The organism is Brevibacillus sp. YAE8, assembly GCF_057543335.1.
This window is the reverse complement of the sequence record NZ_BAAIYG010000029.1, coordinates 1-55487: the sequence shown is the minus strand read 5'-3', so window position 1 is coordinate 55487 and position 55487 is coordinate 1. Positions and strand designations below refer to the sequence as shown.

General features: G+C 50.9%; 68 protein-coding genes, 1 rRNA gene, 1 pseudogene and 2 other annotated features (1 of these 72 running past the window's edge). Of the genes and pseudogenes, 2 read left to right on the top strand and 68 right to left on the bottom strand.

The features are described 5' to 3' along the window. The 32 genes from AC27IT_RS23370 to rpsJ form a co-directional block, all read right to left on the bottom strand. On the bottom strand, window positions 1-799 hold the 5' portion of the coding sequence (locus AC27IT_RS23370) for an energy-coupling factor transporter ATPase (RefSeq protein WP_005828795.1). The gene continues 74 nt to the left of window position 1, outside the view; 799 of the gene's 873 nt are visible here — the first part of the coding sequence; the start codon lies at window positions 797-799; its stop codon lies beyond the left edge, outside the window. After that, entirely contained in the window at window positions 775-1626 is an 852-nt protein-coding gene (locus AC27IT_RS23365) for an energy-coupling factor transporter ATPase (RefSeq protein WP_005828797.1), read from the bottom strand. The genes AC27IT_RS23370 and AC27IT_RS23365 overlap by 25 nt, the downstream gene beginning before the upstream one ends. Window positions 1627-1807: 181 nt before the next feature. Then, entirely contained in the window at window positions 1808-2167 is a 360-nt protein-coding gene (gene rplQ, locus AC27IT_RS23360; RefSeq protein ID WP_005828799.1) for a 50S ribosomal protein L17, read from the bottom strand. Window positions 2168-2296: 129 nt separating this feature from the next. Next, complete coding sequence (locus AC27IT_RS23355; RefSeq protein WP_005828801.1) at window positions 2297-3241, bottom strand: DNA-directed RNA polymerase subunit alpha; 945 nt, start codon at window positions 3239-3241, stop codon at window positions 2297-2299. 156 nt (window positions 3242-3397) lie between these two features. After that, on the bottom strand, window positions 3398-3799 hold the full coding sequence (gene rpsK, locus AC27IT_RS23350) for a 30S ribosomal protein S11 (protein WP_005828803.1): 402 nt from the start codon (window positions 3797-3799) through the stop codon (window positions 3398-3400). A gap of 16 nt (window positions 3800-3815) precedes the next feature. Then, a complete protein-coding gene (gene rpsM, locus AC27IT_RS23345; protein WP_005828805.1) occupies window positions 3816-4184 on the bottom strand; it encodes a 30S ribosomal protein S13 in 369 nt (122 codons plus the stop codon). A 21-nt stretch (window positions 4185-4205) separates the two neighbouring features. Next, complete coding sequence (gene rpmJ / locus AC27IT_RS23340) at window positions 4206-4319, bottom strand: 50S ribosomal protein L36 (protein WP_003333770.1); 114 nt, start codon at window positions 4317-4319, stop codon at window positions 4206-4208. Window positions 4320-4353: 34 nt separating this feature from the next. Continuing rightward, on the bottom strand, window positions 4354-4572 hold the full coding sequence (gene infA, locus AC27IT_RS23335; RefSeq protein ID WP_003333772.1) for a translation initiation factor IF-1: 219 nt from the start codon (window positions 4570-4572) through the stop codon (window positions 4354-4356). A gap of 117 nt (window positions 4573-4689) precedes the next feature. Beyond that, window positions 4690-5436, bottom strand: coding sequence for a type I methionyl aminopeptidase (gene map / locus AC27IT_RS23330; RefSeq protein WP_005828809.1), 747 nt, complete (start codon window positions 5434-5436; stop codon window positions 4690-4692). A gap of 7 nt (window positions 5437-5443) precedes the next feature. Then, window positions 5444-6088: an adenylate kinase gene (locus AC27IT_RS23325; RefSeq protein ID WP_005828811.1), complete on the bottom strand. Its 645-nt coding sequence runs from the start codon at window positions 6086-6088 to the stop codon at window positions 5444-5446. 61 nt (window positions 6089-6149) lie between these two features. Continuing rightward, on the bottom strand, window positions 6150-7445 hold the full coding sequence (secY, locus tag AC27IT_RS23320) for a preprotein translocase subunit SecY (RefSeq protein WP_005828813.1): 1296 nt from the start codon (window positions 7443-7445) through the stop codon (window positions 6150-6152). Then, on the bottom strand, window positions 7445-7885 hold the full coding sequence (gene rplO, locus AC27IT_RS23315) for a 50S ribosomal protein L15 (protein ID WP_005828815.1): 441 nt from the start codon (window positions 7883-7885) through the stop codon (window positions 7445-7447). The genes secY and rplO overlap by 1 nt, the downstream gene beginning before the upstream one ends. A 33-nt stretch (window positions 7886-7918) precedes the next feature. Next, window positions 7919-8104, bottom strand: coding sequence for a 50S ribosomal protein L30 (gene rpmD / locus AC27IT_RS23310; RefSeq protein WP_005828818.1), 186 nt, complete (start codon window positions 8102-8104; stop codon window positions 7919-7921). 16 nt (window positions 8105-8120) lie between these two features. Continuing rightward, complete coding sequence (gene rpsE / locus AC27IT_RS23305; protein ID WP_005828820.1) at window positions 8121-8618, bottom strand: 30S ribosomal protein S5; 498 nt, start codon at window positions 8616-8618, stop codon at window positions 8121-8123. Window positions 8619-8636: 18 nt separating this feature from the next. Beyond that, entirely contained in the window at window positions 8637-8999 is a 363-nt protein-coding gene (gene rplR, locus AC27IT_RS23300) for a 50S ribosomal protein L18 (RefSeq protein ID WP_005828822.1), read from the bottom strand. A gap of 32 nt (window positions 9000-9031) precedes the next feature. After that, window positions 9032-9568 (bottom strand): 50S ribosomal protein L6, encoded by a 537-nt coding sequence (gene rplF, locus AC27IT_RS23295; protein WP_005828824.1) that lies wholly within the window; start codon window positions 9566-9568, stop codon window positions 9032-9034. Between the two features lie 36 nt (window positions 9569-9604). Next, entirely contained in the window at window positions 9605-10003 is a 399-nt protein-coding gene (gene rpsH / locus AC27IT_RS23290) for a 30S ribosomal protein S8 (protein WP_005828827.1), read from the bottom strand. A 27-nt stretch (window positions 10004-10030) separates the two neighbouring features. Further along, complete coding sequence (locus AC27IT_RS23285; RefSeq protein ID WP_005828830.1) at window positions 10031-10216, bottom strand: type Z 30S ribosomal protein S14; 186 nt, start codon at window positions 10214-10216, stop codon at window positions 10031-10033. Between the two features lie 24 nt (window positions 10217-10240). Then, the gene (gene rplE / locus AC27IT_RS23280) at window positions 10241-10783 is read right to left on the bottom strand and encodes a 50S ribosomal protein L5 (RefSeq protein ID WP_005828832.1); all 543 of its coding nucleotides are present in this window, start codon (window positions 10781-10783) and stop codon (window positions 10241-10243) included. A 26-nt stretch (window positions 10784-10809) separates the two neighbouring features. Further along, window positions 10810-11124 (bottom strand): 50S ribosomal protein L24, encoded by a 315-nt coding sequence (gene rplX / locus AC27IT_RS23275; protein ID WP_005828833.1) that lies wholly within the window; start codon window positions 11122-11124, stop codon window positions 10810-10812. Window positions 11125-11173: 49 nt separating this feature from the next. Then, window positions 11174-11542, bottom strand: a complete 369-nt coding sequence (gene rplN / locus AC27IT_RS23270; RefSeq protein WP_005828835.1) for a 50S ribosomal protein L14 — start codon at window positions 11540-11542, stop codon at window positions 11174-11176. Window positions 11543-11583: 41 nt separating this feature from the next. Then, window positions 11584-11850, bottom strand: a complete 267-nt coding sequence (gene rpsQ, locus AC27IT_RS23265) for a 30S ribosomal protein S17 (RefSeq protein ID WP_005828837.1) — start codon at window positions 11848-11850, stop codon at window positions 11584-11586. Between the two features lie 22 nt (window positions 11851-11872). Continuing rightward, a complete protein-coding gene (gene rpmC, locus AC27IT_RS23260) occupies window positions 11873-12070 on the bottom strand; it encodes a 50S ribosomal protein L29 (protein WP_005828838.1) in 198 nt (65 codons plus the stop codon). Next, window positions 12060-12494 carry a 50S ribosomal protein L16 gene (gene rplP, locus AC27IT_RS23255; protein WP_007787078.1) on the bottom strand — a complete coding sequence of 145 codons (435 nt, stop codon included), beginning with the start codon at window positions 12492-12494 and terminating at the stop codon, window positions 12060-12062. Before rplP ends, rpmC begins: the two co-directional genes overlap by 11 nt. A gap of 2 nt (window positions 12495-12496) precedes the next feature. Continuing rightward, a complete protein-coding gene (gene rpsC, locus AC27IT_RS23250) occupies window positions 12497-13159 on the bottom strand; it encodes a 30S ribosomal protein S3 (RefSeq protein WP_005828842.1) in 663 nt (220 codons plus the stop codon). Window positions 13160-13172: 13 nt separating this feature from the next. Beyond that, complete coding sequence (rplV, locus tag AC27IT_RS23245; RefSeq protein ID WP_005828844.1) at window positions 13173-13505, bottom strand: 50S ribosomal protein L22; 333 nt, start codon at window positions 13503-13505, stop codon at window positions 13173-13175. Window positions 13506-13534: 29 nt separating this feature from the next. Next, window positions 13535-13816: a 30S ribosomal protein S19 gene (rpsS, locus tag AC27IT_RS23240; protein WP_005828846.1), complete on the bottom strand. Its 282-nt coding sequence runs from the start codon at window positions 13814-13816 to the stop codon at window positions 13535-13537. A gap of 49 nt (window positions 13817-13865) precedes the next feature. Beyond that, on the bottom strand, window positions 13866-14696 hold the full coding sequence (gene rplB, locus AC27IT_RS23235; protein WP_005828847.1) for a 50S ribosomal protein L2: 831 nt from the start codon (window positions 14694-14696) through the stop codon (window positions 13866-13868). 32 nt (window positions 14697-14728) lie between these two features. Then, the gene (rplW, locus tag AC27IT_RS23230; protein WP_005828849.1) at window positions 14729-15019 is read right to left on the bottom strand and encodes a 50S ribosomal protein L23; all 291 of its coding nucleotides are present in this window, start codon (window positions 15017-15019) and stop codon (window positions 14729-14731) included. Continuing rightward, window positions 15019-15642: a 50S ribosomal protein L4 gene (gene rplD / locus AC27IT_RS23225; protein WP_005828851.1), complete on the bottom strand. Its 624-nt coding sequence runs from the start codon at window positions 15640-15642 to the stop codon at window positions 15019-15021. Before rplD ends, rplW begins: the two co-directional genes overlap by 1 nt. A gap of 17 nt (window positions 15643-15659) precedes the next feature. Further along, entirely contained in the window at window positions 15660-16289 is a 630-nt protein-coding gene (rplC, locus tag AC27IT_RS23220) for a 50S ribosomal protein L3 (protein WP_007787072.1), read from the bottom strand. Window positions 16290-16441: 152 nt separating this feature from the next. Then, window positions 16442-16750, bottom strand: a complete 309-nt coding sequence (gene rpsJ / locus AC27IT_RS23215; RefSeq protein ID WP_005828858.1) for a 30S ribosomal protein S10 — start codon at window positions 16748-16750, stop codon at window positions 16442-16444. Window positions 16751-17102: 352 nt separating this feature from the next. On the opposite strand from rpsJ, the gene AC27IT_RS23210 reads away from it, so the two are divergent. Then, entirely contained in the window at window positions 17103-17501 is a 399-nt protein-coding gene (locus AC27IT_RS23210) for a globin domain-containing protein (protein WP_025845250.1), read from the top strand. Between the two features lie 6 nt (window positions 17502-17507). Here AC27IT_RS23210 and AC27IT_RS23205 read toward each other — a convergent pair whose 3' ends face one another. The 26 genes from AC27IT_RS23205 to AC27IT_RS23080 all read right to left on the bottom strand — a co-directional run bounded on the left by AC27IT_RS23205 (window position 17508) and on the right by AC27IT_RS23080 (window position 44264). Further along, a complete protein-coding gene (locus AC27IT_RS23205; RefSeq protein WP_197187500.1) occupies window positions 17508-18443 on the bottom strand; it encodes a DMT family transporter in 936 nt (311 codons plus the stop codon). Window positions 18444-18605: 162 nt separating this feature from the next. Next, a complete protein-coding gene (gene tuf / locus AC27IT_RS23200) occupies window positions 18606-19796 on the bottom strand; it encodes an elongation factor Tu (protein WP_005828864.1) in 1191 nt (396 codons plus the stop codon). Between the two features lie 119 nt (window positions 19797-19915). Further along, window positions 19916-21994 carry an elongation factor G gene (gene fusA, locus AC27IT_RS23195; RefSeq protein WP_025845254.1) on the bottom strand — a complete coding sequence of 693 codons (2079 nt, stop codon included), beginning with the start codon at window positions 21992-21994 and terminating at the stop codon, window positions 19916-19918. A gap of 71 nt (window positions 21995-22065) precedes the next feature. Beyond that, entirely contained in the window at window positions 22066-22536 is a 471-nt protein-coding gene (rpsG, locus tag AC27IT_RS23190; protein ID WP_005828872.1) for a 30S ribosomal protein S7, read from the bottom strand. A gap of 54 nt (window positions 22537-22590) precedes the next feature. Further along, window positions 22591-23034 (bottom strand): 30S ribosomal protein S12, encoded by a 444-nt coding sequence (gene rpsL, locus AC27IT_RS23185; RefSeq protein ID WP_005828873.1) that lies wholly within the window; start codon window positions 23032-23034, stop codon window positions 22591-22593. A 120-nt stretch (window positions 23035-23154) separates the two neighbouring features. Continuing rightward, the gene (locus AC27IT_RS23180; protein WP_005828874.1) at window positions 23155-23409 is read right to left on the bottom strand and encodes a 50S ribosomal protein L7ae-like protein; all 255 of its coding nucleotides are present in this window, start codon (window positions 23407-23409) and stop codon (window positions 23155-23157) included. A 137-nt stretch (window positions 23410-23546) separates the two neighbouring features. Then, window positions 23547-27173, bottom strand: coding sequence for a DNA-directed RNA polymerase subunit beta' (gene rpoC, locus AC27IT_RS23175; RefSeq protein ID WP_025845258.1), 3627 nt, complete (start codon window positions 27171-27173; stop codon window positions 23547-23549). Between the two features lie 29 nt (window positions 27174-27202). Beyond that, on the bottom strand, window positions 27203-30742 hold the full coding sequence (gene rpoB, locus AC27IT_RS23170; RefSeq protein WP_007787066.1) for a DNA-directed RNA polymerase subunit beta: 3540 nt from the start codon (window positions 30740-30742) through the stop codon (window positions 27203-27205). 307 nt (window positions 30743-31049) lie between these two features. Continuing rightward, complete coding sequence (locus tag AC27IT_RS23165) at window positions 31050-31646, bottom strand: class I SAM-dependent methyltransferase (RefSeq protein WP_005828879.1); 597 nt, start codon at window positions 31644-31646, stop codon at window positions 31050-31052. A gap of 98 nt (window positions 31647-31744) precedes the next feature. Continuing rightward, entirely contained in the window at window positions 31745-32107 is a 363-nt protein-coding gene (gene rplL, locus AC27IT_RS23160; RefSeq protein ID WP_005828881.1) for a 50S ribosomal protein L7/L12, read from the bottom strand. Window positions 32108-32163: 56 nt separating this feature from the next. Continuing rightward, window positions 32164-32679: a 50S ribosomal protein L10 gene (rplJ, locus tag AC27IT_RS23155; RefSeq protein WP_005828883.1), complete on the bottom strand. Its 516-nt coding sequence runs from the start codon at window positions 32677-32679 to the stop codon at window positions 32164-32166. A gap of 24 nt (window positions 32680-32703) precedes the next feature. Continuing rightward, window positions 32704-32868 (bottom strand) — a sequence feature (ribosomal protein L10 leader region). Window positions 32869-32910: 42 nt separating this feature from the next. Next, complete coding sequence (gene rplA / locus AC27IT_RS23150; RefSeq protein ID WP_487092120.1) at window positions 32911-33594, bottom strand: 50S ribosomal protein L1; 684 nt, start codon at window positions 33592-33594, stop codon at window positions 32911-32913. A gap of 91 nt (window positions 33595-33685) precedes the next feature. Continuing rightward, window positions 33686-34111: a 50S ribosomal protein L11 gene (gene rplK / locus AC27IT_RS23145; protein ID WP_005828886.1), complete on the bottom strand. Its 426-nt coding sequence runs from the start codon at window positions 34109-34111 to the stop codon at window positions 33686-33688. Between the two features lie 183 nt (window positions 34112-34294). Then, on the bottom strand, window positions 34295-34831 hold the full coding sequence (gene nusG, locus AC27IT_RS23140; RefSeq protein ID WP_005828888.1) for a transcription termination/antitermination protein NusG: 537 nt from the start codon (window positions 34829-34831) through the stop codon (window positions 34295-34297). A gap of 45 nt (window positions 34832-34876) precedes the next feature. Further along, the gene (gene secE, locus AC27IT_RS23135) at window positions 34877-35125 is read right to left on the bottom strand and encodes a preprotein translocase subunit SecE (RefSeq protein WP_005828890.1); all 249 of its coding nucleotides are present in this window, start codon (window positions 35123-35125) and stop codon (window positions 34877-34879) included. Further along, entirely contained in the window at window positions 35125-35274 is a 150-nt protein-coding gene (gene rpmG, locus AC27IT_RS23130; RefSeq protein WP_003392018.1) for a 50S ribosomal protein L33, read from the bottom strand. The genes secE and rpmG overlap by 1 nt, the downstream gene beginning before the upstream one ends. 292 nt (window positions 35275-35566) lie before the next feature. Beyond that, the gene (gene sigH / locus AC27IT_RS23125; protein WP_005828894.1) at window positions 35567-36217 is read right to left on the bottom strand and encodes an RNA polymerase sporulation sigma factor SigH; all 651 of its coding nucleotides are present in this window, start codon (window positions 36215-36217) and stop codon (window positions 35567-35569) included. 82 nt (window positions 36218-36299) lie between these two features. Beyond that, window positions 36300-36824 carry an NYN domain-containing protein gene (locus AC27IT_RS23120; protein ID WP_005828895.1) on the bottom strand — a complete coding sequence of 175 codons (525 nt, stop codon included), beginning with the start codon at window positions 36822-36824 and terminating at the stop codon, window positions 36300-36302. 1 nt (window position 36825) lies between these two features. Beyond that, entirely contained in the window at window positions 36826-37581 is a 756-nt protein-coding gene (rlmB, locus tag AC27IT_RS23115) for a 23S rRNA (guanosine(2251)-2'-O)-methyltransferase RlmB (protein ID WP_005828897.1), read from the bottom strand. A gap of 3 nt (window positions 37582-37584) precedes the next feature. Continuing rightward, window positions 37585-37986, bottom strand: a complete 402-nt coding sequence (locus AC27IT_RS23110) for a Mini-ribonuclease 3 (protein ID WP_005828899.1) — start codon at window positions 37984-37986, stop codon at window positions 37585-37587. Between the two features lie 17 nt (window positions 37987-38003). Further along, the gene (gene cysS, locus AC27IT_RS23105; protein WP_025845263.1) at window positions 38004-39410 is read right to left on the bottom strand and encodes a cysteine--tRNA ligase; all 1407 of its coding nucleotides are present in this window, start codon (window positions 39408-39410) and stop codon (window positions 38004-38006) included. After that, window positions 39391-40056 carry a serine O-acetyltransferase gene (gene cysE, locus AC27IT_RS23100; protein ID WP_005828902.1) on the bottom strand — a complete coding sequence of 222 codons (666 nt, stop codon included), beginning with the start codon at window positions 40054-40056 and terminating at the stop codon, window positions 39391-39393. Before cysE ends, cysS begins: the two co-directional genes overlap by 20 nt. Before the next feature lie 85 nt (window positions 40057-40141). Beyond that, window positions 40142-40403: a binding site (T-box leader), on the bottom strand. A 25-nt stretch (window positions 40404-40428) separates the two neighbouring features. Further along, complete coding sequence (gene gltX / locus AC27IT_RS23095) at window positions 40429-41895, bottom strand: glutamate--tRNA ligase (protein ID WP_005828903.1); 1467 nt, start codon at window positions 41893-41895, stop codon at window positions 40429-40431. 82 nt (window positions 41896-41977) lie between these two features. Then, window positions 41978-42451, bottom strand: a complete 474-nt coding sequence (ispF, locus tag AC27IT_RS23090; protein WP_005828904.1) for a 2-C-methyl-D-erythritol 2,4-cyclodiphosphate synthase — start codon at window positions 42449-42451, stop codon at window positions 41978-41980. Between the two features lie 3 nt (window positions 42452-42454). Beyond that, window positions 42455-43141, bottom strand: coding sequence for a 2-C-methyl-D-erythritol 4-phosphate cytidylyltransferase (gene ispD / locus AC27IT_RS23085; RefSeq protein WP_283858529.1), 687 nt, complete (start codon window positions 43139-43141; stop codon window positions 42455-42457). Window positions 43142-43175: 34 nt separating this feature from the next. Next, window positions 43176-44264: a PIN/TRAM domain-containing protein gene (locus tag AC27IT_RS23080; RefSeq protein ID WP_005828906.1), complete on the bottom strand. Its 1089-nt coding sequence runs from the start codon at window positions 44262-44264 to the stop codon at window positions 43176-43178. Window positions 44265-44552: 288 nt separating this feature from the next. Here AC27IT_RS23080 and AC27IT_RS23075 point away from each other — a divergent pair, with 288 nt between their 5' ends. Next, the gene (locus AC27IT_RS23075; RefSeq protein WP_005828907.1) at window positions 44553-44948 is read left to right on the top strand and encodes a nucleoside triphosphate pyrophosphohydrolase family protein; all 396 of its coding nucleotides are present in this window, start codon (window positions 44553-44555) and stop codon (window positions 44946-44948) included. Between the two features lie 93 nt (window positions 44949-45041). Here AC27IT_RS23075 and pssA read toward each other — a convergent pair whose 3' ends face one another. From pssA to AC27IT_RS23025, 10 genes and pseudogenes are all read right to left on the bottom strand, one after another. Next, on the bottom strand, window positions 45042-45770 hold the full coding sequence (pssA, locus tag AC27IT_RS23070; RefSeq protein WP_005828908.1) for a CDP-diacylglycerol--serine O-phosphatidyltransferase: 729 nt from the start codon (window positions 45768-45770) through the stop codon (window positions 45042-45044). A gap of 117 nt (window positions 45771-45887) precedes the next feature. Next, window positions 45888-46909, bottom strand: a pseudogene (disA, locus tag AC27IT_RS23065) (DNA integrity scanning diadenylate cyclase DisA). 9 nt (window positions 46910-46918) lie between these two features. Further along, window positions 46919-48286 carry a DNA repair protein RadA gene (gene radA, locus AC27IT_RS23060; protein WP_025845267.1) on the bottom strand — a complete coding sequence of 456 codons (1368 nt, stop codon included), beginning with the start codon at window positions 48284-48286 and terminating at the stop codon, window positions 46919-46921. A gap of 110 nt (window positions 48287-48396) precedes the next feature. Next, window positions 48397-50847: an ATP-dependent Clp protease ATP-binding subunit gene (locus tag AC27IT_RS23055; RefSeq protein WP_005828910.1), complete on the bottom strand. Its 2451-nt coding sequence runs from the start codon at window positions 50845-50847 to the stop codon at window positions 48397-48399. Window positions 50848-50917: 70 nt separating this feature from the next. Next, window positions 50918-51988, bottom strand: a complete 1071-nt coding sequence (gene mcsB, locus AC27IT_RS23050; protein ID WP_283858526.1) for a protein-arginine kinase McsB — start codon at window positions 51986-51988, stop codon at window positions 50918-50920. Between the two features lie 20 nt (window positions 51989-52008). Further along, on the bottom strand, window positions 52009-52527 hold the full coding sequence (gene mcsA / locus AC27IT_RS23045; RefSeq protein WP_005828912.1) for a protein-arginine kinase activator protein McsA: 519 nt from the start codon (window positions 52525-52527) through the stop codon (window positions 52009-52011). A gap of 29 nt (window positions 52528-52556) precedes the next feature. After that, window positions 52557-53021, bottom strand: a complete 465-nt coding sequence (locus AC27IT_RS23040; protein WP_025845270.1) for a CtsR family transcriptional regulator — start codon at window positions 53019-53021, stop codon at window positions 52557-52559. 257 nt (window positions 53022-53278) lie between these two features. Then, a complete protein-coding gene (locus AC27IT_RS23035; RefSeq protein ID WP_026556990.1) occupies window positions 53279-53965 on the bottom strand; it encodes an HAD family hydrolase in 687 nt (228 codons plus the stop codon). Window positions 53966-53988: 23 nt separating this feature from the next. Continuing rightward, window positions 53989-55119 carry an MGDG synthase family glycosyltransferase gene (locus AC27IT_RS23030; RefSeq protein WP_005828915.1) on the bottom strand — a complete coding sequence of 377 codons (1131 nt, stop codon included), beginning with the start codon at window positions 55117-55119 and terminating at the stop codon, window positions 53989-53991. Window positions 55120-55380: 261 nt separating this feature from the next. Continuing rightward, window positions 55381-55487, bottom strand: a 23S ribosomal RNA gene (locus AC27IT_RS23025); the annotation flags it as partial.

Sequence of the window (55487 nt, the reverse complement as noted above, 5' to 3'; positions counted from 1 at the left end):
GCAGACTTTCCTCGTCCGGCAGCAATTGATTCAGCCTCGACACAAAAGCGACTGTCTCCGGCACATCCAAAGCGAGCTCGCGGAGGCGTTCTGCCTGCATGAAGACTTCATCCGGCTTGCCCTGCAAGGCTACCGTGCCCTGTGCCAGCACCAGCATATAGTCGGCATACCTCGCCGCCTCCTCCATGCTGTGAGTGACCAATAGCGTCGTCAGCTTTTGCTCCTGATGAATGCGGTAGATCGCTTCGAGAATCAACTGACGTCCCATCGGGTCCAACCCTGCCGTCGGCTCGTCCAATACAAGCACTTTTGGCTGCATGGCCAGAACTCCCGCCAACGCGACACGGCGCATTTGTCCGCCACTCATATGAAAAGGCGAACGGTCCTTGACTTTTTCGTAATCCAGTCCAACGATTTCAAGAGCCTCTCTCACGCGGGCGTCTACCATCGCTTCCGGCAAATCGAAGTTCGAAGGCCCGAAGGCAACGTCTTTCGCCACCGTTTCCTCAAACAGTTGATGCTCCGGATATTGGAAAACAAGCCCGATGTTTCGCCTTTGCTCGTGAGGCAAACGCTGCTTCGAGGTGATAACCGTGTCGCCCAAGGTAATTTTCCCAGCGCTAGGCAAAAGCAAGCCGTTCAAATGCTGGATCAGCGTAGACTTGCCAGAGCCGGTCTGCCCGATAATCCCTACAAACGAACCGGATGGAATCGTAAACGAGATGTCGTGCAAGGCTACACGCTCAAACGGTGTTCCTTTTGCGTAAATATGGCTTACCTGGTCAAAAGTAATCTGCATACGTGCTCCACCAGCTCCTCTTGGTGCAGTACAAACGGTAGATCAATCCCTTTGGAAGCCAACATGTGTCGGAGGCGGACGGCAAATGGCACATCCAGCCCTACCGCTTTCAAACGTTCTACCTGGTTGAACACGTCACCAGGCGGCCCTTCCATCAGAACTTCTCCGGCATTCATCACAACGACCTTGTCCGAATAGACCGCTTCTTCGGGAAAATGGGTAATGTTGATGATGGTGATCCCTTCGTCGCGATTCAGCCGTCTGACCAGTTGCAGCACTTCCTGCCTGCCCTGGGGATCGAGCATAGCCGTCGCTTCGTCCAGGATGATGACCGATGGCCGCATCGCCATAATGCCTGCGATCGCCACGCGCTGCTTTTGTCCACCTGACAGCCGGTGCGGCTGCGCCAGCAAATACGGCTCCATCCCTACCGAGGCCAGTGCTTCATCAATACGCTGTCGCATCTGCTCAGGCTCGACACCCATGTTTTCAAGCCCAAAAGCCACATCATCTTCCACTGTTGCCCCGACAATCTGATTGTCAGGGTTTTGAAAGACCATGCCTACATGGCGGCGTATCTCCCACACCAGTTCTCCTTGGGACGTATCCATTCCGCTGACGAGAACTTTGCCGCCCTCAGGCAGCAGCAAAGCGTTCATCAGCTTCGCCATCGTAGACTTGCCTGAACCGTTATGGCCCAATACAGACACAAAGGAACCTTTTTGAATGGTCAGGTCGACGTCCTTCAATACCGGGACACGGCTGCCATTCTCGTCATCATAGGTATAGGAAACATCTTGCAGTGCCAGCAGGTTCTCTTCATTCATGAGGCATCCACATCCTCCCCAGCCTTCGCAGACTAGCAGGATTTCTCCTTATAGAAAGAAAAAAAGGGTTGAATCAGAGTCCAGCCTATGACCAGATCTGCCCCCACCCTTTTCACGGTCTATTACCGGTATCGAGGTTGTGTCTCGCTCCCCATGTAAAACGACCAATTTCTATCCATTATTAAACGAATTCGATGTACGCCATCGGAGCAGCGTCGCCGCGGCGAGGGCCGGCTTTCAGGATACGAGTGTATCCACCGTTGCGCTCTTTGAAGCGAGGCGCGATTTCATCGAACAGTTTTTGTACAGCATCGCGACCTTCTGCATTCGCAACTTCTTTGCGAACGAAAGCAGCAACTTGACGACGAGCATGCAGATCGCCGCGTTTCGCGAGCGTAACCATTTTCTCAGCGATTGGGCGCAGTTCTTTCGCCTTCATCTCTGTAGTTTCGATGCGCTCGTTGATGATTAGGTCAGTTACCAAGTCGCGGAACAACGCTTTACGAGCTGCACTACGACGACCCAATTTACGGTATGCCATGTCTTTACCTCCCTTTTCAAGCTGGCAACACTACGTAGAAAACTCTACTGTCGGGAAGCCAGATCTGTACTCCCCCTAAAAGGGGACAGACTCGAGAGAACGAAAGCCTGCCTGTCAGGGTTTGCTACTCTAGTCGTCGCTACGCAGGGACAGGCCGAGTTCAGCCAGCTTTTCCTGCACTTCTTCCAGAGATTTGCGACCCAGGTTGCGGACTTTCATCATGTCCTCTTCGGTCTTCTGCGTCAGCTCTTGCACGGTATTGATACCGGCACGCTTCAAGCAGTTGTAGGAACGAACAGAAAGATCCAGCTCTTCGATAGTCATCTCCAACACTTTTTCTTTCTTGTCTTCCTCTTTTTCAACCATGATCTCAGCATCTTTCGCCTCATCGGTCAGACCGACAAACAGGTTCAAGTGCTCCGTCATGATTTTTGCGCCGAGACTTACGGCTTCTTCCGGACTGATGCTGCCGTTAGTCCAAACCTCAAGTGTCAACTTATCGTAGTTGGTCATTTGCCCTACGCGGGTATTTTCCACTTGATAGTTAACGCGCTTGATCGGCGTATAGATCGAATCAATCGGAATCACACCAATAGGCAGATCCTCGGACTTGTTTCCATCTGATTGAACATAACCACGACCACGTCCAGCTGTCATGCGGATATGCAGACGACCGCCATTGGCCAACGTTGCAATATGAAGATCAGGGTTTAAGACCTCCACATCACTGTCAGCACGGATATCCCCCGCTTTGACAACGCCTTCGCCTTCTGCATCGATCTCGATTACTTTTTCTTCATCGGAATGGATCTTCAGCGCCAAGCCTTTGATGTTCAGGATGATCTCGGTTACATCTTCAACGACGCCTTCTACCGTAGAGAACTCGTGAAGAACCCCGTCGATTTGAACAGTACGAACTGCCGCGCCTGGCAAGGACGAAAGAAGAATCCGTCTCAGCGAGTTGCCAAGGGTAGTTCCGTATCCGCGCTCCAGAGGTTCTACAACAAATTTTCCATACGAGTTGTCGTCGCTAACTTCCACAACCTCGATTTTTGGTTTTTCTATTTCTATCATTAAACAAACCCTCCTTCAAAACGTCGAAATCCTTGGGTGGGCCGCATACGTGCCCACTCAGGAATTTCCCCGGCGGTTTACCGTTTGCGTGCATGACAAGCTATAAATCAGAATTTACCATTCTAGTATGGACATGTTCTGAACAATATAAACCAGTTACACGCGGCGACGTTTTGGTGGACGGCAACCGTTGTGCGGAATTGGCGTCACGTCTTTAATCATGTTCACTTCAAGACCAGTTGCTTGCAGGGAACGGATCGCTGCTTCACGACCAGCACCTGGGCCTTTTACCGATACTTCAAGGGAACGCATGCCATGTTCCATAGCAACACGTGCAGCCGCTTCAGCAGCCATTTGCGCAGCAAACGGAGTGCTTTTACGGGAGCCTTTGAAGCCGAGGGAACCAGCACTGGACCAAGAGATTGCGTTACCGTGTGGATCTGTGATGGTTACAATCGTGTTGTTGAATGTGGAGCGGATGTGCGCTACGCCGACTTCAACATTCTTGCGATCACGACGACGGGTACGAGTTGCTGTAGCCTGTTTTCTTTTCGCCATGTCAGTTTACCCTCCTTTACTTCTTCTTGTTAGCTACTGTACGACGTGGGCCTTTACGTGTACGAGCATTTGTTTTAGAACGTTGACCGCGAACTGGCAGTCCACGACGGTGACGGATTCCACGGAAGCATCCGATTTCCATCAGACGTTTGATGTTCAGGGAGATCTCACGACGGAGATCGCCTTCCACCTTCACGTTCTTGTCGATGTACTCACGCAGTTTGCTAACTTCTTCTTCTGTCAGATCGCGAACACGAGTGTTCACATCTACGCCAGTAGCGGACAGAATTTTTTGAGACGTGGGGCGGCCAATACCAAAAATGTAGGTAAGAGCAACTTCAACGCGTTTTTCGCGCGGCAAGTCTACACCTGCAATACGTGCCATGTGTCAAAAGCACCTCCTTGTTTACCCTTGTTTTTGCTTATGCTTAGGATTTTCACAAATAACCATTACGTTACCTTTACGACGGATAACCTTGCATTTCTCGCAGATCGGTTTAACCGAAGGTCTCACTTTCATGGTTCTTGCCTCCCTTTTCTAGGGGTTTTGCTTACTATTTATAGCGGTACGTAATACGTCCGCGGGTCAAGTCGTACGGCGACAGTTCAACAGTTACTTTATCCCCCGGCAGGATACGGATAAAGTGCATGCGGATTTTTCCGGAGACGTGAGCGAGAACTTTGTGTCCATTCTCCAATTCTACTCGAAACATAGCGTTCGGCAAAGGCTCAATTACTGTGCCTTCTACCTCAATTACATCATCTTTTGCCATGGTAAACTCTCCTTTCTTCTGCTCTTCAGTCGGACCATGAGTTTTGCGAAACGATCACACAACGAACTTATCGTCGACACGTTGGACGACAATCCCGAATCACTCGGAACTCCCGCTTTATGTTCGTGTAAAAATCTCATAGCCATCTTCCGTAATCGCGATGGTGTGTTCAAAATGAGCACATGTTTTCCGATCCAATGTTACTACCGTCCAATTGTCCTCCAATGTGCGGACATAACGTTCGCCGGCATTTACCATTGGCTCAATTGCCAACACCATGCCTGGTTTTAACCGTGGACCCCGATCAGGCGGGCCGTAGTTAGGAACCTGCGGATCTTCGTGCAAGTTTTGCCCAATCCCATGCCCCACATACTCGCGGACGAGTGTGAAGCCGGCAGCTTCTGCGTGAACTTGAATGGCGTGGGAGATATCGGACAACCGTCCGCCAGGAACAGCTTTTTCAAGCCCCTTGAACAGCGATTCTTCCGTTACCCGCAACAGCTTTTCATTTTCCGCTGAAATCTTGCCGACCGGATACGTCCAAGCGGAGTCTCCATGGTACCCTTGGAACTGGGCACCGATGTCGATGCTGATGATGTCTCCTTCTTGCAACGCCCGTTTCCCTGGGATCCCGTGTACGAGTTCTTCATTGACTGAAGCACAGATACTACCTGGAAAGCCACCGTAGCCTTTAAATGATGGAACTGCTCCCATGCTACGAATAAATGTCTCGGCAATTTCGTCTAGCTGCTTTGTCGTGACACCAGGCTTGATCGCCTTGGCCAGCTCTTGATGGGTGAGTGCGACGATACGACCAGCTTCGCGCATAACCTCAAGTTCTGCTTTCGACTTCAGGATAATCATTCGGCAATTACCCTCTTAGCAATGACTTAATTTCCGCAAACACTACCTGGATATCTTGTTCCCCATCGATATCTCGCAGGAGTTCCTGTGCGGAGTAGTAGTCGATGAGTGGCTGAGTCTGAGCGATGTTGACATCAAGGCGCTGTGTTACCACTTCGATCTTGTCGTCATCACGCTGATACAGCTTACCACCATCTTTGTCACACACGCCAGCCTCTTTTGGAGGATTGAACATCGTGTGATAGCTAGCTCCACATACAGGGCAGATCCAGCGACCGGTCAGACGTTCAATCAATTGCTCGCGACGAACGTTGATGTTAATCACATGATCGATTTCGCGTCCCAGCTCTTTGAGGGTAGCTGTCAACGCTTCTGCCTGTGGAACCGTGCGCGGAAATCCATCGAGCAGGAATCCCTTTGCGCAGTCGTCCATCGAGAGGCGCTCCCGCACAATTCCGATGACTACTTCATCGGGAACAAGCAAACCTTTATCCATAAAGGATTTGGCTTGCAGTCCGAGCGGCGTTTCGTTTTTAACCGCTGCCCGGAACATGTCGCCAGTCGAAATGTGCGGGATGTCAAACTCTTTTACGATACGTTCTGCCTGTGTTCCTTTACCGGCACCAGGCAGCCCCATCAGAATTATATTCACGTCCATTCCCTCCGTCCCATAAAGAAAAGCTACAGAGGCTTTTCTGTAAACATCTAAGTCATTACTTGATAAACCCTTGGTAATGGCGTTTGATCATCTGGCTTTCGATCTGCTTCATTGTGTCAAGGGCTACCCCAATCACAATCAAGAGCGAAGTGCCGCCGATGTAAATCTGCTGCGGCAGGTTAGCCAGCTTACTGAAGAAGAATGGCAAAATAGCAATTGCCATCAAGAACAATGCGCCAGCCAATGTTAGACGGTTTAGTGTACGAGTAATGTAAACCTCAGTGTTTTTACCGGGTCGGATACCAGGAATGTAACCGCCATTTTTTCTCATGTTTTCAGCCATTTGCACAGGGTTTATCTGAACAAATGTGTAGAAGTAGGTGAAACCGAGAATCAAGATAGCGTACAACGTCATTCCCAACGGTTCGTTCACTTGGAAGTTGCGATAGATCCAGTTGGCGAACCCAGTTCCGGATGAATCCACCCAGAACTGCGCGATTGTCGACGGGAACAGTACCAGCGAGACGGCAAAGATTACAGGAATAACACCGGCAGAGTTGATTTTCAGCGGAATGTGTGTGGATTGACCACCGTACATTTTACGTCCAACCACTCGCTTCGCGTATTGCACTGGAATTTTGCGGATACCTTGCTGCATAAAGATAACCCCGACAATAATAGCGAGGATCACCAGCAGAATGATCACAACTTTGACGATGCTGAAGAAGATGTTCTGAGAAGGATCACCGAACTGTGTGGTGTAAATCGTCGAAATTCCAGTTGGAATGTTAGCGACGATCCCGGCCACGATCAGGATCGAAATCCCGTTACCGATTCCCTTCTCCGTAATCTGTTCCCCCATCCACATCATGAATGCGGTCCCAGCCGTCAGTGTCAACGCGATGAGTGCATAGCTGCCAACGGAAGTGTCGTTGAGCAAGCCAGGCGCCATATTATTGAAGCCGATTGTCATCCCTACAGACTGAATCAAACCGAGGACGATTGTCGCGTAACGGGTAACAGTAGCGATCTTGCGACGGCCAACTTCCCCTTCGCGTGCCCATTGCGTCAGCTTAGGCACAACATCCATCGACATCAGTTGCATGATGATCGATGCCGTAATATATGGCATGATACCCATGGCAAAAATCGAGAAGTTTTGCAGTGCTCCACCAGAGAAGGTGTTCAACAAGCCCAACAAGTGGTTTGTGTTCTGCTGAAACAGCTCGACGTTTACGTTAGGAACCGGTACAAAGCTACCGATCCGGAAGACGACCAACATCATGAGAGTAAACAGGATCTTACGACGCAAGTCGCCAATCTTAAAAATGTTAGTTAAGGACGCTAACATTAGATCACCTCGGTTGTTCCACCGACTTGAGCGATCTTCTCAGCAGCAGCTCCGGAGAACTTGTGAGCTTTCACAGTCAGCTTCACAGTCAGTTCACCGTTAGCAAGAACCTTAACACCGTCGCGCAGCGCGCTGATAACACCAGTTTCTTTCAACAGCTCAGGTGTTACTACAGTACCCTCTTCGAAACGGTTCAGCGCGTCCAGGCTAACAATCGCAAATTCTTTGCGGCTGATGTTAGTGAAACCGCGCTTAGGCAGACGACGGTACAATGGGTTTTGACCACCCTCGAAACCAAGGCGAACTCCGCCGCCGGAACGAGCGTTTTGACCTTTGTGACCTTTACCAGCAGTTTTGCCAGTACCGCTACCGATACCGCGACCGATGCGCTTACGAGTGTGACGGGATCCTTCTGCAGGTTGCAGTTCATGCAATTTCATACGTTGCACCTCCTAACTAATTGAGATGTAGGGTTATGCTTCTACTTCTTTCACTTCAACCAAGTGCTTCACTTTGAAAATCATTCCACGGATTGCAGCGTTGTCTTCCTTCACTACAGTGGAGTTGATTTTGCGAAGACCCAGAGCTTTTACGGTATCTTGTTGGTCTACAGTGCGACCGATCAGGCTGCGTTTGAGGGTGATTTGCAATTTTGCCATGTTCATTCCCTCCTTATTAACCCAACAACTCGTCAACAGTCTTACCGCGCAGTTTCGCGACATCTTCCGCTGTTTTCAGACGGCCGAGGCCTTCCAGCGTAGCGTTGACCATGTTGATAGGATTGTTGGAACCAAGAGACTTACTCAAGATATCGCCTACACCAGCCAGTTCGAGAACGGCACGAACAGGTCCGCCAGCGATAACACCAGTACCAGGGGCAGCAGGCTTGATGAGAACTTTACCTGCACCGAATTGGCACATAACTTCGTGTGGAACAGTCGTTCCTCTCAGCGGTACACGGATCAATTTTTTCTTAGCGTCGTCAATCGCTTTGCGAATGGCGTCTGGAACTTCTTGAGCTTTACCCATACCAGCACCTACGTGGCCGTTACGGTCTCCCACAACAACCAGGGCGCTGAAGCTCATGCGACGTCCACCTTTAACCGTCTTAGCTACGCGGTTAACAGCGACTACTTTTTCTTCGAGCTCTAATTTGCTAGGGTCGATACGCATTCCTTACCCTCCTTGTTGTTAGAATTGCAGACCAGCTTCGCGAGCTGCTTCTGCCAGTGCTTTAATACGTCCATGATAGATGTAACCACCGCGGTCAAAAATCACTTCAGTCGCACCTTTTTCTTGTGCACGCTTAGCGATCAATGTACCAACAGCCGCAGCAGCTTCCACGTTAGCGCCATTTTTCAGGCCCAGCTCTTTATCGAGAGAAGATGCAGATGCCAGTGTTACGCCAGTTGCATCATCGATCAGTTGAGCGTAGATGTGCTTAGAAGAACGGAATACGTTCAGACGCGGACGGATAGCAGAACCAATCACGCGTTTGCGGATACGCAGGTGACGTTTTTTCCGAGCTTTGTTTTTATCAGCTTTCGTAAACATTAAGCGGCCTCCTTTCTCATGAAGCTAGAAGCTTATTTACCTTTTTTACCTTCTTTACGACGAACCACTTCATCGCTGTACTTGATACCTTTGCCTTTGTATGGCTCAGGTTTGCGCAGCGAACGAATTTCAGCAGCAACTTGACCAACGCGCTCTTTGTTGATGCCTTTTACCACCAAAGTGGTTTGGTTTGGTACATCGATTTCGATACCCGCTTCTGGAGTAACTTCCACTGGGTGGGAGAAACCAAGAGAAAGAGTAACGCCGTTACCGCTTTTCGCAGCACGGTAACCTACACCGACGAGCTCCAGAGTACGAGTGAAGCCTTCGGATACGCCTTTTACCATGTTGGCAACCAGCGCACGAGTTGTACCGTGCAGGGAGCGGTGAAGTTTGTTGTCGCTTGGACGCTCTACAACAACTTCGTTTTCAGAAATGTTGATTTTGATATCTTCATGGAAGTTACGAACGAGTTGACCCTTAGGGCCCTTTACCGTCAGCTCAGTTCCGTTCAGAGTGAGGGTAACGCCTGCAGGTACCACGATCGGTTTTCTACCGACACGAGACATGTGGTGCACCTCCTGTGCTTTTTTACATTCTGTTAATTACCAAACGTATGCAAGAACTTCTCCGCCAACATGAGCTTGACGAGCTTGCTTGTCAGTCATAACACCGTTGGACGTGGAGATGATCGCGCAACCGAGGCCACCCAAAACTTTAGGTACTTCGTTGTTTTTCGCATACACACGAAGTCCTGGTTTGGAGATACGTTTCAGACCTGTGATAACGCGCTCGTTGTTCGCACCGTATTTCAGGAATACGCGGATGATTCCTTGTTTGTTGTCCTCAACAAACTCCGCATCGCGGATGAAGCCTTCTTCTTTCAGAATGCGCGCGATTTCCTTCTTGATGGTGGACGCTGGGATCTCCACTTTCTCGTGGCGAACCATGTTAGCGTTACGAATACGTGTCAACATATCTGCGATTGGATCAGTCATAACCATGAGAGAAAACCTCCTTCCCGTTTCAAATTACCAGCTTGCTTTTTTCACGCCTGGAATTTGACCTTTATAAGCAAGTTCACGGAAGCAAATACGGCAGAGTTTGAATTTGCGCAATACGGAGTGCGGACGTCCGCAACGCTCGCAACGAGTGTACGCGCGCACTGCAAACTTCGGCTGCCGCTGTTGCTTGATAATCATAGATTTCTTTGCCACATTCTTCCCTCCTTACGAGTGGGTTTATTTACGGAATGGCATACCCATTTGAGTCAGCAGCTCACGAGCTTCTTCATCCGTTTTCGCGGAAGTAACAATTACGATGTCCATACCGCGAACTTTGTCAATTTTATCGTACTCGATCTCAGGGAAGATCAGTTGTTCCTTCAGACCAAGTGTGTAGTTACCGCGACCGTCAAATGCCTTGGAAGAGATTCCACGGAAGTCACGAACACGCGGAAGAGATACGTTCATCAATTTGTCGAGGAAGTGGTACATACGCTCGCCGCGCAGGGTAACCTTCGCACCGATCGGCATACCTTCACGCAGTTTGAAACCAGCGATGGATTTCTTTGCGCGAGTTACTACAGGTTTTTGTCCAGCAATAGTTTGCAGGTCTTCAACCGCAGCATCCAAGGTTTTAGCGTTACCTACCGCTTCGCCAACACCCATATTGATGATGATCTTTTCAACCTTCGGCACTTGCATGATGGAAGTGTAGTTGAACTTGCTCATCAGGCTAGGCACGATTTCTTTTGTGTACTTTTCTTTCAATCTTGTTGCCATCTAGGATATCCTCCTTTCCAACCTGACTACTTGTCGAGTACTTCGCCAGACTTTTTCGCGTACCGAACTTTCTTACCGTTATCCAAAACTTTGTAACCGATGCGAGTAGCTTTTCCGGACTTCGGATCGATCAAAGATACGTTGGAAACGTGAATCGCTGCTTCTTGAGTCACAATGCCACCTTGCGGGTTAGCTTGGGACGGACGGCTGTGTTTCTTCACGAGGTTGATACCTTCAACCAGAACGCGTTCTTTCTTCGGATAAGCAGCGAGAACGCGACCTTTTTTGCCTTTATCTTTGCCCGCAATTACGATAACAGTGTCGCCTTTTTTAACGTGCATCGCTTGGTGCACCTCCTATCGAACAAACTGCCTGAGTTTTTCCGTTCAATTAGATAACCTCTGGAGCCAGAGAGATGATCTTCATGAAATCTTTGTCGCGGAGCTCACGAGCTACTGGTCCAAAGATACGAGTACCACGTGGGGACTTATCTTCCTTGATGACTACCGCTGCATTTTCATCAAAACGGATGTAAGAACCATCTTGACGACGAACGCCGCTTACAGTGCGAACTACAACTGCTTTCACTACTTGACCTTTCTTGACAACGCCGCCGGGTGTAGCGGATTTTACGGAGCACACGATAACATCACCGATGTTCGCCGTTTTGCGACCGGAACCACCCAGAACCTTGATGCACATGAGTTCCTTTGCACCGGAGTTGTCAGCAACAGCCAATCTCGTCTGAGTTTGGATCATTTACTGTTCCTCCTTTCGGATTTGATATCCGAAAATCTGACTTATACGATTACTGCCTCTTCGACGATACGTACCAAACGGAAACGTTTATCTTTGGACAAAGGACGAGTTTCCATCAACTCTACGATGTCGCCCACTTTTGCCGTATTGTTCTCGTCGTGAGCCTTGAACTTTTTGGAGTATTTCACGCGTTTGCCGTACAACGGGTGTGTCTTGTAAGTTTCAACAAGCACAACAATGGTTTTATCCATTTTGTCGGAAACAACGCGACCTACAACGGATCGACGCATATTGCGTTCTGCGGTCATCGTTCAAACCTCCTTCCTTTAATTAGCCGATTCCCAATTCTCTCTGGCGCAGGATGGTTTTCGCACGAGCAATATCCTTACGCACTTGTTTGATGCGAGATGTGGTTTCGAGTTGACCTGTAGCCAACTGGAAACGAAGGTTGAACAACTCTTCTTTCAAAGAAGCGACGTTTTGTTCGATCTCGGCAGTGGTCAAATTGCGGAACTCATTAGCCTTCATGTGCGTCACCACCCACTTCTTCACGCTTCACGAATTTGCATTTGATAGGCAGCTTGTGCATAGCAAGACGCATAGCTTCGCGAGCGACTTCTTCAGGTACGCCAGCAAGTTCGAACATGATCTTGCCTGGCTTCACTACCGCTACCCATTTCTCAGGAGAACCTTTACCGGAACCCATCCGTACTTCGAGCGGCTTTTGTGTAATTGGCTTGTCAGGGAAGATTTTAATCCACACTTTACCGCCACGCTTGATGTAACGAGTCATCGCGATACGAGCAGCCTCGATCTGACGGTTAGTTACCCAAGATGGCTCCAATGCTTGCAATCCGTATTCACCGAACGCAACAGTAGTACCGCCTTTTGCGTTACCAGCCATTTTCCCGCGGTGTTGTTTACGGTGTTTCACGCGTTTTGGCGTCAACATGATTACTTGCCTCCTTCCTCAGTAGCGACGTTCTTTCTCGCTGGAAGGACTTCTCCACGGTAGATCCACACTTTTACACCGATGCGACCATATGTGGTATGAGCTTCAGCAGTACCGTAGTCGATGTCGGCACGCAGAGTGTGAAGCGGAACAGTACCTTCGCTGTAACCTTCAGAACGTGCGATGTCCGCGCCGCCAAGACGACCGCTTACCAAGGTTTTGATACCTTTAGCACCTGCACGCAGCGTACGAGTGATCGATTGCTTTTGCGCACGACGGAAAGAAATGCGGTTTTCCAATTGACGAGCGATGTTTTCAGCTACCAGAGTAGCATCCAGATCCGGACGTTTTACTTCGTTGATATTGATATGAACGCGTTTGCCAGTCAAATCAGTCAAGGATTTGCGCAGAATTTCTACCTCTGCCCCACCTTTACCAATTACCATACCAGGCTTAGCGGTGTGAATCGTTACGTTCACGCGATTAGCTGCGCGTTCGATTTCGATAGTGGATACAGCAGCATCTTTCAGACGCCCTTTTACAAACTTGCGAATTTTCAAGTCTTCGTGCAACAGAGTTGCGAAGTCCTTGTCAGCGTACCATTTGGACTCCCAGTCACGAATGACACCGATCCGAAGACCTACCGGGCTTACCTTTTGACCCACACGTAATCCCTCCTTATTTCTCGTTTAGTACCACTGTGATGTGGCTAGTGCGTTTATGGATGCGGCTTGCGCGACCCATAGCGCGCGGACGGAAACGCTTCAACGTAGGACCTTGGTCCACGAAGATTTTGCTAACTACCAGGCTGTTTGGATCCATTTCGTAGTTGTGCTCAGCGTTTGCAATAGCCGACTTCAGGAGCTTTTCAACAACTGGAGAAGCTGCTTTTGGCGTGTGTTTCAAGATCGCCAACGCTTCACCTACTTGCTTGCCTCTAATCAAGTCAACCACCAGGCGGACTTTACGAGACGCAATGCGAATATTGCGAGCAACTGCTCTTGCTTCCATCTTTGTACCTCCTCTCTGTCAAGAGAAAATTAGCGCTTCTTGGATTTCTTGTCGTTGTCGACGTGACCCTTGAAGGTACGAGTTGGTGCGAACTCACCCAATTTGTGACCAACCATGTCTTCCGATACGTATACTGGAACATGTTTGCGACCATCGTATACAGCAAACGTGTGTCCTACGAACTCAGGGAAGATGGTGGAACGACGAGACCAGGTTTTGATCACGCGTTTCTCGTTCTTTTCATTTTGCTCGTCAACTTTTTTCATCAAGTGGTCATCCACGAAAGGACCCTTTTTTAAGCTACGTCCCATTAGTGAACCTCCCTTCGCCAAAGGCGTTCGGTTATTGTATCAGCCTACCTTACTTCTTGCGGCGGCGGATGATGTATTGGTCGGACTTGTTCTTCTTCTTGCGAGTCTTGAGACCCAGGGTTGGTTTACCCCAAGGAGTAACAGGTGCTTTACGACCGATTGGAGCGCGACCTTCACCACCACCGTGTGGGTGATCGTTCGGGTTCATTACGCTACCGCGAACAGTTGGACGAATACCCAACCAGCGGGAACGTCCTGCTTTACCGATGTTCAGCAGTTCGTGATCGAGGTTACCTACTTGACCGATAGTAGCGCGGCATACGTTGTGGATGCGGCGAGTCTCACCGGAAGACAGGCGAACGATTACGAACTCACCATCACGACCCAACAGTTGAGCGGAAGCACCAGCAGCGCGAACCAGTTGGCCACCTTTGCCTGGTTTCAGCTCGATGTTGTGGATGGTAGTACCTACCGGGATTTTTTCCAGCGGCAGCGCGTTACCGATTTTGATGTCGGCATCTGCTCCGGAAATGATCTCGTCTCCAACTTTCAGGTTGTGAGGAGCGAGGATGTAACGTTTTTCACCATCAACGTAGTTGATAAGTGCGATGTTAGCGGAACGGTTTGGATCGTATTCGATAGTAGCTACGCGACCTACGATGCCGTCTTTGTTACGCTTGAAGTCGATAATACGGTATTTACGTTTATGACCGCCACCTTGATGACGTACGGTAATTCTACCTTGGTTGTTGCGACCAGCTTTTTTGCTAAGAGGCGCCAGCAAGGATTTTTCGGGAGTCGACGTAGTGATCTCCTCGAAAGTAGAAACCGTCATTTGGCGACGACCAGGAGAAGTCGGTTTAAACTTTTTGATACCCATGTTAATACCCTCCTTTTCGGTAGTCGTCGAGGTTATACTCCCTCGTAGAAGGCCAGTTCTTTGCTGTCATCAGTCAGCTTAACGATTGCTTTCTTCCACTCGGATGTGTAACCGGAGTATTTTCCGTAGCGTTTTGGTTTAGCAGGGACACGGATAGTGTTAACTGCTTCTACTTTCACGCCGAACACTTTTTCAACAGCTTGCTTGATTTCGGTTTTGTTGGCTTTGAGAGGTACTTCGAAAACGTACTTCTTCTCAGCCATCATATCAGTGGTGCGCTCGGTAATGACAGGGCGCTTAAGGACGTCATGAAGGCTCTTCATTATGCGAGCACCTCCTCTACTTTCGCAACCGCGTCTTTCGTCACGATTACTTTGTCATGCGCTACCAGATCCAGAACATTAATGCCTGCAGCATCTACAAATTTAGCACCTGGGATGTTACGGGAAGAGAGAGCTACGTTTTGATCGAACTCGGAAGTTACGATCAGAACTTTGCGATCTACTTTCAGGTTGTTCAAAACAGCGGTCATTTCCTTGGTTTTAGGAGCTGCGAAGTTCAATGCATCCAGAACCAGGAGTTCGTTGTTTTGTACTTTCGCGGACAGTGCGGATTTCAGAGCCAGACGGCGAACTTTACGGTTCAGTTTGTAACCGTATTTGCGCGGAGTTGGACCGAATACAACACCGCCACCTTTCCATTGCGGAGAGCGAATGGAACCTTGGCGTGCGCGACCTGTACCTTTTTGGCGCCATGGCTTGCGGCCACCGCCACGTACTTCAGAACGGTTCTTTACATCGTGTGTTCCTTGACGTTGGGATGCTTGTTGCATCACGATCGCATCGTACAGAACAGCGTTGTTAGGCTCAATCCCGAATACGCTATCTGCCAATTCGATTTCGCCAACTTGAGAACCAGTTTGGTTATAAAGAGCTACTTTCGGCATGTCAGTTCCTCCTTTCCTTAGTGTTTCTTGACTGCCGTCGATACCAGTACACAACTGTTTTTCGGACCAGGCACGGAGCCTTTTACGAGAATCAGGTTGCGAGCAGCATCTACTTTAATTACTTCCAGATTTTGGATGGTTACCTTGTCGCCACCCATTTGTCCTGGCAGGGTTTGACCTTTGAAAACGCGGTTTGGAGCGACAGCACCCATGGAACCAGGACCGCGATGGTAGCGCGAACCGTGAGCCATAGGACCGCGGGATTGGTTGTGACGTTTGATCGCACCTTGGAAACCTTTACCCTTGGTTACGCCAGACACGTCAACGATGTCTCCCTCGGCAAAAATGTCTACTTTCAACTCTTGACCAACCTCGTAATCAGCGAGGTTAACTCCGCGAATTTCGCGAACGAAGCGCTTAGGAGCAGTGTTAGCTTTTGCTGCATGTCCTTTTTCCGGCTTGTTAGCGCGCTGTTCTTTTTTGTCTTCGAAGCCGATTTGAATCGCTTCGTAGCCATCGTTCTCCACATCTTTCTTTTGAAGAACCACGTTAGAACCTGCTTCGATAACCGTTACAGCGATCGCTGTTCCGTTTGGACCAAAAACTTGAGTCATGCCAAGTTTTTTCCCTAAGATTCCTTTGGTCATTTGTGCCACCTCCTGTGCTTATTTCAGTAAAAAAACGTTTTTATGTTGTATCAAGTCCCCACCGATGCGCAGGGGTGCCATTTTAAGGGTTTGTTGCTTGGTATAACACGCTTATCAAGACAACGTCTGCGCGTGTATCGCTTTTTGGGACCTTACAGTTTGATCTCGATGTCTACACCGGATGGCAGATCCAGACGCATCAAAGCATCTACTGTTTGTGGTGTAGGGTTCAAGATGTCGATCAAACGCTTGTGAGTACGCATCTCGAATTGCTCGCGAGAATCTTTGTACTTGTGCACCGCACGCAGGATCGTATAAACTGCTTTCTCGGTCGGAAGCGGGATTGGGCCGGATACGTTTGCTCCGGAACGCTTCGCTGTGTCCACGATTTTCTCTGCGGATTGATCGAGGATTTTGTGATCATACGCCTTCAAACGAATACGAATCTTTTGCTTTGCCATTTTAGTCCCTCCTTTTTCGCCCATTTATTAAACAGACATTTCTCCGTGGAAATATCCTGCACCCCGGTCATGGCAAAGGGGCCGGGTGTGTCAGCAACCTCCCACATCATCGCAAGTCCATGACCAACATTCAATATTGTACTAAAAATATCTGGGCAACGCAAGTGATTTCTTGGTCTCCCGCACATTTTTTGTACACGCGAGCCTACTGAAAGACTCACCTTGTCCATATTACTGATTTCCCGGCAGAAAGGCAAGCGGGATTACCTGCCAACTTCCTCTCGTCCTATCTATAATAGAAGGAAGACGTTATACTAAGGAGTGAGCTGTCTAAGCAAAGGAGGCTGTCTGTATGTCTGAAGCCATTCGCACTCCGTATGAAATGATTGGCGGGGCCGACACGTTGGCTCGTCTTGTTGATGCCTTTTACGATCTGGTTGCCCGGCACCCCGATCTTGCTCCCCTTTTCCCTGAAGACTTCACGGAAGTAAAAGAACGCCAATATCAGTTTCTCACACAGTTTCTCGGCGGACCGGCTCTCTATACAGAGCGCCACGGGCATCCGATGCTGCGCGCACGCCACATGCGCTTTCCGATCGGCCCTGTCCAAGCGGAAGCCTGGCTGGCTTGTATGAAAACCGCCATGGACAAAACCGGGCTGGAAGGCGAGCTTCGGGAACAAATTTTTGAGCGACTGCGTTTGACTGCTTACCATATGGTGAACAAGTGGGACCAAGAAGAAAAAGCGTAGGATATCCTACGCTTTTGTCGTTAGTTCGGGAGCTGCTTTGGATGGAACCGGGGTCGGCTTAACCAAATTGCGCGAACCGAGGTACACCCCACCTACAATCATAAACAGCGCGAGCACGTGCACGAGCTTCAGTTGCTCTCCGAGAAACAGTGCGGCGAACAGCAGGCTGGCCATTGGCATTCCGTTCAAAAATACGGCTGTTCGGCTGGCTCCCAGTTGGCGGATGCCGTAGTTCCAGCCGACCGAGCCGAGCGCGGTGGAAAGTGCGCCTGAGACGAAGATCACCAGCCACTGGAACGGCGATACCACCAGGGAAAAATAGTACGATGCCGGCTGTTGCACGAGCGCTGCCGCCCACAAAAAGACAATCCCGAACATTTGCGACAAGGCCGTAATCAGCAGCACAGGCACTCCGCGGACAACCAGCTTGCGGATCAGCAAGCCTCCTGTTACATACATGAGCATGGAGAAAAACATGATGGCGTCGCCCCAGCCGTTCATATGAAAACCTCCGTGCTGGGAAATGACCACAATCAGCACTCCCGCAAAGCCTACGCCAATGCCAAGCCCTTTTTGCCACGACATGGCTTCGCCGAGAAAGATCATCGCCAGCAAAGCTGTCGCCAAAGGATTCAACCCCAAAATCAGCGAAGCGTTGCCTGCCGTTGTCGTCTGGACGCCTGCCGCCAGAGTGATCTGGTGCAGCGCAATCGAGCTGGCTCCCACACCCGCGATCAGCAGCCAGTCGCCTTTTTTCAAACGCAGATTCGTTTTGTATTTATAAATAATAGGTGCCAGGCATACTCCCGCCACCGTCATCCGAATCGCAGCAACGTAGAGCGGCGGAAACGTGGCGAGGTATTTCACCATTACCACGTTCAAGCCCCAAAGCGTGACAACGCCGATCAGCATGAAAAACAACAACTTCTCCTTGTTTTGCATTTCTCTATCCCCCATCCACTGATCGTATTGTAGCACACGGCCAGTCGCCGGCTTATTGAATCATTTTGATGGGAACGATGCAGAAAATTGATGAGGCCCTGTCATACAAAAAGAAAAACCCGACAACAAATGCTGTCGGGTTTTTGTACGTATCAGTAAATCTTACGCGTCGATAGAAGCTACAACGCCAGCGCCTACTGTACGGCCACCTTCGCGGATCGCGAAGCGAGTACCTTGTTCCATCGCTACTGGAGCGATCAGTTCAACGGTGAACTCAGTGTTGTCGCCAGGCATAATCATTTCAACGCCTTCTGGCAGTTGGATGATACCTGTTACGTCAGTTGTACGGAAGTAGAATTGTGGACGGTAGTTAGCAAAGAAAGGAGTGTGACGTCCGCCCTCTTCTTTGGACAGAACGTAAACTTCTGCTTTGAACTTGGTGTAAGGCTTAACGGAACCTGGTTTCGCCAAGCATTGTCCACGCTCGATGTCTTTACGCTCAACACCGCGCAGCAGGGCACCGATGTTGTCACCAGCTTGAGCTTGATCCAGCAATTTGCGGAACATCTCAACACCAGTTACAGTTGTGGAGCGAGTTTCTTCAGCCAGACCAACGATTTCTACTTGGTCACCAACTTTAACGATACCGCGCTCTACACGGCCAGTAGCAACTGTACCACGACCAGTGATTGTGAACACGTCCTCAACTGGCATCAGGAAAGGCTTGTCAGTTGCGCGCTCAGGAGTTGGGATGTAGTTGTCAACAGCGTCCATCAGTTCAACAACTTTTTGAGCCCATTCGCCAGTTGGGTTGTCGAGAGCTTCTTTAGCGGAACCTTTGATTACTGGGATATCGTCGCCTGGGAACTCGTATTGGGAGAGCAGGTCACGGATTTCCATTTCAACCAGTTCGAGCAACTCTTCATCGTCTACCATGTCGCATTTGTTCATGAATACTACGATGTAAGGTACGCCTACTTGGCGGGACAGCAGGATGTGTTCGCGAGTTTGTGGCATTGGGCCGTCAGCCGCGGATACAACCAGGATAGCGCCGTCCATTTGAGCAGCACCGGTAATCATGTTTTTCACGTAGTCAGCGTGACCAGGGCAGTCAACGTGAGCATAGTGACGGTTTTCAGTTTCGTACTCAACGTGAGCGGTGTTGATGGTGATACCGCGCTCTTTTTCTTCTGGAGCAGCATCGATGCTGTCATAAGCCATAGCTTTTGCTTTACCTTGTTGCGCCAATACAGTAGTGATCGCAGCAGTCAGGGTAGTTTTACCGTGGTCAACGTGACCGATGGTACCGATGTTAACGTGTGGTTTATTACGCTCAAATTTTTCTTTTGCCATGAGAGCTAAAGCCTCCTTAAATGATAAGGGTTTTATAGGTAAGAAAGGTTTACCCTATCAAGGGTTGTACCTTAAACATTGTAAACCTTTCCTGATTCAAGATAAAGCGGAACCGTAAATTATTCGCCTTTCGATTTCTTAATGATCTCTTCAGCGATGAATTTAGGTACTTCTTCGTAGTGGTCGATCACCATGGAGTAAACGCCACGGCCTTGGGTACGGGAACGAAGAACTGTGGAGTAACCGAACATCTCGGACAGTGGTACCATCGCACGGATTACTTGTGCATTCGCACGAGCTTCCATACCTTCGATACGACCGCGGCGGGAGTTCAGGTCGCCCATTACGTCGCCCATGTACTCTTCCGGCATTGTAACTTCTACTTTCATGATTGGCTCGAGCAATACAGCGCCACATTTTTTCGCAGCTTCTTTCAGAGCGAGAGAACCTGCTACTTTAAATGCCATCTCGGAGGAGTCGACATCATGGTAGCTACCGTCTACGATAGTAGCTTTGATATCAACCAGCGGGAAGCCGGCGATAACACCATTTTTCATCGCTTCTTCGATACCCGCTTGAACAGCAGGGATGTATTCGCGCGGTACCACACCACCGACGATTTTGTTTTCGAATTGGAAGCCTTGTCCTGGTTCGAGCGGTTCGAACTCCACCCAAACGTGACCGTATTGACCACGACCACCGGACTGGCGAACGAATTTACCTTCCACTTTCGCAGCTTTACGGAATGTTTCACGGTAAGCTACTTGTGGCGCACCTACGTTCGACTCGACTTTAAATTCGCGTTTCAGACGGTCAACAATGATCTCCAGGTGAAGCTCACCCATACCGGAAATGATCGTTTGACCAGTCTCTTCGTCTGTGCGGGTTCTGAACGTTGGATCCTCTTCAGCCAGCTTGGACAGGCCGATACCCATCTTGTCTTGGTCTGCTTTGGATTTTGGTTCGATCGCAACAGAGATAACTGGCTCTGGGAATTCCATAGACTCGAGGATTACAGGAGCCTTTTCATCACACAGAGTATCGCCAGTTGTCGTATCTTTCAAACCTACAGCCGCAGCGATGTCACCGGAGTAAACCGTTTGGATCTCTTCGCGGTGGTTTGCGTGCATTTGCAGGATACGACCTACACGTTCACGTTTACCTTTTGTGGAGTTCAGAACGTAAGAACCGGAGTTCAGTACGCCGGAGTAAACGCGGAAGAAGGTCAGACGGCCTACGTACGGGTCAGTCATGATCTTGAAGGCAAGAGCAGAGAACGGACCGTTGTCGTCTGCAGGACGTTCAACTTCATCTTCAGTGTCAGGCAAAGTACCTTTGATTGCAGGGATGTCTACTGGAGATGGCAGATAACGAACAACGTTGTCCAGCATAGGCTGAACACCTTTGTTACGGTAGGAAGATCCGCACATTACAGGAGTCAGTTTGCACTCAATGGTACCTTTGCGCAGAGCCGCACGGATTTCGTCGTTGGTCAGCTCTTCGCCTTCCAAGTACTTCATCATCAGCTCTTCGTCTTGTTCCGCAGCCGCTTCAACCAGTGCCAGACGCAGCTCTTCGCACTTGTCTTTCAGCTCAGCAGGGATTTCGGTAGCATCGGAAGTTTTGCCCAGGTCATCGGTATAGATGATTGCCTTCATTTCGATCAGGTCAACCATACCTTTGAATTGGTCTTCTGCTCCGATTGGATATTGAACTGCTACTGGATTTGCACCCAGACGAGTTTTGATCTGCTCCAAGCACATATCAAAGTTAGCGCCCAAGATATCCATTTTGTTGATGTAGCACATACGCGGTACGCCGTAGCGGTCAGCTTGGCGCCATACGGTTTCGGTTTGCGGCTCAACGCCACCTTTTGCGTCAAAAACGGTTACAGCACCGTCAAGAACGCGCAGGGAGCGCTCAACTTCTACAGTGAAGTCTACGTGGCCTGGCGTGTCGATGATGTTAATACGATGGCCATTCCATTGAGCGGTAGTAGCAGCCGAAGTGATGGTGATACCGCGCTCTTGCTCTTGTTCCATCCAGTCCATGGTTGCTGCACCTTCGTGCACCTCACCAATCTTGTGAACGCGACCGGTGTAGAACAGAATACGCTCAGTCGTTGTCGTCTTACCAGCATCGATGTGAGCCATGATACCGATATTACGCGTATTCGGCAAAGAGAACTCGCGAGCCATTCAGGTATGCTCCTTCCATACTCGAGTTTTTGAATAAACGGGTATCCAAAACGGACACCCGATTCAATTTCCTACCAGCGATAGTGAGCAAACGCTTTGTTCGCTTCAGCCATCTTGTGCGTGTCTTCACGCTTTTTAACTGCTGCACCGGTGTTGTTAGCTGCGTCCATGATCTCGTTAGCCAGACGTTGTTCCATGGTTTTCTCTCCACGGCTACGGGAGTAGTTAACCAGCCAACGCAAACCAAGAGTAGTACGGCGCTCCGGTTTTACTTCGATTGGTACTTGGTAGTTAGCACCACCTACACGGCGAGCTTTAACTTCCAGTACAGGCATTACGTTTTTCAGCGCTTCTTCAAACACTTCCATCGGGTTGCGACCAGTGCGCTCCTGAATGATGGTGAATGCGTTGTAGAGAATATTTTGCGCTACACCGCGTTTGCCATCCAACATCAGGCGGTTAATCAAACGAGTAACCAGCTTGCTGTTGTAAATAGGATCAGGCAACACGTCACGACGGGTTACAGGACCTTTACGAGGCATCGTATTCCCTCCTTCTTTTCGGTATAAATTCACGCCACTTCACAGGCGTTTTTCTTATTTCTTTTTCGCTGCTGCAGCCGCTTGACCTGGTTTTGGACGTTTTGTACCGTATTTGGAACGACCTTGTTTACGGTTGTTAACGCCTGCAGTGTCAAGTGCACCACGAACGATATGGTAGCGTACCCCTGGCAAGTCTTTTACACGACCGCCGCGCACCAGCACGACGCTATGCTCTTGCAGGTTGTGGCCAATACCACCGATGTAAGCTGTTACCTCGATTCCGTTAGTCAAACGCACACGAGCGTATTTACGCAACGCGGAGTTCGGTTTTTTCGGAGTCATGGTACCTACACGAGTGCAAACACCACGTTTTTGAGGAGAGCTTTGGTTGGTTTGGCTTTTTTTGAAGCTGTTGTACCCTTTTTGCAGAGCTGGGGACTTCGACTTCACAACCTTGTCCTCGCGACCTTTACGCACCAATTGGTTAATTGTAGGCATGATGTTACCTCCCTTCTTAATACCCAATCTTCAAGACCACAGATCCAGGTGAGTCATTTTTAGGCCAAATAGAAAGTTCTTGTCCACCTTTTACGCACTGCGTAACAGACAAAAACATCGTTAACCACTTTTCTTAATCGCAGCGGTAGCCGCTCCCACTTCAATTCCGCACGCTTTGCCTAACCGGCGCATGGAATCTACATGAATGACTGGAACACCCTTCTCTTTGCAAAGGAGCTCGACTTTTTGGGTCAAACGTCTGTCAGCATCAGCCGCGATGTAAACTGCTTCAACCTGGAGGTTTTCCACGGCTTTCATCGTTTGCTTGATACCGATCGTCAACTCCTTGGCCCGCTCTACTTTTTCATAAGACATGATTCTCATATCCTCCAAAGTACAGATGTCAGGCACACTTGAATATAATATCAGGTGGGTCAGTTGTTGTCAACGCCCAGCTCATATTTTTATTCAGGAAGGCGCCCACCAAATTTTGACGGGCGCCACTCCTGTTATTACTCGACAGAAACTGCTTCCTGCTCTGCTTTCAGAGCTTCCTGTTCTGCTTCGTAATCAACCTGACTAGCTACTTTTACATTGCGATAACGGGACATACCGGTACCTGCCGGAACGAGTTTCCCGATAATCACGTTTTCTTTCAGGCCGAGCAGGCGATCCACTTTTCCTTTGATCGCTGCATCGGTAAGAACGCGAGTCGTCTCCTGGAACGAAGCTGCCGACAGGAAGGAGTCGGTTTCCAGGGATGCTTTTGTAATCCCCAAAAGAACCGGACGGCCTACTGCCGGGTTTTTGCCTTCGAGGAGAACTTTTGCGTTCGCTTGCTCAAACTCCGGAACTTCCACATAGGAGCCTGGCAGGAGGTCTGTGTCTCCGCTGTCGATGACGCGCAGCTTGCGGAGCATCTGACGGATCATAACCTCAACGTGCTTGTCGTTAATTTCTACACCCTGCATGCGGTAAACTTTTTGTACCTCTTGCAAAATGTAGTTGGAAACGCCGCGCATGCCGCGAACTTTGAGCATTTCTTTCGGGTCTACGGAACCTTCCGTGAGCTCGTCACCGGCACTCAACTTGGTACCGACAGATACCTTGATGCGCGCACCGTACGGAGCTGCGTACACTTTGCTTTCCGCTTCGCCGCGAACTTCGATCTCACGACGGTCTTTGCCTTCACGAATGTCGACGACTTCCCCGTCGATTTCGGAAATAACGGCCTGACCTTTTGGATTGCGCGCTTCAAACAGCTCTTGAATACGCGGCAAACCTTGGGTAATGTCGTCTCCGGCAACCCCACCGGTATGGAACGTACGCATGGTCAACTGGGTACCTGGCTCACCAATGGACTGAGCAGCGATAATACCGACCGCTTCTCCCACTTCCACCTCGGCTCCAGTTGCCAGGTTACGTCCGTAGCACAGTTTGCAGACACCATGGCTGGTGCGGCAAGCGAGTACGTTGCGGATGTAGACACTTGTGATGCCCACTTTTTCGATATACTCGGCAACCTCTTCGGAAATTTCCTCGTTGCGGCCGACGATCACTTCATTTGTTTCCGGATGGCGCAATGTCTCGAAGCATGTACGTCCAACCAGACGGTCAGACAGCTTCTCGATTTCTTCCCGGCCATCCTTGATCGCGGTAACGCGGATACCTTTATCCGTTCCGCAATCTTTTTCGCGGACGATCACGTCTTGGGCGACGTCTACGAGACGGCGAGTCAAATAACCCGAGTCCGCTGTACGCAGCGCCGTATCGGCGAGACCTTTCCGCGCACCGTGCGTGGAGATAAAGTACTCCAATACGGTCAGACCTTCACGGAAGTTGGATTTAATTGGCAACTCGATGATTCGGCCGGACGGGTTCGCCATCAGACCGCGCATACCAGCGAGCTGCGTGATCTGGGACACGTTACCACGGGCACCGGAGTTCGCCATCATGAAGATCGCATTGAATTTGTCCATGGACTTCATGAGGACATCGGTTACCTCATCCTTGGCTTTGGACCAGATGGAGATCACGCGGTCGTAGCGCTCGTCTTCGGTAATCAGACCGCGACGGAACTGCGTCATGACAGTAGCGACCTTTTGATCCGCTTCTTCCAGAATGTCTTTCTTCTTGCCAGGCACGGCAATGTCCGCTACCGCGATGGTGATACCCGCTTTTGTGGAGTACGTGAAGCCAAGCTCCTTGATCTTGTCGAGGATCATGGACGTTTTCATCGTACCGAAGCGACGGAAGCACTCGGAAATGATCGTTCCCAAGAAGCCTTTTTTCACCGCGCCCGGATCAGGCAGGTTCTTGATGAACTCGGTAACGTTGACGCCTTTATCGAAAATAAAGTATTCGTCAGGAACCATGTTTTGCAGGTTCGCTTTGGTTGGTACGTTGATGTACGGCAGCTCTGGCGGGAAGATTTCGTTGAAGATCACTTTCCCCACCGTTGTTACGATGAGCGCGTTCTGCTGGCGCTCGGTAAAGCTGGTTTTGTTCAGGCGCTTCGCTGGCAGAGCGATGCGCGTATGCAGGCTGATAAAGCCTTGCTGGTAAGCGGCAATCGCATCGTGAGGATCGCGATAAATCGTACCCTCGCCTTTGTCGCCTTCACGTTCCAGTGTCAGATAGTAAGAACCAAGCACCATGTCCTGGGATGGCGTTACTACTGGTTTACCGTCTTTCGGGTTCAAGATGTTTTGCGCTGCCAGCATGAGGATGCGGGCTTCCGCCTGCGCCTCTGCAGACAACGGAACGTGAACCGCCATCTGGTCACCGTCGAAGTCCGCGTTGTACGCTGTACAAACGAGCGGATGCAGACGGATCGCGCGGCCTTCAACCAGTACCGGTTCGAAAGCCTGGATACCCAGACGGTGCAAGGTGGGGGCACGGTTCAGAAGCACTGGATGCTCGCGAATGACGTCTTCAAGAACGTCCCATACTTCAGGCTGAACGCGCTCTACCTTGCGCTTGGCGCTCTTGATGTTGTGAGCGAGTCCTTTGGACACCAGCTCTTTCATCACGAACGGCTTGAAGAGTTCCAGCGCCATTTCTTTTGGCAGACCGCACTGGTACATCTTCAGGTTAGGACCTACAACGATAACGGAACGACCGGAGTAGTCAACACGCTTACCGAGCAGGTTTTGGCGGAAACGTCCTTGTTTCCCTTTCAGCATGTGGCTGAGAGACTTCAGCGGACGGTTACCTGGTCCAGTCACCGGACGACCGCGGCGGCCGTTGTCGATGAGCGCGTCTACCGCTTCCTGCAGCATCCGTTTTTCGTTTTGTACGATAATGTCAGGAGCACCCAGCTCAAGCAGGCGCTTCAGACGGTTATTCCGGTTGATTACGCGACGGTACAGATCGTTCAGGTCGGAAGTGGCAAAACGTCCACCATCCAACTGAACCATCGGACGAAGCTCTGGCGGGATTACCGGCAAAACGTCCAGAACCATCCAATCCGGGTGGTTGCCGGAGTTGCGGAATGCCTCCAGCACTTCCAGGCGCTTGATCGCGCGGTTGCGACGTTGGCCTTGTGCTGTTTTCAGGTCTTCCTTCAGCATTTCCACGTCTTTGTCCAGATCGATTTCCGCGAGCAGGCGCTTGATCGCCTCCGCCCCCATCATCGCTTGGAAAGAGTGGCCGTATTTCTCCCGATAGTTGCGGTACTCCTTTTCCGAGAGCAACTGCTTTTTATCGAGTGGTGTGTCACCTGGATCGGTTACTACATAAGAAGCGAAGTAGATAACTTCTTCCAGGGAACGCGGGGACATGTCGAGCACCAAGCCCATGCGACTTGGAATCCCTTTGAAATACCAGATGTGAGAAACTGGGGCAGCCAGCTCAATATGCCCCATGCGCTCACGCCGTACTTTGGCGCGGGTCACTTCCACGCCGCAACGGTCGCACACTACACCTTTATAACGTACACGCTTGTACTTACCGCAATGGCACTCCCAATCTTTGGTCGGTCCAAAGATGCGTTCGCAGAACAAGCCGTCTTTTTCCGGTTTCAGTGTGCGGTAGTTGATCGTCTCTGGCTTTTTCACTTCCCCGAAAGACCACGAACGGATCTTATCGGGGGAAGCCAAGCCGATCTTCATATATTCGAAGTTGTTCACGTCTATCACAGGGCGTTACCTCCCTTTGTACCGGAATCTTACTCGTCGTTCAAGCTTCCACCTTCGAGAACAAGGTTCAGTTTTTCACCGTTGCCTTCATCCTCATCTTCCATTTCACGCATTTCAATCTCCTGTTCGTCACCGGACAGGATCTTCACGTCCATACCCAAGCTTTGCAGTTCCTTGATAAGAACCTTGAACGATTCAGGAACACCTGGCTCTGGTACGTTTTCACCTTTGACAATCGCTTCGTACGTCTTCACGCGGCCCACGACGTCATCCGACTTGACGGTGAGAATTTCCTGCAAGGTGTAGGCTGCACCGTAAGCTTCCAATGCCCAAACCTCCATCTCCCCGAAACGCTGTCCGCCGAATTGGGCTTTACCACCCAACGGCTGCTGGGTAACGAGAGAGTATGGACCAGTAGAACGAGCGTGGATTTTGTCATCCACCAAGTGAGCCAGTTTCAGCATGTATACGCATCCGACCGTTACCCGACGATCGAACGGTTCACCTGTACGGCCATCGTACAAGATGGTTTTACCATCGCGGTCGAGGCCAGCCTCTTCCAACGTCTCGAATACTTCCGCCTGACGGGCACCGTCGAATACAGGTGTCGCCACGTGGATGCCGAGAAGCTTCGCCGCCATACCCAGGTGCGTCTCCAATACCTGACCGATGTTCATACGCGAAGGTACGCCGAGCGGGTTCAGGACGATTTCAACCGGAGAGCCGTCTGGGAGGAATGGCATATCCTCTTCTGGCATGATCCGCGCGATAACCCCTTTGTTACCATGTCGTCCGGCCATTTTATCACCCACGGAAATTTTCCGTTTTTGGGCGATATAGACACGTACCAGTTGGTTTACGCCTGGAGGCAGCTCGTCGCCGTTCTCGCGCGTAAATACTTTTACGTCTACAACAATACCGGAACCACCGTGCGGCACGCGCAGGGATGTATCGCGAACTTCACGAGCTTTTTCCCCGAAGATAGCGTGCAGGAGGCGTTCTTCCGCAGTCAGCTCGGTAACCCCTTTAGGCGTTACTTTACCAACGAGGATATCGCCGTCCTGGATCTCCGCACCGACGCGGATAATACCGCGCTCATCCAGGTTTTTCAGAGCGTCTTCCCCGACGTTTGGAATATCGCGGGTGATTTCCTCTGGACCCAGTTTGGTGTCGCGAGCTTCGGACTCGTATTCTTCAATATGGATCGACGTGTAAACGTCATCCTTCACAAGCTTCTCGCTAAGGAGAATCGCATCCTCGTAGTTGTAACCTTCCCACGTCATAAACGCGACGATTACGTTACGTCCCAGTGCCAATTCACCTTTTTCGGTGGATGGACCGTCACCAATGATATCGCCTTTTTCAATCCAGTCTCCGCGTCTTACGATCGGGCGCTGGTTGATGCAAGTACCTTGGTTGGAACGGATGAACTTGTGCAATTTGTATTTGTCGATGTCTCCGGCTACTTTCTTGCCGTCGATTTCTTTGTAGCGGCGAACCCAGATTTCGCGAGCCGTTACGCGCTCAACCTGGCCCGGATGCTTCGCGACGATCGCCACACCGGAGTCTTGCGCTGCTTTGTGTTCCATACCAGTACCGACGAACGGCGCTTGTGGAATCAAAAGCGGAACGGCCTGCCGCTGCATGTTGGAACCCATCAGCGCGCGGTTCGCGTCATCGTTCTCCAGGAACGGAATGAGCGCGGTCGCCACGGATACAACCTGCTTCGGCGATACGTCCATGAAGTCTACCTTGTCGCGCGGCACGCTCAAGATCTCGCCTTTACGACGGCAGATAACCATGTCGTTGACAAAGCGGCCATCCTCATCGAGAGGCTGGTTCGCCTGCGCCACGTTGAACACGTCTTCTTCATCCGCAGTCAGATAGACGATGTCGTTCAGAACAAAGCCTGTTTCCGGGTCTACCTTGCGGCGCGGTGTTTCGATGAAGCCGTAGTCGTTGATGCGCGCAAAGGACGACAGCGAGTTAATCAACCCGATGTTCGGACCCTCCGGCGTCTCAATTGGACACATACGGCCATAGTGAGAGTGGTGAACGTCGCGCACTTCGAAGCCTGCGCGCTCACGCGTCAAACCACCCGGTCCGAGAGCGGACAGACGGCGTTTGTGCGTCAGTTCGGCCAACGGGTTCGTTTGGTCCATGAACTGGGAAAGCTGCGAGCTTCCGAAGAACTCCTTCAGCGACGCGATCACTGGACGGATGTTAATCAGAGCCTGCGGCGTAATCTGGTTCTGATCCTGAATGGACATGCGCTCGCGCACCACGCGTTCCATACGGGACAAACCGATACGGAACTGGTTTTGCAAAAGCTCACCCACGGAACGCAGACGACGGTTGCCCAAGTGGTCAATATCGTCCGTGGAACCGACACCGTGCAGCAGGTTCATGAAGTAGTTGATCGCCGCTACGATGTCCGCCGGCGTAATATGCTTGACAGATTTATCTACGTTCCCGTTTCCGATTACCTTGATGATCTTGCCATCTTCAATCGGAGAGAAAATATTGATGGATTGCAGACGAATCGTATCCTCTTCCAAAACGCCGCCATGCGTGCGAACGTCCAGATAGCCGACGTTGCCTTCAAGCGCTGGCAGGATGCGATCCAGTAGACGACGGTCAATCATTTGACCCGCTTCGGCGAAAATTTCACCTGTGGTGGTATCGACCAATGTCTCAGCCAGGCGCTGGTTGTACAGACGGTTTTTCAGATGAAGCTTCTTGTTCATTTTGTAACGACCTACAGATGCCAGGTCATAACGCTTTGGATCGAAGAAGCGAGAGATCAAGAGGCTCTTCGCGTTTTCGACAGTAGGCGGCTCGCCCGGACGCAGACGCTCGTAAATTTCGATGAGCGCTTTTTCTGTAGAGTCGGTGTTGTCTTTTTCCAGCGTGTTCTTGATGTACTCATCTTCACCCAGCAAGTTGAGAATCTCAATGTCGGAACCAAAGCCGAGTGCACGCAAAAGAACCGTTACCGGGATTTTTCGCGTACGGTCGATGCGGACATAAATTACGTCTTTCGCATCGGTCTCCAGCTCCAGCCACGCACCCCGGTTCGGGATTACCGTAGCTGTAAACGTCTGCTTGCCGTTTTTGTCCACTTTGGTGTTGTAATATACACTGGGGGAACGAACAAGCTGGCTGACGATTACGCGCTCAGCACCATTAATAATGAAGGTTCCCGTTTCGGTCATGAGCGGGAAATCCCCCATGAAGACTTCTTGTTCCTTCACTTCTCCCGTCTCTTTGTTCAACAAACGTACCTTCACACGCAGAGGCGCCGCATAGGTGACGTCACGTTCTTTCGACTCGTCAACATCGTACTTCGGCTCTCCCAAACTGTAGTCGATAAACTCCAGCACGAGATTGCCAGTGAAGTCCTGGATTGGCGAAATGTCTTGGAACATCTCACGGAGCCCCTCATCAAGGAACCATTGGTAGGACTTTTGCTGAATCTCGATGAGATTTGGAAGGCCCAGCACTTCGTTAATACGTGAATACGTACGACGCTGGCGGTGTCGGCCACTTTGAATCACTTTACCTGCCAACTTATTCACCCCTCAGGTTGTGTTTTCACACATAGAAACTTGGCATTCGGCAATCTTGCAATCGCGAGCGAACACCTTAAAATAAAAATGGGTTAAAGCAGCATCAACCATTTTTAACCCAGAGAAAATCTATTTTAAAAGAATTCCCATGTTTTTACACAAACATTCCTCTTTCAGGAAAAAAGTAGAAACGCTTGACAAACAGGGAATTACTGAAAAATAGACATTTATCCCATATTGACATTTTATAATGCTACCACAATCAAATATTCACGTCAAGAAAACTTTTCTAAGGATTGTCGCTTGACTATTTGATTGCCCGAAAGATGGAGTATCCCTTTTCCCGATCCACTTCAATCACTTCACGGTACGTCTCTTGCAGCTTCTTCAGAGCAGACGGAGCGCCTTGCTTTTTCTGAATCACTACCCACATCTCTCCATCTTCCACGAGCAGCGCATGTCCTTCAGTAAAAATGCGATGCACAATTTCCTTGCCCGCACGAATCGGCGGATTGGTCAAAATGACGTCGTACTGCTCGCCTTGCACGGCGCTGTAAACGTCACTGACCCGCACCTCAACATTTTTGATCCCGTTTCTTTCGGCATTCCGACGAGCCAGGTCAACCGCACGCTCATTCACGTCGATCATCGTCACCCGCCCCTGATCCGCAAGCGTGGCAGCCGTCAAGCCGATCGGCCCGTAGCCACAGCCCACATCCAGCACACGCGCATGACTGCCGATCTCCATGTTTTCGATGAGCAATACACTTCCAAAGTCAATCCGGTCCCGGGAAAAAACGCCTGCGTCCGTGATGAAGCGCAGCTCCTTCCCGCGCAGCACAAACGAAAACTGCTGCTCGTCATGCGCTGCCCCCGGCCGATTGGTGTAATAGTGATCTGCCACGTGTGATTCACCCTTCCTCATCGATTGGAAAACACTCGCCGTCCCCTTACAGAAAAACCCCCTGCCGCAGGCAAGGGGAATTTCTAAAGAAAGCTAACTTACTTCACTTCTACTTGTGCGCCAGCTTCTTCGAGTTTTGCTTTGAGAGATTCTGCTTCTTCTTTGGAAACGCCCTCTTTGAGTGTTTTTGGAGCGTTGTCTACCAGGTCTTTCGCTTCTTTCAGACCCAGACCAGTCAGTTCGCGAACAACTTTGATTACGTTGATTTTGGAAGCGCCGCCGCTTACCAGGGTTACAGTGAATTCAGTTTGCTCAGCAGCAGCTTCAGCAGCGCCACCAGCAACTACAGCTACAGGAGCAGCAGCAGTTACGCCGAATTCTTCTTCGATTGCTTTTACCAGGTCGTTCAGTTCGAGAACGGACATGCCTTTAATGGCTTCCAAGATTTGCTCTTTAGACATTTTGAAATCCTCCATTCATGGAATAGTATTTGTGTAAGCTTTACCCGATCAGACGATTACGCGCCTTGACCTTCTTTTTGCTCGGCCACTGCTTTGATTGCCAGCGCAACGTTGCGCATTGGAGCTTGCAGGACGGAGAGAAGCATGGACAAGAGACCTTCGCGGGAAGGAAGAGTCGCCAGTGCTTTGATTTGCTCTGCACCAACTACTTTGCCTTCGATCACGCCACCCTTGATTTCCAGCTTTTCGTTTTTCTTCGCAAATTCCGCGATGATTTTTGCTGGAGCGACAACATCGTCTTTGGAGAACGCCAGAGCGTTCGGGCCAGTCAGATACTGATCCAGTTCAGTCAGGTTTTCCTTCTCGGTAGCCAGACGAGTCAGGGAGTTTTTCAACACCTGGAACTCAACACCAGCTTCACGCAGTTGTTTGCGGAGCTCGGTAACTTGGGCTACAGTCAGACCGCGGTAGTCAGCCACCACTGTGGTTTGGCTCTCGCGGAGCTTGGTTGCGATTTCGTTGATCGCTTGTACCTTTTCTTCACGAATAACGGTTGGACGAATTTCTGCCATTGTTTACACCTCCCGTGCTCTAATCCTGGAAAAAGAAGAATGCCCTCGCAGACATCACGAGGGCATAATGCTCTATCGTCAAAGGAAATCCACATTTCCTCATTCGTACATTACACGCCTCGGAGGGATATTAAGCGTTACTCTTGCAAGCACCGCACCTTCTGTCTACGGCATATTCTTTTCGTCAACAGGAACTATCTTAACAACTCCCCAAAAGGAAGTCAAGCGTCATTATTTTACAGCTACGCGTACACCAGGACCCATTGTAGAGCTCAGGGTTACATTTTTCATGTAAACACCTTTTGCTGCAGCCGGTTTCGCACGGTTCAGCGCTTCTGTCAGAGCAGCCAAGTTTTCAGCCAGCTTGTCAGCGTCGAAAGACACTTTTCCGATCGGAGCGTGGATGTTACCTGCCTTGTCTACGCGGTACTCGATTTTACCGGCTTTGATTTCGTTAACCGCTTTGGTTACGTCGAAAGTAACTGTACCGGTTTTAGGGTTTGGCATCAGGCCTTTTGGACCGAGTACACGACCCAATTTCCCTACTTCACCCATCATGTCAGGAGTAGCTACTACGACGTCAAAGTCGAACCAGCCACCTTGGATTTTCGCGATCATGTCTGCATCGCCTACGAAGTCAGCGCCAGCAGCTTCTGCTTCTTTTGCTTTTTCGCCTTTTGCAAATACAAGAACGCGTTGTACTTTACCAGTACCGTGTGGCAATACTACAGCACCACGGATTTGTTGGTCAGCACGTTTCGGGTCTACACCCAAACGGAATGCTGCTTCAACGGTTTCGTCGAATTTAGCAGTAGCTGCTTTTTTAACCAGCTCAATGCCTTCGACTACTTCGTACACTTTGTTTTTATCAACGAGCTTTACAGCCCCTTGATACTTCTTACCTTTTTTAGCCATGAATAAAAATCTCCCTTCAATGTGGTCGTAGCGGTTAATCCTCCCACAGACAGGGGGGCACAATGTCTGTGCCCCCTTGCACTCAAGACAATTAGTCTTCGATTACGATACCCATGGAACGAGCAGTACCTTCCACCATGCGCATAGCCGCTTCCACGGATGCAGCATTCAGGTCAGGACGCTTCAGTTCAGCGATTTCGCGAACTTTATCACGTTTCAGCGTAGCAACCTTTGTTTTGTTTGGTACGCCGGAACCGGACTCGATACCAGCAGCTTTCTTCAACAGAACAGCAGCCGGAGGAGTTTTTGTGATAAAGGTGAAAGAGCGGTCTTCGAACACGGTGATTTCCACCGGGATAATCATACCAACTTCGCTCTCTGTACGAGCATTGAATTCTTTACAGAACCCCATGATGTTTACACCAGCTTGACCGAGAGCCGGACCTACTGGAGGTGCAGGATTCGCTTTACCTGCTGGGATTTGTAATTTAATTACGCGGATAACCTTCTTAGCCACGTAAGACACCTCCTTACTTCACATGTGGTTATTACGGGGGAATGCCCCCTCCCACCGTTTTATGAAAGTCTCGCAAAAGACTTTCGATCTATAGTGAGAGTGCAAGAAACCCCAGATATTGTTGTGGGATTGTTAAAACAAAATGAAATGTACCACATAGCGCGATACTTTTCAAGTTGAATCCTAATCCAATTTTTGAACTTGTGTAAAGTCTAGCTCTACCGGTGTTTCGCGACCGAAGATGTCCACCAATACGCGAACCTTCTGTCTGTCGGGGTGAATCTCGATAATCTCCCCGGTGCGATTAGAAAACGGACCATCTGTGACGCGCACCATATCGCGGAGAGCAAAATCGACTCTGATCTTGGGAATTTCGATCCCCATTTGCTTGAGAATCGTATCGGCCTCTTCAGGACGCAGCGCTGTCGGCTTGGAGCCAGCGCCCGTGGATCCGACAAAGCCGGTAACCCCAGGAGTGTTGCGCACGACATACCAAGAGTCGTCCGTCATCACCATTTCAACAAGGACGTATCCAGGAAACACTTTTTTCGTGACGGTGCGCTTTTTGCCATCCTTAGTCTCCACTTCTTCTTCAGTGGGAACGAGAACGCGAAAGATCTTGTCTTCCATGCCCATCGACTCGACGCGCTTCTCTAGGTTCGTCTTTACCTTGTTTTCGTAACCTGAGTACGTATGAACGACATACCATGCTTTTTCCATATCCACCAGGACGTTAACCGTCCGTCCCTCCTAAGACTTGCAAAATTACGTTCCTAGAATCAAATCGATCAAGCGCGAGATTCCCAAATCAACGACGAAGAAGAATATTGCCAGAAGCACAACCGTAACGAGAACGACGATCGTATAGGTCGTCAATTCTTTACGATTCGGCCAACGGACTTTCTTTAGTTCGGACATTACGTCGCCAAAGAAATCACCGGTGCGGCGAAAACTGGCTCCGATTCGTGCTAAAAAACCCACTTTGCCACCCCCTGACTTCGTCGCATCAACCATTACTTCGTCTCGCGATGAAGGGTTTGCTTCTTGTCACGGGAGCAATACTTTTTCAGCTCAACACGTTCAGTAGTGGTGCGCTTGTTTTTTGTGGAGATATAGTTACGCTCGCCACACTCGGTGCACGCCAACGTGATGTTTACTCGCATTTATTGCCACCTCCATCTCATTTCAAACCTGCTATTCGTTAAAAGTACCAAATGATAAATAGTACGGGAAAACCGCTACTTTTTCCTGACCATTTCATTCACCAAAGTAACCATAGAACAGAGAGATAAGAGTCTATGGCTACCTAAATAAATTTATCACACCAAAATACCCATGTCAAACAAAACGACTTGACAAAAAGAAGGCCTTTTGCTTCCATATTCCTCCGCGGTTCGTTATGTACAAAGCTTTTGCGCGCTTGGCGGTCCGAAAATAAAAAGAGATTCCCCTGTTTTACAGATGAATCTCTCTTCCTTCCAGATAGCGCTCCAGTTTGCGTTTGACGCGCTGCAGTGCATTATCAATAGACTTGACGTGACGTTTGAGCTCGACGGCAATTTGTTGATAGGACCGTCCATCCAGGTACAGCATCAGCACTTGCCGCTCCAGGTCACTCAATATTTCGCTCATTTTCCCTTCGATGTCATCAAACTCTTCGCGATTGATGAACAGCTCTTCCGGATCAGTCACTTTGGTCCCGGAAATCACATCGAGCAGTGTCCGATCAGAATCCTCGTCGTAAATCGGCTTGTCCAGCGAGACGTACGAGTTGAGCGGAATGTGCTTCTGCCTAGTCGCTGTCTTGATCGCCGTGATGATTTGACGAGTAATACAAAGCTCGGCAAACGCCTTGAACGACGTGAGCTTGTCCCCTCGGAAGTCGCGAATGGACTTGTACAGACCGATCATGCCTTCCTGTACGATATCTTCGCGGTCAGCCCCAATAAGAAAATAGGATCTCGCTTTGGCACGCACAAAGTTCTTGTACTTGTTAATCAAGTATTCCAGAGCTTCGGCATCATTATCGCGAACCAGGTCGACTACTTCTTCGTCGGTCATTAGTTCATATTGGGCATGTTTTAACTCCTTGAGGTCAACACTCACAAATGATCCCTCCGCCAACCGGTTTCTCCATAGCTAGCGCTATTATACATGATGCCGTAAAAAAGCGTCAACCGAATCCAAGTTATTCCCTTCTCCATTTTTCGAATATTTTCGCTATTTCGTCGTTCAGCGCAATCCGTTTGGAGAACCGTTCTTCGTGCGTTTTTTCGACCTGCTGCTTGATTTCTTTCCCGGCGTTTTCCATATCGAGCAGCAACTCCCTCGCGGATTTGCGCAAGGCTCCCTGTCCAAAAATAACCCGCTGGGACGTATAGTCCGAGGTCGCTACATAAATTTGTCGATTTTTTTGGTGAAATTCGGAGACAAGCTGCTCAATTTTTTCGTCAGCCGTCTCCTTTTTCTTCGTGAAGTAGATTTCAACCAGGTAATCTTCCATTTGCCGGCCGATGCCGGGAACGTTGTATGCGTCGAACACGATGATGACTTTGATCCCGGTATAGCTCTGGTACTCTGCCATTTTGGAGATCAACTGGTCGCGCGCCTCGTCCATCCGCTCCTGATCTTTCAAAAGGCGCAGCTCAGGCCAGGCCCCGATGATATTGTAGCCGTCCACGATCAAAAGCTGTTTGGCTTTTCTTTTCGCCATCTCACTTCACCCGCGTCGGAAGAGGACTCCTGGAGCGATATACTTCATACATCAGCAAAGCAGCAGCCACCGAAGCATTCAGGGAGGTGACGTTGCCCGCCATGGGCAGACTGTAGAGAAAATCACAGTTTTCCCGCACGAGGCGACTCATCCCTTTTCCTTCACTGCCGATGACAACGGCGAGCGGCATCGTGTAGTCGCCCTGGCGGAAGTCCTGCTTGGCGCTGGCGTCCGTTCCCGCGATCCAGACTCCGCGCTCCTTCAGCTCCTCCATCGTGCGCACGAGATTGGTGACGCGCGCTACGGGCACGTAGTTGATCGCTCCGGCTGACGCCTTTGCCACCGTCGCTGTCAGGCTGACAGAGCGCCGCTTCGGAATGACGATGCCATGCGCTCCCACCGCATCTGCGGTACGCATGATCGAACCCAGGTTATGCGGGTCTTCCAGCTCGTCCAGCAGCAAAAGGAACGGCTGCTCGCCTTTTTCCTCGGCCCGCTGCAAAATGTCGTCCACTTCTACGTAGTCGTAAGCCGCGACAGAAGCCACGACTCCCTGGTGGTTGTCCGTCGACACAAGCTGGTCCAGCTTTTTGCGGTTGGCGGTAGTCACGATGACCCCCTGCTCTTTTGCCAAAGCAAAGACAGGTGCCATCAAATTTTTGTTGGTCCCTTCCGCAATCCAAATCTTGTTGATCGTGCGCCCGGAACGCAGCGCCTCGATCACGGGGTTTTTCCCCAAAATCCACTCTTCACTCATGTCTTACTCTCCTTCCACAATCGCAAACGCCTGTTGCACAATTTCTGCGATCCGCTCTTCTTTTCCACACAAATACAAGTAGCCAATCAGCGCTTCAAAAGCCGTAGCATGCCTGTAGTCGATAATATCGGCATTTTTGGCGGTGGAGCCGGACTTGGCATTCCGCCCCCGTTTTACCACATTCAGCTCTTCCTCCGGCAATGTCGGCATCAGCGCGAGCAGCACATTGGCCTGTGCTTTGGCTGAAACGTAACGATTGGCCGCCTTGTGGAGCTGGTTAGGTTTAACCAGCCCCTTGGCGATCAGATGATACCGCACGCAATGCGCATAGGTAGCATCGCCCAGAAAGGCGAGCACGAGTGGATTTGTCAGGTTTGGATCTCGGGTCAGTTCTTCTTTTTGCATCTAGCTTCTTCGGCCCCTTATTTTCGGCGCCAGCGAACACCTTGTGGCGTGTCCTCCAGCACGATTCCTTTTGCCGCGAGCAGGTCGCGAATTTCGTCAGAGCGGGCAAAGTTTTTCGCTTTGCGCGCCTCTGTGCGCTCTGCGATCAGCGCGTCGATCTCACTGTCCACCAGCTCCTGCTCCTCGGCAATCTCAAGTCCGAGAACTTCTGTCAATTCCACGAGCAGCTCCATATAGGCGCAAACCTCTCCGGCCCCTACATTTTGGTGGCGCAAATACAGGTTCGCTTCCTTCACCACGTCGAAAATGACCGTGATGGCATTGGCTGTATTAAGATCGTCGTCCATTTCAGTGATGAACCGTTCTCTCAGCTCATTGATGATGCGCTGCTGTTCCTCGGCCTGGCCGTTCGGCTCCTCGTCTCTTGCCGTATCCAGGCGGTGGGAGAGGTTCGTGTAAGCCGTTTTGATGCGCTCCAGGCCGTTCGCTGCCTGCTCCAGCAGCTCCTCGCTGAAATTGATCGGGTTGCGATAGTGGCCTTGCAGCATGAAGAAACGGATCAACTGGCCGCCGAATTTTTTGGACAGATCGCGAGCGAGCAAAAAGTTTCCGAGGGATTTCGACATTTTCTCGTTGTCGATATTGAGCATCCCGTTGTGCAGCCAGTAGCGGGCAAACACTTTTCCGGTAAAGCACTCGGACTGCGCGATTTCGTTTTCGTGGTGCGGGAACACAAGGTCGGTTCCGCCCGCATGAATGTCGATCTGTTCGCCCAAAAACTTCAGGGCCATCGCCGAACATTCGATATGCCAGCCTGGTCTGCCTTCGCCCCACGGGCTGCTCCAGGTTACTTCGCCTTCCTTCGCAGACTTCCAGAGCGCGAAGTCGAGCGGATGCTCTTTTTTCTCGTTGATCTCTACGCGAGCGCCTGCCTGCAAATCGTCCAGCGGCTGGTGCGAGAGCTTGCCGTATTCCTGAAAACGCCCCGTGCGGAAATAGACGTCGCCTTCGCTCTCGTACGCGTAGCCTTTTTCGATCAGCCCTTCCACGAACGAAATGATCTCCGGAATCGTCTGCATGACGCGCGGCTGAATGTCAGGCGGCAACACGTTCAGCGCACGCAGGTCCTCGTTGTATGCATCGGTGTAGCGATCTGCTACTTCCTTGACCGTCGTTCCTTCCTGGTTGGCTACCCGAATCAGTTTGTCGTCCACATCGGTAATGTTTTGCACGAACGTCACTTCGTAGCCGCGGTATTTCAAATAACGTCGAAGCGTGTCGAAAACAATAGCGGGACGGGCGTTTCCAATGTGAATGTAGTTGTACACGGTCGGTCCACATACGTACATCTTCACCTTGCCCGGCTCCAATGTGACGAACGGTTCCTTTCGTCGTGTCATCGTATTAGTCAGTTGAATGCCCATGGTTCTTTTTATCCTCCCTCAAAAGCTCCAATTCTTTGCGCAATTGATCGATTTCCTTTTGCATCAGACGAATCGTGTCTGCAACCGGGTCAGGCATGTTGACGTGGTCCAGATCGTGTTTGACGCGTTTGCCATCCTGAATGACGATGCGTGCCTTGATCCCTACTACGGTCGAGTTGGGCGGCACTTCCTGCAAAACGACTGCGCCAGCCCCTATCTTTGAATTATCGCCAATTTTGAAAGAACCCAACACTTTTGCCCCCGTCGCGATAATGACATCGTTGCCGATTGTGGGATGGCGCTTGCCTTTTTCCTTCCCGGTTCCCCCGAGCGTGACGCCCTGATAGATGGTGACATTGTCGCCGATTTCACATGTCTCCCCGATGACCACGCCCATACCGTGGTCGATAAACAAGCCTCTGCCAATTCGCGCGCCCGGATGAATTTCGATCCCGGTGAAAAAGCGGGTAACCTGCGACACAATCCGCGCAAGCGTGTACCACTCCGCTTTCCAGAGCTTGTGGGCAATCCGGTGCCCCCATATGGCGTGCAGACCTGAATAGGTCATGACAACTTCCAATGCACTGCGTGCTGCCGGGTCTCTTTCAAATACAGCCTGAATGTCATCTTTCATCTGTGCGAACATAGTTGGGTGGCACCTCCTGCCTGAAATTCCTGCCAGATTTTTTTGCTGCAAAAGAAAAACGCCTCCACCCCTTCAAGGACGAAGGGACAGAGACGGGGTTTACCGCGGTTCCACTCTGCTTAGATCGCTGTTCATCCGGCCAAAAGAAAGCCAGTCGCACGATCTCGCTCTACATCCCGATAACGGCGGGAACCGATGGCACCTACTGATGTCGTCCAAACAGTCAGACACGTTCAGCTCATTGCTCACAGGCGCATTTCCGAACAGGGCACGCTGGATGGCTCTCACCTTTCCATCCTCTCTGTAAACGTGTATCCTGCCGTACTTCTCCTGATCGTCGCATTCGTTTGTATATCACTGGCCCTTTACAGGCTATTTTCCGTTTGCAATCACACGCTGGGCACGCGCCAACACTTTGTCGCGTCCGAGCAGGTACAGCGTCTCTGCCAAGTCGCGCCCGTGCGCTTGACCCGTTGTGCCGACACGTACTGGCATGAACAGCGCTTTGCCTTTTTGACCCGTTTCCTTTTGCACGTCCTTCAGCACCGCTTTGATGACATCCACATTATATGCATCCTGGGCCGACAGGTGTTTCACAAAAGAAGCGAGAACTTCCGGAAACTGCGGCTCTTTCAGTACCATTGTCGCCTCTTCATCGTACACCACTTCGTCCAGGAAGAAAAGAGCGGCCAATGGAACGATTTGGGCACAGTAGGACATTTGCTCCTGGTACAGCGCGACAATGCTGCGCACCCACTCCCGCTTCTCGTCAGACAGCGTTTCCTCGATAAAACCCGCTTTTTGCAGGTGCGGAATGCACATGTCGGTAATCAGATCGAGCGGCTGACGCTTCAGGTAGTAGTTGTTCATCCAGTTCATTTTTGTCGCATCAAATACTGCCGGCGACTTGCTCACGCGCTCCATGGAGAACAGCTTGACCAAATCGTCCATGAGGAAAATTTCCTCTTCGCCACCTGGAGACCAGCCCAAAAGAACGAGGAAGTTCACGATCGCTTCTGGCAGGAAGCCAAGATCGCGGTATTGCTCGATGAATTGCAAAATGCTTTCATCGCGCTTGGACATTTTTTTGCCATCCTGGTTGAGAATCAGTGCCAAGTGGGCGAAGTCAGGCGCTTCCCAGCCAAACGCTTCGTAGATCATCAATTGGCGAGGCGTGTTGGAGAGATGTTCCTCGCCGCGAATGACGTGGCTGATTTTCATCAGGTAGTCGTCGATCACAACCGCGAAGTTGTAGGTAGGGATACCGTCCGGACGGCAAATGACGAAGTCGCCCATTTCGTTGGAGTTGAATGTCACCTGTCCGCGGATCAGGTCGTTGACTACGTATTCGCGGTTATCCGGCACAAGGAAATGAATGGATGGCACACGGCCTTCCGCTTCGTATTGCGCGCGCTGCTCTTCTGTCACATGGCGATGCTTCTCCAGAATACGCGGAGTTTCTCCACGCGCCAGTTGTTCTTCGCGCTCGGCATCCAGCTCTTCCTTGGTCGCGTAACAGTAGTACGCCTTGCCTTCTGCGAGCAGTTGATCGATATATTTACGGTAAATGTCCAATCTCTCGGTTTGGCGATACGGGCCGTAGGGGCCGCCCACATCGGTGCCTTCTTCCCATTCGATTCCGAGCCATTTCAAGTTCTTCATTTGCTCTTCATCGGCATTTTCCTTATTGCGCGTTTGGTCCGTATCCTCGATCCGAACGATAAACGAACCGCCGTGATGTTTGGCAAACAGATAGTTAAAAAGCGCTGTTCGCGCACCGCCGATGTGCAAATGCCCCGTAGGACTCGGCGCATAACGCGTGCGGATTTCTTTCGCCATTTTTAGCACCATCCTTGTGAATGTAAAAGGCTATGATCCTTCATGAATACGTTTCTAAGGCTTTATGTTACACCTTGCCCCTTTACTTGACAAGCAAGCATGCAGCCTGGGCCGCGATTCCTTCTCCTCTGCCCGTAAAACCGAGCTTTTCCGAAGTCGTCGCCTTCACGTTTACCTGCGAGGCGTCTTCTGCCTCCAGCACACGGGCAATGACTTCGCGCATTTGCGGTATGTAAGGAGCCATTTTCGGCGCTTGCGCGATAATCGTCGCATCTACGTTGCCAAGGCGATAGCCACGCTCTTTTGCCAGCTTCCACACATGCTCGAGCAGCACGACGCTGTCAGCTCCCTTGAAGGCAGGGTCCGTATCCGGGAAGTGGCGCCCGATGTCGCCTTCGCCAATCGCTCCGAGAATCGCGTCGCTGATGGCGTGCAGCAGCACATCGGCGTCAGAATGGCCCAGCAAGCCTTTTTCATACGGAATGGTGACGCCGCCGATAATGCACGGACGACCTTCCACCAGTTGATGCACATCAAATCCTTGTCCAATACGCATGATTTACTCTCCCCTTCGCTTACGCATGATCTCTTCACCGAGCCACAGGTCATCCGGCGTCGTGATCTTAATATTCTCATAGCTTCCCTGCATGACGGACACAGGATGCCCCAGCCATTCGACCAGCATCGCGTCATCCGTACCGAGCTTGCCCGCTTTTTCTGCCGCCTCATGCGCCTCTCGCAGCAAAGACATACGAAAAGCTTGTGGGGTTTGAACCGCCCACAAGCTTTCCCGTGCCGGGGTAGCCTCCACAAGCCCTGTGGCCCCCACCACTTTTATCGTATCCTTGACAGGCACGGCCATGATCGTGGCCTGATCGCGCCGCGCCTGCCGGAGTATGTCGCTGATCTGCTGCTGCGTGACGAAAGGTCGGGCAGCATCGTGAACAAGCACGTAGGTACAGGATGAAGCCAGTGACGCCAGACCGTTTCTGACGCTGTCCTGCCGTTCGGCGCCGCCCAAGGTGACGGTGACTTGCAGCTTTTCCGCATCCACCAAGGCAAGCACGTCGGCGTAGTCCGCTTCGCTCACGACCAGGACGATCTGGTCGATCTCCTGATGCGAAGCGAAAAGGCGAACGGTGTGAGCTAAGATCGGCTCTCCTGCAAGCGGCAACCACAATTTGTTTCGTTGACCGCCCATTCTTTTGCCGGAACCGGCAGCAACGATCACGACCCCTGTACTCACGTTTTCTTTCCTCTCCCGTCTTGTACTTCTCGCCTTACAGCGCTCTTTCCAGCAGCTTCGGCTTGGCGAAGATCATCCGTCCCGCTGACGTTTGCAGCACGCTGGTGACCAATACGTCCACGTCGTTGCCGATGTATTCGCGTCCGCCTTCCACGACGATCATCGTGCCGTCGTCGAGATAAGCAACGCCCTGACCGTGCTCTTTGCCGTCTTTGATGACTTGCACGTTCATTTCTTCCCCTGGCAGCACGACCGGCTTCACGGCGTTAGCCAAGTCGTTGATGTTCAATACCGCCACGCCTTGCAGCTCGCATACTTTGTTCAGGTTGAAGTCGTTGGTGACGACTTTTCCGTTCATGACCTTCGCCAGCTTAATCAGCTTGCTGTCCACTTCGGATACTTCTTCAAAGTCGCCTTCCCAAATCTGCACCTTGACCTTCATTTCCTTCTGGATCTTGTTGAGGATGTCCAGACCACGGCGGCCGCGGTTGCGCTTCAGCACATCCGAGGAATCCGCAATGTGTTGCAGCTCCTCCAGGACAAAGCCCGGAATGACCAGCACGCCCTCCAAAAAGCCCGTGCGGCAAATATCTGCAATGCGTCCGTCAATGATGACGCTCGTATCCAAAATCTTGTGCTCGACATTGGTCGTCGCAGCAGCCTGTTCCTTTTTCTTATCCTTGCGTCCAATAGAGAAAACCGACATAATCTCGTCCCGCTTGCGAAACCCTACCTGAAAGCCCAGATAGCCGAGCAACCCGGAAACAACCAGTGGCAACAGATCACCTATTAGCGGAATCGGAATTTTACTGATGGGCAGGAATAATAAAAAGGCAACAATAAGACCACTAATCAACCCCATCGCTCCGAACATCACGTCAACAATCGGCATTTTGACGAGCGTCTCTTCTCCCCAGCGAACTACTCTCAAAATGTAGTCCAACAGCCAATTAGCTAAAAAGAAGAACAGAATGGCACCAAGTACCGCCCCAATATATTGCGCTCCAGCAACTACTCCAAAATTCAACAACGGGTTGAGCAGCGAAAACAGCTCTGTACCGTATTGGTACCCCAAGCCACCGCCAACCAAGACAAAAAAGATTTTTCCTATGCGGCGTACCATGCCTTCACCTCCTTTTATTAATTATAGACAGAAGCCTATGAGTAAAACCCTGTTTCTTTCCAAATAGCGAAATTGCTTCATTATCGCTTTCCCTCACTATAGCAAAAATGATTTTACCATGTCAAATAGCCAAAAATTTTAACATAGTTGCCATTTTCTCGTCAACCTCAAACACCTGTTTCCTTCCCAGGCAAATTGACAGCGGCCAGACTCCCTTCTTATAATGGCAGTAACACAATGAGCGAAAATTGTGACGATACGAACAGCTTAAAGCAGAGGTGAATCGATATGGACAAACGAGATGTAGACGACTTTCAAGCACAAGTATCCGAGCTTTTGATCCGACATCGAAGCGTACTGGACGTCATGTCCAAAGTTCAGGAAACGGCGTCTCGCATCAACCGCTCCCTGACGAAAGCCATCACCGAATGCGGCTGTGTTGAAGTGGTAGCCAAAAAGCAAACCTACGACGCAAGCAAAAACCTGGAGGAGAACAAGTCCCATCTGGACACTCACTTTAACGGCCCACTATGCGAGCATTGTCGCGACGTAGTCACAGCAGAGCTTGGCAAAAATCTTTTTTACCTGACCGCCTTGTGCAACATTACAGACATCAAGCTGGAGGACGTCTTGCAAAAAGAATCGAACCGGCTGAATACGCTGGGTGTGTTCAATCTTTCTTAACCCCACACTCGTATTACGAATGAACCCTACAAAAAGTTGCATCCAAAAGCGAAAAACCCGCACATCGCAGCGCGGGTTTTTTCATTGCCTGGCTTATTCAAATGGCACAGATTCTTCTTCCTTGTTCTTGCGCTTGCGTAATTTTTTGACGAGAAAGTCAACGTTTTTTTTTATTCCATACAGGGCATAGAAAGCAAGCGGCAGGAAGACGATTTTTGGAAACTGCTGCGGATACTTGATCGCAACCACAACGACGATGGCGATGATGATCGGCGTAATCCAGTAGGCCGATTTTGGAATCCCGACCTTCTTGAAGTTCGGATACTTGACCTTCGATACCATGAGGAAAGCCAGAAGCAGCATGCTCACCGCAAGCAGTACCGGATTGAAAACTTGATGATACAGGGCCAGCGTGGCCAGCACGCCACCGGCAGCCGTGATCGGCAGCCCGATGAAATATCCCGGAACTCCGGCCTGGACGTTGAATCTGGCCAGACGGAGCGCACCACAGATCGGGAAGATGGCGGTAACGAGAATCCCAAGCCAATCGAAGTGCTGCAGGACAACAACATACATGATGAAAGCCGGAGCTATCCCAAACGTAATGACGTCAGAAAGCGAGTCGAGTTCCTTTCCGAATTCACTTTGCGCATTCAGCATGCGAGCGACGCGTCCATCCAGTCCGTCCGCCAGCATACCGATGATGACCGTAATCGCCGCGTAATCGACGTAATGATCGCCTCGAAACGCAAGTATGATTGCCAAGACTCCCAGAAACAAGTTGCTTACGGTTAGCATGTTCGGCAACGATTTCACGAACATAGACTACCTCCTGATTTCTTTTGCAGAGGAGACAGTGTATCCTGTCAAACTTGCTGTTGCTTTCAAGTCCCCTGGGCAAATGTTGAATAACAAATAATGCCTTTATCCTATTCTACTTTAAATGTGCCTGTCAATGAACACTTGCTCCTGAATCCGTTTCAGGCCCTCCTTGATAGCCCGGGCGCGCACTTCGCCAATTCCTTCCACCTCGTCTAATTCCTGAATCGTCGCCATCATAATTCTCGGCAAATAATGAAAATGCTCGACCAAATTGGCGATGATGGAAAGTGGCAGTCGGGGAATTTTGTACAAAATCCGGTATCCCCTTGGCGACACCGATTCTTCCAGCATGCTGGCACTCGCGGAAGACCCGAGCTCCAGCACTTCCTCGGAGCTTAGCTTTTTCATCTCGCGCAGCACTGCGTCTGGAGCATGCGCCACGTCCTTGGCGTAGTCGCGAATGAGCATTTGCGCTTCTTCCTCAATATTCGACACAAGCTCCTCCAGTTGCATGCTGACGAGCCTGCCTTCTGCTCCCAGCTCGCATATGTACTTGGAAATCTCCGTTTTGATCCGCAGCACCATCTCGATTCGCTGCAAGACAGAGGCGACTTCGTGCAAGGTGACCAGCTCTTCAAATTCCAGTGCGCCGAGATTGGTCATGCCTGATCGAGCACCGCCTTGTATTTTTCCAGGGTGGATACTGCCTGGTTAGCCTTGGCGAGAATAACGCTGATCTCATTGAGCACATAGCGGAAATTTCCTTGGTACAAGGTGATGACATTACCCCGCTGGGATATGGCGATGACCAGGTAGCTCGTGTGGATCGCTGTCCGTTGCGCAGTCCGGTGCCGAGTACCTGTCTCGCTGGTGTGGATGGAAGCAGGCGGAAACAGTTGGGTATTGGCGTACAAGATTCGTTTGGCATCTTCACTTACTATAATCGCCCCATCCATCTTCGCCAATTCATACAAATGGGCAGGAGAAAAGTCGCAATTGATGGAAAAACCGCCGTCGACGATCAGGCCGCCAGTTTTGGCGCGCAAAACATTTTCAAGCCCTTCGCGAAGCTGCGTCCCTGGTGCGACCAAACGAAGCACATCGCCGAACTGCGGAGTTCTTTTCGTGTTCTCCTGCATATTCCGCCCTTACCTCCTTATCACCTCGTTCAAAGCATCTGCAATATTGCTGACGCCGATCACCTGAATGTCGTCTGGCGCATCCAGGCCGCGAATGTTTTTCTCCGGTATAATCACGCGTTTGAAGCCGAGCTTGTGCGCTTCCCGCACGCGCTGTTCAATGCGCGATACGCCCCGCACCTCTCCTGTCAGGCCAATCTCCCCGATCACGACGTCGTGCGGATTGGTGGCATGGTCGCGAAAGCTGCTGGCGATGCTGACGGCGATCGCCAAATCGACAGCAGGCTCATCCAGGCGGACGCCCCCGGCCACGTTGACATACGCGTCCTGATTTTGCAGCATCATGCCCATGCGCTTTTCCAAAACAGCCATAATCATCGCCACACGCTGGTGATCGACGCCTGTAGCCATTCTCCGGGGCGTAACGAAGCTGGTCGGTGCCACGAGTGCCTGAAGCTCCACCAGGACTGGACGGGTGCCTTCCATGCTGGCTACGACGGTGGAGCCAGCCACGCCGAAGGGACGCTCAGCCAGAAAAATCTCGGAAGGGTTTGCGACCTCTTCCAGACCGCGATCCTTCATCTCGAAAATACCGATCTCGTTTGTCGAACCAAAACGGTTTTTGACAGCGCGCAAAATCCGGAACGTATTGTGGCGCTCGCCTTCAAAATAGAGCACCGCGTCCACCATATGTTCAAGCATGCGGGGACCTGCGATCGAGCCTTCTTTGGTCACGTGGCCGACAATAAAAGTACCGATTCCTTTGCCCTTGGCAATCCGCATCAACTGGGCCGTCGCCTCGCGCACCTGCGCGACACTGCCGGCTGCGGACTGAACAGCGGGATGGAACACGGTCTGGATCGAGTCGATAATCAACACATGAGGGTCTACTTGATTAATATGCTGTTCGATCAAATCCAAATCATTTTCTGCCAATACAAACATCGGGGGCGTCTGCATATGCAGCCGGTCTGCGCGCAGCTTGATCTGCTTCGCGGACTCCTCCCCGGATACGTACAGCACTTTGGCCCCCTGATGAGCCAGAGCAAAAGAGGTCTGCAACAGCAGTGTGGACTTGCCGATACCCGGATCGCCGCCGACCAGGATGAGCGAGCCTGGGACAAGCCCTCCCCCGAGCACGCGGTTCAACTCGCCAATGGTCGTATCCATGCGCGGCTCTTCTTCGCTGGCTACCTGCGTCAAAGGGATAGCCGACTGGCGCGTGCCGCCGCTCAGCCCTTCGTGGCGGTGCGCCGCCTTGACTGTCACTTCTTCCACCAATGTATTCCAGCTATTGCAGCCCGGGCATTTTCCCATCCATTTTGGCGATTCATAGCCACATTCTTGACACGCGTATTTCGTTTTATACTTTGCCATAATCGCTACCCTCACTTGGATTTTCTTCTCTACTTTTATCATAGTTGTGCAGCCAAAAAAAGAATACCTCCCAAAACAGGAGGCATTCTTCATGATGCTTTTCGCCCAGCTTACGATTTTGTTTTTTCCAGTCGTTTGACGACCAGTTTTCCTTCTTCGGCCTCGATGTTGACTGTGTCGCCCTTGCTGATGTTGCCCTTGAGCAGTTCTTCCGACAATTTGTCTTCGATATGGCGCTGAATGGCACGACGCAGCGGGCGCGCCCCGTACGCTGGATCGAAGCCTTCTTTTGCCAGCAGCTTTTTGGCATCTTCCGTCAATTGGAAATCAATGCTTTGTTCTTTCAAACGCTTGCGCAGCTCGTCGGTCATCAGCGATACGATTTGCTCGATATGCTCCTGCTCCAAGGAGTGGAACACGATGACTTCGTCGATGCGGTTCAGGAACTCCGGACGGAAGCTCTTTTTCAGCTCATCCATGACTTTGTCCTTCATATCCTGATATTTTTTCTCGGTATCGTTGGTGGTGAAACCGAGTGTCGTGTTTTTCTTAATCATGCTGGCTCCGACGTTGGAGGTCATGATGACGACGGTGTTGCGGAAATCTACGGTACGGCCCTTGGAGTCCGTCAATCGGCCGTCATCGAGCACCTGGAGCAAAATGTTGAAAACATCCGGATGCGCCTTCTCGATCTCATCCAGCAGGATGACGGAGTACGGCTTGCGGCGCACTTTTTCCGTCAACTGGCCGCCTTCGTCAAAGCCGACGTACCCTGGAGGAGCCCCTACCAGACGGGCAGTGGAGTGTTTCTCCATGTACTCGGACATGTCGACGCGGATCATGGCGTCCTCGTCTCCAAACAGCGTCTCTGCCACGGCACGGGCCAGTTCGGTTTTCCCCACGCCTGTCGGGCCGAGGAAAATAAACGAGCCGATTGGGCGTTTCGGGTCTTTCAGACCGGCACGGGCACGGCGAATCGCGCGGGAGATGGATTTGACCGCTTCGTCCTGACCGATGACGCGATCGTGCAAAATCTCTTCCATTTTCAGGAGGCGCTCTGTTTCCTCTTCCTTCAGCTTCAGAACAGGGATTCCCGTCCAGCTAGCGACGACAGTCGCGATATCCTCTGGTGTCACTTCCATGTTCAACTGGCCTTGGCGCTCTTTCCAGTCTTTTTTCGTTTTGTCCAGCTCTTCGCGAAGCTTCTGCTCCTGATCGCGCAGGGCCGCCGCCTCTTCAAACTCCTGCGATTGCACGGCCGCGTCTTTTTCCTTGCGCACCTCTTCCAGACGGCCTTCCAGCTCTTTGAGGTTTGGCGGAACCGTGAACGATTGCAGGCGCACCTTGGACGCTGCCTCGTCGACGAGGTCAATCGCCTTGTCCGGGAGGAAACGGTCGGTAATGTAACGGTCAGACAGCTTCACTGCCTGCTCGATGGCTTCATCGGTAATTTTTACACGGTGGTGGGCTTCGTAACGGTCACGCAAGCCATGCAGGATGCGAATCGCGTCCTCTGCCGTCGGCTCATCCACCTGAATCGGTTGGAAACGGCGCTCCAGCGCAGCGTCTTTTTCGATGTATTTGCGGTATTCATCGAGCGTGGTTGCCCCGACGCATTGCAGCTCGCCGCGAGCGAGAGCCGGCTTGAGGATGTTGGAGGCGTCAATCGCGCCTTCCGCACCGCCTGCGCCGATGAGTGTATGCAGCTCGTCAATGAACAGGATGATGTTTCCTGCCTGGCGGATTTCATCCATAATTTTTTTCAGGCGGTCTTCGAATTCTCCGCGATATTTGGTGCCCGCCACAACGGTTCCCATGTCGAGCGTCATGACGCGCTTGTCACGCAGCGTCTCCGGAATTTCGTTGTTGACGATTTTTTGCGCGAGACCTTCTGCGATGGCCGTTTTCCCCACACCAGGCTCCCCGATCAGTACCGGGTTGTTTTTGGTGCGCCGGCTCAATACTTGAATTACACGCTCGATTTCTTTTTGACGGCCGATCACAGGGTCCAGTCCGCCATCGCGTGCGATTGCCGTCAGGTCGCGAGCCAATCCGTCCAGCGTAGGCGTATTCGCCGCAGGATTGCCGCCGGAAGGCTGATGCGACGCCATCATTTCCGAGCTGCCCAAAAGCTGCAGCACTTGCTGACGCGCCTTGTTCAAGCTGACGCCGAGGTTGTTCATGATTCTTGCGGCGATGCCTTCGCCTTCGCGGATCAGCCCGAGCAGGATGTGCTCTGTGCCCACATAGGTATGACCCAGTTTGCGCGCTTCGTCCATGGACAGTTCAATTACTTTTTTGGCGCGAGGTGTATAGTTTGGTGTGTAATTACTACCGGACTGCTCTGTTCCGCGTCCGATCAACGACTCCACTTCGCTCTGGATTTTATCGAGTCCAAGTCCGAGCGATTGCAAAGCCTTGGCAGCAATCCCTTCGCCTTCTCGAATCAGTCCCAGCAGTACATGCTCCGTCCCGATATCTTTGTGACCGAGACGCACTGCCTCTTCCAGGGCAAGCGCCAGTACTTTTTGCGCTCGTTCTGTAAAACGTCCAAACATCATATCGTACACCTCCGTATAACCGTGTTTTTCTCTATAGGTTCACTTCTGTTGATGCCTTATGTTTTGCCAATCATGCTGGTCCTGTCGCACTGAGCCTCTCCCGAATCAACCGTGCCCTTCGCTCGTCGCGCTGGTCTGGCGTCAGCTTTTGTCCTGCATGCTGCTGCAGGAAGCCCGGCTGAGTCGTCACCAGCAGCTCGTTCATCACCAGAGGCGATACCCCCGGGATGATGCCAAGGTCAATGCCGAGGCGGACGTCAGAGAGGCGTTGGGCTGCTTCCTTGGACTCCACAGTGCGCGCATACAGCAAAATCCCGTAAGAACGGAAAATGCGGTCTTCCAAAGATATGCGCGTATGCTCCAGCAAATAAGTACGTGCTACGCGTTCCTGCTCAATAATCTGTCTGGCAACGCCGTAGAGGTTGGAGAGAATATCGGTTTCCGACATTCCGAGCGTGACCTGGTTAGACAACTGGAACAGGTTTCCTAGAGCTTCGCTGCCTTCCCCGTAAATTCCTCTAACGACCAGACCAACTTGATTAATCGCCTGCAAAATTCTGCTGATCTGCTGCGTCATCACCAATGCAGGCAAATGCAGCATGACAGAGGCGCGAATCCCCGTACCGACGTTGGTCGGACAGCTCGTGAGGTAGCCTCTCGTCTCATCGAACGCGAAGTTCAGATGCTTCTCGAAAATATCATCTATTTTGGTTCCTATTTCCCATGCTTCATTCAAACGAAACCCTGGCAACAGCACCTGAATCCGAATGTGGTCCTCTTCGTTCACCATAATGCTGACAGACTCGTCAGGACTCAGGAGCACAGCGCCTTTTCTCGATTCCTCCGCCAAGTGCGGACTGATGAGATGCTTTTCCACCAGCACCCGTTTTTCCAGCGGATTGATCTGGTCCATATGGAGAACCTGCAGCGGCTGGCGCTTGCACATGGCCTCCGATTCGCTCACTTCCGTTACCTTTCTGACGACTTCCTCGCCTTGCGAGTCGGTTGCCAATAACGGAAAAGGGTGCTGGCGCAGGTTTCGGGCGATGCGCAACCGTGTGCTGATGACGATATCGGAATCAGGACCTTCTCCTTTCATCCAATTGCTCCACGGGTTTTGCATAAACTGCTTTTGTGACATGACCAGCTTACCTCCCCTTGTTACGATTGAGCGATTTTTTGTTCCAGCGCACGGATTCGGTCGCGCATTTCAGCCGCTTTTTCAAACTCTTCGCTGGCGACGTGGTTTTGCAGCGCACGTTTTAGCTGCTCCAGCTCTTTGCGGATTTTCAACTGCCCGCCTGTGCGTTCCGGAACCTTGCCGCTATGCTGCGTATTGCCGTGAATGCGGCGGAACAACGGATCGAGCCGGTCACCCAGAAAGGTGTAGCAATCGCTGCAGCCAAATCGGCCGCTTTTGCTGAACTGGGCATACGTGAGTCCGCATGTTTCGCAGCGGAGCGGCTTGCTGGGCGCAGGCTCGCGTCCGTTTTTTTGCATAGGATCAAATTTTAACAGTCCTGACAGGAGATTGTTGATGCTGAAGTTGTGAAATCCGGTAAAGACGTCCCCTTTTTCGGAAGCGCAATGCTCACAAATATGGTATTCGGTTTTTTCACCATTGACGATTTTCGTCAAATGCAGTGTCGCCGGTCGTTTTCCGCATTCCTCACAGTTCATTACATCCTACCCCCTAACACATGCTTCATTTACTTCAACAAGATAGCCGCAATCATCTGCTTTAAAATATTTGCCCGCAAACGATCCCGTAATTCAGACTCCAGAGTCAAAACATTTCGGGAGGTGGCGATTTTCATCAAGGCTGCTTCTCTGGCGTTGACCAAGCCTTCTTCCTGCAGCCTCTCTACAATCGCGTTCCCTACACTCTGCGAGATGCTTTCGCCAATCAGCTCTTCGGTCAGCAATTCCTGCAATCGCGCCTTGCTCACAATCTGCACCTTGCGAATGCGGATATAGCCGCCGCCCCCACGCTTGCTCTCTACAATGTACCCTTTTTGTACCGTAAATCGCGTATTGATGACGTAGTTGATTTGAGACGGCACACATTGAAATAAGTCGGCAAGCTCACTACGCTGGATCTCGATCGAGCCATTGGGACTTTGTGTCAAAATGCCTTTTAAGTGTTGTTCAATGATGTCCGAGATGTTACGCAAGTCATCGCCTCCTATTCCATATGTGTATGTGCTTGCTACTGACTTTGACTATCTTTGACTTTAATTATAATGGGTTTGCGACGCGCTTGCAAGTGATCGATACACTTTCTAGTGTGGGCAAAAGGCGGGCGCTTGAAACCATCCAAAACAGCAACGGCGCGACCGTTTTGTCGACGGCAAGCGGCACGTCTCGGCTCATGAATTGTCGAAGCGTTTTATGTTTTATACAGAAAAAACCACTCCTCTAAAGGAATGGTTTATGTCAGTCTTTGCGATTTGGTGTCGATTGCCGGCAAATGATCCAGTAATTGCGGAAACTGCGTAATGACGACATTTGCCCCGTCCAGTTCTCCTGGCTTGGCGAAGCCGAAGTCACATCCGATGGTAAACAGGCCGTTTTTTACTCCTGCCTCTACATCGGAATGGCGGTCGCCTACCATGACCGCCTGTTCTACCTGGTAGTCGGCGATGAGCTTGGCTACCAGATCCACTTTGGAGCGCGTGCGGAACCGTCCCGCCGAGTACAAATCCGTCAGCAACGGATTGAGTGCATACTCCTGGCAGATGGCTTCAATGTACTCCTTCTGTCCGTTGCTCGCGACAAACAGCGGAATCCCCTTGGCGTGGAGCTGTTCCAACGTCTCCCTCACGCCAGGGTACAAATCGGTCACTTTTTCTTTGAGCAAAGCAATTTCGTTTTCCAGCAAAAAAGCATCCGCCGCGCGGACAGCTTCTTCATTTGCGCCTGGCAAAAGCTTTTTCCAGACCTGCTCGACAGTCAGTCCGAGCACGTTGACCAACTCTTCCTCGCTTGGCGTCTCGCCTGCCCACAAGCCTTTTTCTCTCAATCGCTCAAATGTCCGCAAAAAAGCGGGCGTCGACAACTTCTCCGTCTGCAGCAATGTGCCATCCATATCAAAGAAAATGGCAAACGGCATACTCATGCGCTTCCTCCTGTTAGCCCGTTCTACGAACTTTCGTTAGTGGTTGCTTGCAGCATACTCATATCATCCAAAATAAATTCTGCGATGCGCTGGGCGGCATCCGGCTTTGATATTTTTTGCCCCATCCGTCGCATGTAGTCAACTTTTGACGGACTGTGCAACAATTCATCGATAAAGTAAATAAGCTGCTCGGACAAATTGGCGTGTACGGCGCAGCCGTTGTTTAGCAGGAAGTGGCTGTTTCTCTCTTCCTGTCCTGGCAGCGGGTTGTAAATAATCATGGGCACCCTCTTGCTCATCACTTCGGCAGATGTCAGTCCGCCGGATTTGGTGACGATCAAATCGGCAACCTCCAAATACTCATGGAAGTTGTTAATGAATTTGAGGGGGACTACCTCATGACGGTACGTTTTATTTGTCACTTTTTTGTACAGCTTTTCATTGGTTCCGGTCATGACAAATGTTTTCAGCGGAAGGTTGATGGCTTCCAGTCCATCGAGAACTTTTTCCATCGAACCGAGGCCGAGACCTCCCCCGGAGAGAAGGATGCATTTTTGCTCTGGCGCGAGTCCAAGCCTTTGCTTGATCTCATTGGCATCAAGCGGCATGCGGAACTTGCGCATGATCGGAATCCCCATCGGAATGAATTTCTGGTGATCTTGTCGGTAAATGTCGACCAGATAGTACAACTGTTCATGTCCAATGAAGTAATAATTGATGTGATGATTAATCCATGAGGGATGGATCGTATAGTCGGTAATGATCGTGTAGATCGGTTCCGTCCAGTCATTTCTGCCCTTCAGCACAGACAGCATGCAACTGGCAAAAGGATGCGTAGCAATAAAGGCATCCGGTTGAACGCTGTTAATCAGCTTTTTCAGCTTGTTTGCCAACAGCTTGTTCATCAGGACGTTCATATCAAAAAAACGGCTTTTTTCGGTGTTATGGTAAATTCTCCCCCACATTTTCGGCGACAATCTCAGCAGGTTCATGTAACTTTCCAACAAAATCTTGTGAAATGTAGGACTGATATATTCCAACGTATCAATTATCATGGAGGTGCAACCATTCTCAGCCAGGCTTTCCTGCATCGCTCTCGCTGCCTGATTATGACCGTTACCGATGGAAGCGGAAAAGATTAGAATTTTTTTCATGCTTATTCTCCTTCATAACCTTGCCTCGCCTACTCCAACGCCTGGATCGGGTACCTTATCATGTTAGTCTACCCCGAGACCGCTCTGCAAGAGGGAACTTGTCGGTCATTCGGCCTAACTTGTCGACAAAAAATTCACTAGCAATTGTGAAGCACGAAGCCTGTCTGGTCGTGTAAAAACAAAAGCCTCCTTACCCATTGTGAGGTAAAGAGGCTTATTTCATTCCCTGAAAACTGGATCTGCATGTTTGCTAAGAGATGTGTGGATAAGTCCTCGACCGATTAGTATTCGTCAGCTCCACGCGTTGCCGCGCTTCCACACCGAACCTATCAACCTCATCGTCTATGAGGGGTCTTACCAGCTTAACG

Bases quoted from the DNA above. Each gene is read 5' to 3' on its own strand.
- rpsS (WP_005828846.1), bottom strand. From the start codon at position 13,816: ATGGGACGTAGCTTAAAAAAGGGTCCTTTCGTGGATGACCACTTGATG.
- rpmJ (WP_003333770.1), bottom strand. From the start codon at position 4,319: ATGAAAGTGAGACCTTCGGTTAAACCGATCTGCGAGAAATGCAAGGTT.
- gltX (WP_005828903.1), bottom strand. From the start codon at position 41,895: ATGGCGAAAGAAATCCGCACGCGTTATGCGCCGAGTCCTACGGGGCAT.
- secE (WP_005828890.1), bottom strand. From the start codon at position 35,125: ATGGTTGATGCGACGAAGTCAGGGGGTGGCAAAGTGGGTTTTTTAGCA.
- AC27IT_RS23205 (WP_197187500.1), bottom strand. From the start codon at position 18,443: ATGCAAAACAAGGAGAAGTTGTTGTTTTTCATGCTGATCGGCGTTGTC.
- rplX (WP_005828833.1), bottom strand. From the start codon at position 11,124: ATGCACGTTAAAAAAGGCGACACTGTTATCGTAATTGCGGGCAAAGAT.
- rpsJ (WP_005828858.1), bottom strand. From the start codon at position 16,750: ATGGCAAAGCAAAAGATTCGTATTCGTTTGAAGGCGTATGATCACAAA.
- rplC (WP_007787072.1), bottom strand. From the start codon at position 16,289: ATGACCAAAGGAATCTTAGGGAAAAAACTTGGCATGACTCAAGTTTTT.
- AC27IT_RS23365 (WP_005828797.1), bottom strand. From the start codon at position 1,626: ATGAATGAAGAGAACCTGCTGGCACTGCAAGATGTTTCCTATACCTAT.
- rpsH (WP_005828827.1), bottom strand. From the start codon at position 10,003: ATGGTTATGACTGATCCAATCGCAGATATGTTGACACGTATTCGTAAC.
- AC27IT_RS23180 (WP_005828874.1), bottom strand. From the start codon at position 23,409: ATGTCTTATGAAAAAGTAGAGCGGGCCAAGGAGTTGACGATCGGTATC.
- rplV (WP_005828844.1), bottom strand. From the start codon at position 13,505: ATGGAAGCAAGAGCAGTTGCTCGCAATATTCGCATTGCGTCTCGTAAA.
- rplQ (WP_005828799.1), bottom strand. From the start codon at position 2,167: ATGGCATACCGTAAATTGGGTCGTCGTAGTGCAGCTCGTAAAGCGTTG.
- rpsK (WP_005828803.1), bottom strand. From the start codon at position 3,799: ATGGCGAAAAGAAAACAGGCTACAGCAACTCGTACCCGTCGTCGTGAT.
- AC27IT_RS23355 (WP_005828801.1), bottom strand. From the start codon at position 3,241: ATGATAGAAATAGAAAAACCAAAAATCGAGGTTGTGGAAGTTAGCGAC.
- AC27IT_RS23120 (WP_005828895.1), bottom strand. From the start codon at position 36,824: ATGGCGAAAAGAAAAGCCAAACAGCTTTTGATCGTGGACGGCTACAAT.
- fusA (WP_025845254.1), bottom strand. From the start codon at position 21,994: ATGGCTCGCGAGTTCTCTTTGCCGAATACGCGTAATATCGGTATCATG.
- infA (WP_003333772.1), bottom strand. From the start codon at position 4,572: ATGGCAAAAGATGATGTAATTGAGGTAGAAGGCACAGTAATTGAGCCT.
- AC27IT_RS23075 (WP_005828907.1), top strand. From the start codon at position 44,553: ATGGACAAACGAGATGTAGACGACTTTCAAGCACAAGTATCCGAGCTT.
- rplE (WP_005828832.1), bottom strand. From the start codon at position 10,783: ATGGCAACAAGATTGAAAGAAAAGTACACAAAAGAAATCGTGCCTAGC.
- rplN (WP_005828835.1), bottom strand. From the start codon at position 11,542: ATGATCCAAACTCAGACGAGATTGGCTGTTGCTGACAACTCCGGTGCA.
- rplJ (WP_005828883.1), bottom strand. From the start codon at position 32,679: ATGGCAGAAATTCGTCCAACCGTTATTCGTGAAGAAAAGGTACAAGCG.
- AC27IT_RS23110 (WP_005828899.1), bottom strand. From the start codon at position 37,986: ATGCAAAAAGAAGAACTGACCCGAGATCCAAACCTGACAAATCCACTC.
- pssA (WP_005828908.1), bottom strand. From the start codon at position 45,770: ATGTTCGTGAAATCGTTGCCGAACATGCTAACCGTAAGCAACTTGTTT.
- map (WP_005828809.1), bottom strand. From the start codon at position 5,436: ATGATTATCCTGAAGTCGAAAGCAGAACTTGAGGTTATGCGCGAAGCT.
- mcsB (WP_283858526.1), bottom strand. From the start codon at position 51,988: ATGTCACAAAAGCAGTTTATGCAAAACCCGTGGAGCAATTGGATGAAA.
- rpsM (WP_005828805.1), bottom strand. From the start codon at position 4,184: ATGGCACGTATTGCAGGTGTAGACTTGCCGCGCGAAAAACGCGTTGAA.
- rplB (WP_005828847.1), bottom strand. From the start codon at position 14,696: ATGGGTATCAAAAAGTTTAAACCGACTTCTCCTGGTCGTCGCCAAATG.
- ispF (WP_005828904.1), bottom strand. From the start codon at position 42,451: ATGCGTATTGGACAAGGATTTGATGTGCATCAACTGGTGGAAGGTCGT.
- AC27IT_RS23080 (WP_005828906.1), bottom strand. From the start codon at position 44,264: ATGGTACGCCGCATAGGAAAAATCTTTTTTGTCTTGGTTGGCGGTGGC.
- nusG (WP_005828888.1), bottom strand. From the start codon at position 34,831: ATGGAAAAAGCATGGTATGTCGTTCATACGTACTCAGGTTACGAAAAC.
- cysS (WP_025845263.1), bottom strand. From the start codon at position 39,410: ATGGGCATTCAACTGACTAATACGATGACACGACGAAAGGAACCGTTC.
- rplL (WP_005828881.1), bottom strand. From the start codon at position 32,107: ATGTCTAAAGAGCAAATCTTGGAAGCCATTAAAGGCATGTCCGTTCTC.
- rpsL (WP_005828873.1), bottom strand. From the start codon at position 23,034: ATGCCTACAATTAACCAATTGGTGCGTAAAGGTCGCGAGGACAAGGTT.
- secY (WP_005828813.1), bottom strand. From the start codon at position 7,445: ATGTTAGCGTCCTTAACTAACATTTTTAAGATTGGCGACTTGCGTCGT.
- rplF (WP_005828824.1), bottom strand. From the start codon at position 9,568: ATGTCTCGTGTCGGTAGAAAACCGATCGTGGTACCTGCAGGCGTTACC.
- rpsQ (WP_005828837.1), bottom strand. From the start codon at position 11,850: ATGACCGCAGAACGCAATATGCGTCGATCCGTTGTAGGTCGCGTTGTT.
- rplR (WP_005828822.1), bottom strand. From the start codon at position 8,999: ATGTTTACGAAAGCTGATAAAAACAAAGCTCGGAAAAAACGTCACCTG.
- rplP (WP_007787078.1), bottom strand. From the start codon at position 12,494: ATGTTGACGCCAAAACGCGTGAAACACCGTAAACAACACCGCGGGAAA.
- rpmG (WP_003392018.1), bottom strand. From the start codon at position 35,274: ATGCGAGTAAACATCACGTTGGCGTGCACCGAGTGTGGCGAGCGTAAC.
- rpmC (WP_005828838.1), bottom strand. From the start codon at position 12,070: ATGAAGGCTAATGAGTTCCGCAATTTGACCACTGCCGAGATCGAACAA.
- rpmD (WP_005828818.1), bottom strand. From the start codon at position 8,104: ATGGCAAAATTGCAAATCACCCTCAAACGCAGCCTGATCGGTCGCACT.
- AC27IT_RS23055 (WP_005828910.1), bottom strand. From the start codon at position 50,847: ATGATGTTTGGACGTTTTACAGAACGAGCGCAAAAAGTACTGGCGCTT.
- rplA (WP_487092120.1), bottom strand. From the start codon at position 33,594: ATGGCTAAAAAAGGTAAGAAGTATCAAGGGGCTGTAAAGCTCGTTGAT.
- rplW (WP_005828849.1), bottom strand. From the start codon at position 15,019: ATGAAGAGCCTTCATGACGTCCTTAAGCGCCCTGTCATTACCGAGCGC.
- AC27IT_RS23035 (WP_026556990.1), bottom strand. From the start codon at position 53,965: ATGAGTATGCCGTTTGCCATTTTCTTTGATATGGATGGCACATTGCTG.
- rpsG (WP_005828872.1), bottom strand. From the start codon at position 22,536: ATGCCTCGTAAAGGTCCTGTAACCCGTCGTGACGTGTTGCCTGATCCT.
- mcsA (WP_005828912.1), bottom strand. From the start codon at position 52,527: ATGAACTGTGAGGAATGCGGAAAACGACCGGCGACACTGCATTTGACG.
- rplD (WP_005828851.1), bottom strand. From the start codon at position 15,642: ATGCCGAAAGTAGCTCTTTATAACCAAACTGGTTCTCAAGTTGGCGAA.
- rlmB (WP_005828897.1), bottom strand. From the start codon at position 37,581: ATGAGTGAAGAGTGGATTTTGGGGAAAAACCCCGTGATCGAGGCGCTG.
- AC27IT_RS23210 (WP_025845250.1), top strand. From the start codon at position 17,103: ATGTCTGAAGCCATTCGCACTCCGTATGAAATGATTGGCGGGGCCGAC.
- rplO (WP_005828815.1), bottom strand. From the start codon at position 7,885: ATGAAATTGCATGAACTGCAACCTGCAGAAGGATCCCGTCACACTCGT.
- tuf (WP_005828864.1), bottom strand. From the start codon at position 19,796: ATGGCAAAAGAAAAATTTGAGCGTAATAAACCACACGTTAACATCGGT.
- AC27IT_RS23030 (WP_005828915.1), bottom strand. From the start codon at position 55,119: ATGAAAAAAATTCTAATCTTTTCCGCTTCCATCGGTAACGGTCATAAT.
- cysE (WP_005828902.1), bottom strand. From the start codon at position 40,056: ATGTTCGCACAGATGAAAGATGACATTCAGGCTGTATTTGAAAGAGAC.
- rpsE (WP_005828820.1), bottom strand. From the start codon at position 8,618: ATGCGTATCGACCCTAGCAAATTAGAGCTCGAAGAAAAAGTAGTCGCT.
- radA (WP_025845267.1), bottom strand. From the start codon at position 48,286: ATGGCAAAGTATAAAACGAAATACGCGTGTCAAGAATGTGGCTATGAA.